Source organism: Gimesia chilikensis (assembly GCF_007744075.1).
GTDB lineage: Bacteria > Planctomycetota > Planctomycetia > Planctomycetales > Planctomycetaceae > Gimesia > Gimesia chilikensis_A.
On sequence record NZ_CP036266.1, the window covers coordinates 4022876 to 4080546 of the forward strand.

47 protein-coding genes and 1 tRNA gene (1 of these 48 cut by a window edge) are annotated in these 57671 nt (G+C 51.7%); 22 read left to right on the forward strand and 26 right to left on the reverse strand.

Going from position 1 to position 57671, the window contains the following annotated elements; translation table 11 throughout:
* The 9 genes from HG66A1_RS15315 to ffh all read right to left on the reverse strand — a co-directional run.
* Positions 1–286, reverse strand: the 5' end (the start) of a protein-coding gene (locus HG66A1_RS15315) for a cation:proton antiporter (protein WP_145185573.1). The gene continues 1421 nt to the left of window position 1, outside the view; 286 of the gene's 1707 nt are visible here — the first part of the coding sequence; its start codon is at positions 284–286; its stop codon lies beyond the left edge, outside the window.
* Positions 287–477: 191 nt separating this feature from the next.
* Positions 478–1956, reverse strand: coding sequence for an aldehyde dehydrogenase family protein (locus HG66A1_RS15320; protein ID WP_145185576.1), 1479 nt, complete (start codon positions 1954–1956; stop codon positions 478–480).
* A gap of 187 nt (positions 1957–2143) precedes the next feature.
* Entirely contained in the window at positions 2144–3421 is a 1278-nt protein-coding gene (locus HG66A1_RS15325; RefSeq protein ID WP_145185579.1) for a beta-ketoacyl-[acyl-carrier-protein] synthase family protein, read from the reverse strand.
* A 593-nt stretch (positions 3422–4014) separates the two neighbouring features.
* Positions 4015–4458, reverse strand: coding sequence for a RidA family protein (locus HG66A1_RS15330; RefSeq protein ID WP_145185582.1), 444 nt, complete (start codon positions 4456–4458; stop codon positions 4015–4017).
* A gap of 83 nt (positions 4459–4541) precedes the next feature.
* A complete protein-coding gene (locus tag HG66A1_RS15335; RefSeq protein WP_145185585.1) occupies positions 4542–4940 on the reverse strand; it encodes a YraN family protein in 399 nt (132 codons plus the stop codon).
* A gap of 104 nt (positions 4941–5044) precedes the next feature.
* Positions 5045–5407 carry a 50S ribosomal protein L19 gene (gene rplS / locus HG66A1_RS15340; RefSeq protein ID WP_145041361.1) on the reverse strand — a complete coding sequence of 121 codons (363 nt, stop codon included), beginning with the start codon at positions 5405–5407 and terminating at the stop codon, positions 5045–5047.
* A 73-nt stretch (positions 5408–5480) separates the two neighbouring features.
* Positions 5481–6182 (reverse strand): tRNA (guanosine(37)-N1)-methyltransferase TrmD, encoded by a 702-nt coding sequence (gene trmD / locus HG66A1_RS15345; RefSeq protein ID WP_145041362.1) that lies wholly within the window; start codon positions 6180–6182, stop codon positions 5481–5483.
* Between the two features lie 42 nt (positions 6183–6224).
* On the reverse strand, positions 6225–6620 hold the full coding sequence (rpsP, locus tag HG66A1_RS15350) for a 30S ribosomal protein S16 (RefSeq protein WP_145185589.1): 396 nt from the start codon (positions 6618–6620) through the stop codon (positions 6225–6227).
* A 75-nt stretch (positions 6621–6695) separates the two neighbouring features.
* A complete protein-coding gene (ffh, locus tag HG66A1_RS15355) occupies positions 6696–8174 on the reverse strand; it encodes a signal recognition particle protein (RefSeq protein ID WP_145185592.1) in 1479 nt (492 codons plus the stop codon).
* 627 nt (positions 8175–8801) lie between these two features.
* On the opposite strand from ffh, the gene leuC reads away from it, so the two are divergent.
* From leuC to HG66A1_RS15405, 10 genes are all read left to right on the forward strand, one after another.
* Positions 8802–10223, forward strand: coding sequence for a 3-isopropylmalate dehydratase large subunit (gene leuC / locus HG66A1_RS15360; protein ID WP_145185595.1), 1422 nt, complete (start codon positions 8802–8804; stop codon positions 10221–10223).
* A gap of 73 nt (positions 10224–10296) precedes the next feature.
* A complete protein-coding gene (leuD, locus tag HG66A1_RS15365) occupies positions 10297–10887 on the forward strand; it encodes a 3-isopropylmalate dehydratase small subunit (protein WP_145185598.1) in 591 nt (196 codons plus the stop codon).
* A 94-nt stretch (positions 10888–10981) separates the two neighbouring features.
* The gene (locus HG66A1_RS15370) at positions 10982–12085 is read left to right on the forward strand and encodes an FAD:protein FMN transferase (protein ID WP_145185601.1); all 1104 of its coding nucleotides are present in this window, start codon (positions 10982–10984) and stop codon (positions 12083–12085) included.
* Between the two features lie 260 nt (positions 12086–12345).
* On the forward strand, positions 12346–13587 hold the full coding sequence (locus HG66A1_RS15375) for a DoxX family membrane protein (RefSeq protein WP_145185604.1): 1242 nt from the start codon (positions 12346–12348) through the stop codon (positions 13585–13587).
* 132 nt (positions 13588–13719) lie between these two features.
* Entirely contained in the window at positions 13720–15267 is a 1548-nt protein-coding gene (locus HG66A1_RS15380; protein WP_145185607.1) for a Gfo/Idh/MocA family protein, read from the forward strand.
* 117 nt (positions 15268–15384) lie between these two features.
* A complete protein-coding gene (locus HG66A1_RS15385) occupies positions 15385–16671 on the forward strand; it encodes an MFS transporter (protein WP_145185610.1) in 1287 nt (428 codons plus the stop codon).
* A gap of 113 nt (positions 16672–16784) precedes the next feature.
* A complete protein-coding gene (locus HG66A1_RS15390; protein ID WP_145041371.1) occupies positions 16785–17594 on the forward strand; it encodes a DUF1573 domain-containing protein in 810 nt (269 codons plus the stop codon).
* A 158-nt stretch (positions 17595–17752) separates the two neighbouring features.
* Complete coding sequence (locus tag HG66A1_RS15395; protein WP_145185613.1) at positions 17753–20137, forward strand: hypothetical protein; 2385 nt, start codon at positions 17753–17755, stop codon at positions 20135–20137.
* A gap of 307 nt (positions 20138–20444) precedes the next feature.
* On the forward strand, positions 20445–21458 hold the full coding sequence (locus tag HG66A1_RS15400; RefSeq protein WP_197997158.1) for a tetratricopeptide repeat protein: 1014 nt from the start codon (positions 20445–20447) through the stop codon (positions 21456–21458).
* An 86-nt stretch (positions 21459–21544) separates the two neighbouring features.
* A tRNA-Pro gene (locus HG66A1_RS15405) sits at positions 21545–21618 on the forward strand.
* A gap of 720 nt (positions 21619–22338) precedes the next feature.
* On the opposite strand, the gene HG66A1_RS15410 is transcribed toward HG66A1_RS15405, so the two are convergent.
* Together HG66A1_RS15410 and HG66A1_RS15415 are read right to left on the reverse strand one after the other, a co-directional pair.
* Positions 22339–27321: a carboxypeptidase regulatory-like domain-containing protein gene (locus HG66A1_RS15410; RefSeq protein WP_145185618.1), complete on the reverse strand. Its 4983-nt coding sequence runs from the start codon at positions 27319–27321 to the stop codon at positions 22339–22341.
* A gap of 12 nt (positions 27322–27333) precedes the next feature.
* Positions 27334–27753 (reverse strand): BlaI/MecI/CopY family transcriptional regulator, encoded by a 420-nt coding sequence (locus HG66A1_RS15415; RefSeq protein WP_145185621.1) that lies wholly within the window; start codon positions 27751–27753, stop codon positions 27334–27336.
* 236 nt (positions 27754–27989) lie between these two features.
* Here HG66A1_RS15415 and HG66A1_RS15420 point away from each other — a divergent pair, with 236 nt between their 5' ends.
* From HG66A1_RS15420 to HG66A1_RS15450, 7 genes are all read left to right on the forward strand, one after another.
* The gene (locus HG66A1_RS15420; RefSeq protein ID WP_145185624.1) at positions 27990–28388 is read left to right on the forward strand and encodes a BlaI/MecI/CopY family transcriptional regulator; all 399 of its coding nucleotides are present in this window, start codon (positions 27990–27992) and stop codon (positions 28386–28388) included.
* 53 nt (positions 28389–28441) lie between these two features.
* Complete coding sequence (locus tag HG66A1_RS15425; protein ID WP_145185627.1) at positions 28442–33730, forward strand: M56 family metallopeptidase; 5289 nt, start codon at positions 28442–28444, stop codon at positions 33728–33730.
* Between the two features lie 426 nt (positions 33731–34156).
* On the forward strand, positions 34157–35176 hold the full coding sequence (locus tag HG66A1_RS15430; RefSeq protein ID WP_232106846.1) for a hypothetical protein: 1020 nt from the start codon (positions 34157–34159) through the stop codon (positions 35174–35176).
* Entirely contained in the window at positions 35167–36375 is a 1209-nt protein-coding gene (locus HG66A1_RS15435; protein ID WP_197997159.1) for an ankyrin repeat domain-containing protein, read from the forward strand. The genes HG66A1_RS15430 and HG66A1_RS15435 overlap by 10 nt, the downstream gene beginning before the upstream one ends.
* Before the next feature lie 731 nt (positions 36376–37106).
* A complete protein-coding gene (locus tag HG66A1_RS15440) occupies positions 37107–37685 on the forward strand; it encodes a hypothetical protein (RefSeq protein WP_145185636.1) in 579 nt (192 codons plus the stop codon).
* Between the two features lie 344 nt (positions 37686–38029).
* Positions 38030–38908 (forward strand): hypothetical protein, encoded by an 879-nt coding sequence (locus HG66A1_RS15445; RefSeq protein WP_145185639.1) that lies wholly within the window; start codon positions 38030–38032, stop codon positions 38906–38908.
* On the forward strand, positions 38909–39565 hold the full coding sequence (locus tag HG66A1_RS15450) for a hypothetical protein (RefSeq protein WP_145185642.1): 657 nt from the start codon (positions 38909–38911) through the stop codon (positions 39563–39565).
* Between the two features lie 389 nt (positions 39566–39954).
* Here HG66A1_RS15450 and HG66A1_RS32815 read toward each other — a convergent pair whose 3' ends face one another.
* Entirely contained in the window at positions 39955–40143 is a 189-nt protein-coding gene (locus HG66A1_RS32815; RefSeq protein ID WP_145185645.1) for a hypothetical protein, read from the reverse strand.
* A 256-nt stretch (positions 40144–40399) separates the two neighbouring features.
* Between HG66A1_RS32815 and HG66A1_RS15460 the strand changes: the two genes are divergently transcribed.
* From HG66A1_RS15460 to HG66A1_RS15475, 4 genes are all read left to right on the forward strand, one after another.
* Entirely contained in the window at positions 40400–41254 is an 855-nt protein-coding gene (locus HG66A1_RS15460; RefSeq protein WP_145185648.1) for a hypothetical protein, read from the forward strand.
* Between the two features lie 548 nt (positions 41255–41802).
* Entirely contained in the window at positions 41803–42666 is an 864-nt protein-coding gene (locus tag HG66A1_RS15465; protein ID WP_145185651.1) for a hypothetical protein, read from the forward strand.
* Between the two features lie 62 nt (positions 42667–42728).
* The gene (locus HG66A1_RS15470; protein WP_145185654.1) at positions 42729–43040 is read left to right on the forward strand and encodes a hypothetical protein; all 312 of its coding nucleotides are present in this window, start codon (positions 42729–42731) and stop codon (positions 43038–43040) included.
* Positions 43037–43558, forward strand: a complete 522-nt coding sequence (locus HG66A1_RS15475) for a hypothetical protein (RefSeq protein ID WP_145185657.1) — start codon at positions 43037–43039, stop codon at positions 43556–43558. Before HG66A1_RS15470 ends, HG66A1_RS15475 begins: the two co-directional genes overlap by 4 nt.
* A 65-nt stretch (positions 43559–43623) precedes the next feature.
* Here HG66A1_RS15475 and HG66A1_RS15480 read toward each other — a convergent pair whose 3' ends face one another.
* From HG66A1_RS15480 to HG66A1_RS15545, 14 genes are all read right to left on the reverse strand, one after another.
* On the reverse strand, positions 43624–47097 hold the full coding sequence (locus HG66A1_RS15480) for an AAA domain-containing protein (protein ID WP_145185660.1): 3474 nt from the start codon (positions 47095–47097) through the stop codon (positions 43624–43626).
* A gap of 379 nt (positions 47098–47476) precedes the next feature.
* The gene (locus HG66A1_RS15485; RefSeq protein WP_145185663.1) at positions 47477–48136 is read right to left on the reverse strand and encodes a ThiF family adenylyltransferase; all 660 of its coding nucleotides are present in this window, start codon (positions 48134–48136) and stop codon (positions 47477–47479) included.
* 46 nt (positions 48137–48182) lie between these two features.
* Positions 48183–48842: a Mov34/MPN/PAD-1 family protein gene (locus HG66A1_RS32020; RefSeq protein WP_197997160.1), complete on the reverse strand. Its 660-nt coding sequence runs from the start codon at positions 48840–48842 to the stop codon at positions 48183–48185.
* Positions 48843–49930: 1088 nt separating this feature from the next.
* Positions 49931–50254, reverse strand: a complete 324-nt coding sequence (locus HG66A1_RS15495) for a MoaD/ThiS family protein (RefSeq protein ID WP_145185666.1) — start codon at positions 50252–50254, stop codon at positions 49931–49933.
* A gap of 47 nt (positions 50255–50301) precedes the next feature.
* A complete protein-coding gene (locus HG66A1_RS15500; protein WP_232106847.1) occupies positions 50302–50676 on the reverse strand; it encodes a hypothetical protein in 375 nt (124 codons plus the stop codon).
* On the reverse strand, positions 50627–50848 hold the full coding sequence (locus HG66A1_RS15505; protein WP_145185672.1) for a hypothetical protein: 222 nt from the start codon (positions 50846–50848) through the stop codon (positions 50627–50629). Before HG66A1_RS15505 ends, HG66A1_RS15500 begins: the two co-directional genes overlap by 50 nt.
* A 90-nt stretch (positions 50849–50938) precedes the next feature.
* Positions 50939–51184 (reverse strand): hypothetical protein, encoded by a 246-nt coding sequence (locus HG66A1_RS15510; protein ID WP_145185674.1) that lies wholly within the window; start codon positions 51182–51184, stop codon positions 50939–50941.
* A 2-nt stretch (positions 51185–51186) separates the two neighbouring features.
* Complete coding sequence (locus HG66A1_RS15515; protein ID WP_145185677.1) at positions 51187–52143, reverse strand: hypothetical protein; 957 nt, start codon at positions 52141–52143, stop codon at positions 51187–51189.
* 232 nt (positions 52144–52375) lie between these two features.
* Complete coding sequence (locus tag HG66A1_RS15520) at positions 52376–52696, reverse strand: hypothetical protein (protein ID WP_145185680.1); 321 nt, start codon at positions 52694–52696, stop codon at positions 52376–52378.
* Positions 52697–52721: 25 nt separating this feature from the next.
* Positions 52722–54206, reverse strand: coding sequence for an AAA family ATPase (locus HG66A1_RS15525; RefSeq protein ID WP_145185682.1), 1485 nt, complete (start codon positions 54204–54206; stop codon positions 52722–52724).
* A gap of 47 nt (positions 54207–54253) precedes the next feature.
* Positions 54254–54448, reverse strand: coding sequence for a DUF2997 domain-containing protein (locus tag HG66A1_RS15530; protein WP_145185686.1), 195 nt, complete (start codon positions 54446–54448; stop codon positions 54254–54256).
* Positions 54445–54813, reverse strand: a complete 369-nt coding sequence (locus tag HG66A1_RS15535; RefSeq protein ID WP_145185689.1) for a DUF1257 domain-containing protein — start codon at positions 54811–54813, stop codon at positions 54445–54447. Before HG66A1_RS15535 ends, HG66A1_RS15530 begins: the two co-directional genes overlap by 4 nt.
* Before the next feature lie 21 nt (positions 54814–54834).
* The gene (locus HG66A1_RS15540) at positions 54835–55413 is read right to left on the reverse strand and encodes a hypothetical protein (protein ID WP_145185692.1); all 579 of its coding nucleotides are present in this window, start codon (positions 55411–55413) and stop codon (positions 54835–54837) included.
* A 363-nt stretch (positions 55414–55776) separates the two neighbouring features.
* A complete protein-coding gene (locus HG66A1_RS15545; protein ID WP_145185694.1) occupies positions 55777–57090 on the reverse strand; it encodes a hypothetical protein in 1314 nt (437 codons plus the stop codon).
* Between the two features lie 121 nt (positions 57091–57211).
* On the opposite strand from HG66A1_RS15545, the gene HG66A1_RS15550 reads away from it, so the two are divergent.
* Complete coding sequence (locus HG66A1_RS15550; RefSeq protein WP_145185696.1) at positions 57212–57433, forward strand: helix-turn-helix domain-containing protein; 222 nt, start codon at positions 57212–57214, stop codon at positions 57431–57433.
* The last annotated feature ends 238 nt before the right edge of the window (positions 57434–57671 follow it).

Below are 57671 nucleotides of genomic sequence, written 5' to 3' on the forward strand. Positions count from 1 at the left end.
CTCCGATCGAAAGCGGTAAGACTCGTTTAAACAGACGACGCAGACGGGAGAGAGTGAAGTGATTCCCCAACCCGAACAGAACCAGTGCCATGGCCAGGTCCGTCAGCGGCTTGAGCTCTTCCAGGTGTTCATGGGGAATCAAATCCAGAATCGCTGGCCCCAGGATCACTCCGATCAACAGATAGGCGGTCACCTTGGGCAGGCGAAAGAGCTCCCCCAGGGTACCTGCCAGCAAACCAGCTGCTAGAAAGATTCCCAGAGTAAAGATGATATGCCATGAGCCCATTCGAACGTCCTGTTCTAGAGGTGATGAAATTGATTACGGGCCGATTATAGCAGATCAGGGTGAGCGGTCGATCCTGAACCCGGCTCTCCGGCCTTAAAAAAATGATAGTAAACTATTATCAGATATCAAGTTCGAGCTAACGCTATTTCACCTCTTATTCATCGAGAAGCCGTCCGGGCCTGGTGAGACGATCAGTCCAGATTCATGGTCACCGTCTTCAATTCTGTATAGTTGGCGAGCCCGGCCGCCCCCAACTCACGCCCGATGCCACTCCGTTTGAATCCACCAAAGGGAGCGGCGGCATCAAACACATCATAACAGTTCACCCAGACGGTTCCGGCCTTAATTCTCTGAGCCATGAGGTGTGCTTTTTTCACGTCACTGGTCCAGACCGCTGCCGCCAGCCCAAACTGGGTATTGTTGGCACGCGTGATGACTTCATCCAGGTTTTTGAACGGAAGAATGCTCATTACCGGTCCGAAAATTTCATCGGTGGCGATCGGCATATCATCGGTCACCTGATCGAAGACCGTCGGCTCTACGAAGTAACCTTTCTCACCAAAACGGGATCCACCGGTTACGCATTTTGCCCCGGCTTCAGTCCCTTTCTGGATGTAGCTGAGAATCTTCTCCATCTGTGCCTGATCGACCTGTGGGCCCTGAGTGGTTTCGGGATTGAGAGGATCTCCCAGCTTACGGGCCGAGGCTCTCTCGACAATCTTGGCCACGAATTCTTCATGAACAGCTTCTTCAACAAACAGTCGACTGCCGGCACAACAGCACTGCCCCTGGTTGAAGAACAAACCAAACTCAGCCCCCGCGACAGCAGCGTCCAGATCGCTGTCGGCGAATACGACATTCGGACTTTTCCCGCCCAGTTCAAATGTCAAACGTTTGAGGGTCTGGGCGGCATCAGCCATGATGATTTTCGCGGTCGCATCTTCCCCTGTGAAGGCAATCTTGTCGACATCCGGATGCTTGACTAAAGCGGCCCCTGCGGTGGGACCGTAACCAGGTACCACATTGATGACCCCGGGTGGATAACCGGCTTCCATCGCCAACTCCGCCAGCCGCAGACAGGAAAGCGGCGTCTGTTCTGCAGGTTTCATGACGATTGTGCAACCGGCAGCGAGTGCAGGAGCCCATTTCCAGGCAACCATCAGCAAGGGAAAGTTCCAGGGAATGATCTGACCGGCGACACCAATGGGTTCCCGTCGGGTGTAGCAGAAATGGTTGCCGCGAATTGGAATAGTCGCGCCTTCGATCTTGTCGGCCCAGCCGGCATAGTACCGCAGGCAGTCAATCACCAGTGGCAGGTCTGCAGCACGACTGTCACGAATCGGTTTGCCGTTATCCAGAGACTCCAGTGCAGACAGCTCTTCAATGTTTTCTTCAATCAGGTCGGCCAGACGGTACATCAGCCGCCCGCGATCCCGGGCATCCATCTTCGACCACGGTCCAGTTTCAAAAGCAGCCCTGGCAGCTTTAACGGCCAGATCGATGTCAGCAGCATCCCCTTCCGCTACTTCTGCGATGATTTCTTCTGTGGCTGGATTGACTGTCGCAAAGGTTTTCCCGCTGACCGCATCACGCCATTCACCATCAATCAGTAACTGAGTTCTACGAATCTGGGGAGTAGCTGCTACGGTATCTAAAGCGTCTGTGGCCATGACGTGATCTCCTGAGGTTCTAGCGAGCGTAATTGGATCAGGAACAAAGGTTGTTCATCGACAGACACTAAAGACAGGTCTGCCCTACCCTTTCATTCTGATGTTTTTTGCTCTGCTTCTCAAGAGGGATGTGGGACTGCGCGCAGAATTCACGCAGTGAGAGTGATTCTTAGCAGAAGCGACTGGCTTAGATGGCCCGCAGAATCGCGGCAGCACTCTGACCAAAGGATGTACGGCTGACCGACATCGTCGTTGGTGTAATTAGCGGCCGCACTTCACCGTGCACGATATCCAGGTTGCACAATGGATCCGGCGTTTCGTAGTTCAACGTGGCTGGAGTCGCACCATGCCGCAGCGACAGAATACTGGCTGCGAGTTCAACAGCTCCAGAGCCGGCATCGAAGTGACCGAAGTAGCTCTTCAGTGCTGTAATCGGGATCTTGACCGCATCATCGCCGAACAGACGGTGATAAGCACGTGCTTCGACCTGATCGTCGATTTTCGTGCTCTTACCATGGGCATTGATGTGACCCAGTTCGGAAGGTCTGATTCCTGCCTGACGCACAGCCGATTCAACAGCCCGCATCAGGCCGGTATCGTTCTGTTCGTCGGAGCTGCCATCACAGCCGGCACCGAGTCCGATCACTTCCGCATAAATTTCCGCACCACGGCGAACGGCGTGATCGTAGTTTTCGACCACGAAAGCTGCAGCACCTTCACCGAGAATAGTACCGTTGCGATCACGATCGAATGGACGACAGGCACGTTTGGGATCTTCATCGCGTGACAGCAGGTCGATGAGGTTTTTGCGGGACAGATCGACGGGGTTGATGTTGGAGGTACAGGCTCCGACAACCATGCAGTCGACTGCACCACGCTTGATCCAACGCATTGCTTCAGCCAGAGCCAGTAAGGCAGAAGAGTCCTGGCTGGTAATCGTGTTATTTGGTCCCTGGGCGTTATGCTCAATCGAAATATGGCAGGCTGGCATGTTAGGGAGCTGTCGCAGCATCCACAGTGGAGTGATCTGTCCCAGAACGTCTTCACCCCAGCGGGTGATTTCGAAGGAATCATCGGCGGCACAGCGGTTGACGGCTTCGACCAGTTCATCGGGAGTCGTCGGAATGTGACCGGCACCAAAGGATACACCAAAACGCTCAGGATCGACGGTTCCCCGCTTGATACCTGCGTTTTTCACAGCATCGGAAGCAGCAGACACCCCAAGCTGAATGTCGCGTGACATAACTTTGATGAATTTTTTGTTGTAGAGGTGTTCGTCCGGATTGAAGTCTTTGACCTCTGCAGCCAGTTTGGACGGAAGATTCTCGATCGGGATTGATTGCAGACGATCAATCCCCGAAACACCTGAACTTATATTGCGCCAAAAACTGTCTATACCGATACCAATTGGAGATACAACTCCAATTCCGGAAATGACCACGCGCGTTTGATTTGACCCAGCCATCTTAGCCTGACCCTTAATTTCCTACAGAGAAACAGCTCCAGTCCCTTTTGCGAACTGTTTCAGCCTATAGTTATAAGATCTACGTAACTCTCGACTTAACACATTCTGTGTCAAGCAAGTGGAGAATTACCACTGCAGCTTATCTCGAGTTCCTTCTCCTGTTATATTATCGGAAAAAGGCAACCCAAAATCTGAGAGTGATCTCAAACCCTGCTTAATATCCCTTAAAGTAGTCAGATTTAACAAGTTATATCGCTATAACCGGTTAGCAGGCCAGTTGGCAAAAAGGTGAGACTTAATTCCGGACTGCGCCCGCAGAACTCAAGGAAGGTGCTGTAAAAGCAAGGTGGAATGAGAGGTAAAACTCCCGTTTCAGGTTGGAAATCCTTTTCACAGTTTTGAGTGAAATCCAGCCAGAACTAATAATATAATTGAGGTCCCCTTCAATCATACCTGGTTTCTGGTAGATACCAATCAAGGTGTATTACACACTTCCCAGACAAATTTGTCAAGCGAATTCACAGAAAAGCCGCCCTGAACGGTACTTTCAGCCTGACTGCCAGAGTTTGACACTTCAGCAGCCAGGCCGACTATTATGCATCGATAATTTCAAAAATCGCTTCTACTTCAACAGCCACACCTGTAGGCAGCGCTGCAAAACCGAGTGCACTGCGGGCGTGGTAACCATCGCCGGTCTTGCCGTAAAGTTCGTGGAACAGATCAGAAGCACCATTAATCACCAGGTGCTGATCGGTAAAATCAGGAGTCGAGTTGACGCAGCCCAGCAGCTTGATGACCCGCAGCCCATCGAGTGTTCCGTGCTCATCCCGAACTGACCGCAGAATTTTGACGGCACAATCGCGGGCCGCAGCAATCCCTTCTTCGAGGCTTACGTTTTCACCCAGACGTCCCTTCTGATCACTCACATGACCTGAAGTCATCAACAGGTTACCGGTACGAATACAAAGATTGAGATACCCAGGTTCAATGGGCTCAAAATTCAGCCCCAGTTCAGCAGCTTTCTGCTCAGCGGACATAGTCGACTCCTTCAGGAAAGAACATTTAGTAATTCATTCCGCGTACTTTAGAAGGATTGTCCCCGATTTACAATCGAGGTGACTCAGATAAAGAACTGGAAGTCCCCCGCAGGAGGGAAGGCATTTTGAAAATGCTGAATTTCAGGCTGCTTCTGTTCTGTCTGCCAGAGAATGGAGATCACATCGAACCGTGCGGGGTGCTTCAGCAGACCATGTTTTTTAAGAAAGACGCCTGCCAGTCGGGTCAGCTGTTTCTGCTTCTGTCCTGTCACAGACTCGAAGGGCTGACCTTTCGCGGTTGATTTCCTGGTTTTGACTTCGACAAAGACGACCGTTTCCTGATCGAGGGCGATAATGTCGATTTCGCCGAGTTCAGTGCGATACTGGCGAGCAAGAATCTGATAACGGTGTTGTTTCAGATAACGGACGGCGGCACGCTCACCCCGATCACCCAGAAATCTGCCAAACCAGTTTCCAGCCATAAGCAGCCTCTTCAACAAGGGGCAGGCTCAATCGTAAGTGCGCACCAGAACGTCTAACAGCAGCACTGCTGCAGTGACAGTGCTGCTGTTTCTGTTTCGATCGATTACTCGCCGTCTCTTTTGGCGCGACGCTCGGTCAGACGGGTTGCTTTACCAACGCGATCGCGGAGGTAGTACAGTTTGGCACGACGAACGCGACCGTGCCGTTTGACATCCAGCTTGGCGATTTTGGGAGAGTGCACAGGGAAAATTCGCTCTACACCTTCACCGGCTACGATGCGACGAACGGTGAAGTTTTCACGGGTTCCGCTGCCGCGACGGGCAATCACAACACCAGTAAAAACCTGGATGCGTTCCTTGTTACCTTCCTTGATACGGGTATGCACGTCGACGGTATCGCCGATTTCGAACTCAAGCGGCTCTTCACGAAGGCTTGATTCTTCTACTTTTTTCAATAATTCCTGCATGACTTCAAGTCCTCTTGGCACGCCTGACTGACTCTGAATGAGCCTCTGGGAACGTGCTGTTTACATTAAAAAATCAGGTTGAATTTGATTCCGACTCAGTGAGAAGATCATTTCGTCGCTCGCGAGTTCGCTGCAGACTCTGCTCATGCCGCCAGCGCGCAATCTCCTGATGATTTCCACTTAATAATACTTCCGGAACTTCCATTCCACGAAAGTTTTGAGGCCGTGTGTACTGCGGATATTCGAGCAGTCCCGATTCCGAAAAGGAATCATACTTGGCACTGCTCTCGTCTCCGAGTACTCCGGGTATCAGCCGGATCACAGTCTCGATAATCAACATGGCCGGGACTTCCCCTCCATTGGTGATGAAGTCGCCTGCCGAAATTTCCATTGGCTCCAGACCAATGCGGATTCGTTCGTCGAACCCCTCGTATCTTCCACACAATAAGGTGAGCTGTCGTTCTTGAGATAACTCCTGGGCCAGCTTCTGATTCAGTGTTTTCCCCTGGGGGGTCAACATGATCAGCTTACCTGGTTCTGGAACCACCTGTTGAACATGCTCTACGCATTGATAGACCGTGTCACAGCCTATCAGCATCCCTGGTCCACCGCCGTAAGGGCGATCATCTACCGAGGCATGCTTGTCTGTTGCCCAGTCCCTGAAATTCCAACGCTGAATCTCGACCAGTTGATTTTGAATCGCCCGCTTGAGCAACCCCTGCTCAAGATAGCTGTCAAACAGTTCGGGAAACAAAGTCAGAATATCAAATCGCATAATGCTCACTCACAGAGCAAAACGTCAGGGCTGACGCAGACCTTACTCTTCTGTCGGGGTTTCTTCAGTAGCGGTCTCTTCTGCAGGTGCTTCAGCTGTTTCTGCTGATTCGCCAGCTTCTGCTTCCGGTTCAGGAGCAGGAGGTTCTTTGGGAGCCTGCATGGGAGCCGGTGCCGCAGCGGAACCGAATTTGTTTTTCTTGACCTTCTTGATCAGTGTTGCCACGTTTTCGGAAGGTTTCGCACCAACTGACATCCAGTAATCAACACGTTCCATGTCGATCGAGACGCGCTGTGCTTTGTCAGCGACGGAAGTGTCATAGGTACCAATTTCTTCGATCGCTTCACCGTCACGTTGTTTGCGTGAATCCATTACACAAATACGATAGAACGGGCGATGTGTCCGGCCCATTCTTTTCATACGAATTCGAACTGCCACAAATTTCTCCTTTAGGATACTAACTCTAAACTTTGGAAGATACAAAAATTGAATTCAATTGAGATCGCCTCTGAATCAGCGATTCTTTTTTCGCTGCTTCTTTTTGGCTTTCTTGTCTTTTTTTCGTTTCTCACGCAGCTTGCTGATATCACCACCACGCTTGCTGCGTTCTTTTTTCTTTGTCATGCCTCCCATGGGGTCCATCATGCCCCCGGAAGAGAGCTCGCGCATCGCTTTCATCTTGTCACGCATGCCCATGCCGGCCATTTTCTGCATCATGCCGGCCATATTGTTGAAATCCTTGACCAGACGACTGATGTCCGATGGATCGGAGCCACTTCCCATGGCAATCCGGCGGCGACGGCTATGATCGATCAGTTCTGGATTTTCCCGTTCTGCGGGAGTCATCGAACCGATGATCGCATCAATCCGCTTCATTTCTGCACCAGGGTCGACATCCGGATTTGTATCCAGCAGTCCCCCCACTCCGGGAATCATTTTCATGATTTCCCGCATGGGCCCCATTTTGCGGATGGTCGCCATCTGCTTCTGGAAATCAGTCAGGGTAAATTTACCCTGTGCCATCCGGTTCTGGAGGTCGGCTGCCTCTTCTTCATTAAACTGCTGCTGCGCCTTCTCCACCAGGGAGACGACATCGCCCATACCCAGAATCCGTCCTGCCATCCGGTCTGGATGGAATGTTTCCAGGCGATCAAGGGCTTCTCCGACACCGATAAACTTGATGGGAACTCCGGTGACTTCCTTCACACTCAGAGCGGCACCACCACGGGTGTCACCATCCAGTTTGGTCAGAATGACGCCATCCAGTTCCAGTGCTTCGTTGAACGCTTTGGCACTGTTGACAGCGTCCTGACCTGTCATCGCGTCGCAAGCGAAAATGACCTGGTCGGGCTGGAGCTTACGTTCGATCTGCTCCAGCTCTTTCATCAGGTCTTCGTCGATGTGCAGACGACCGGCGGTGTCGAGAATGACCGTATCGACATTCCCGAGTTTCTTCGCCTGGCTGAGACCATTCTGACAGACTTTGACGGCGTTGTTTCCGTCCGGAGCCTCTGCATGAACCGGCACTTCTACCTGACCGGCAATGACTTTTAACTGTTCAATCGCCGCAGGACGCTGCAAGTCGGCAGCGACGAGCATTGGCTTGCGTCCCTGCTCTTTCAGCAGGCGGGCCAGCTTACCACAGGTTGTGGTCTTACCACTCCCCTGCAGACCACACATCATAATGACGGTGATGCCTGACTTTTTGAAATCAAAACCGGGTTCGACCGGGCCCATCAGGTTGATCAGTTCCTGATGTACGATCCCGATGATCTGCTCATCAGGGCGAACGGCTTTCAGAACTTTCTCACCAACTGCCTGCTCGGTCACCCGATCAATAAAGCTGGTGGCTATTTCATAATTAACGTCTGCTTCCAGCAACGCCTGTCTGACTTGGCGCAACCCGTCCCTGATATTGCCTTCGGTGAGCTTTCCACCCTTGGCAAGACCGGTGAGTGCATCTTTCAGATTGGCAGTTAATCCTTCAAACACTTTAGATAACCAGACCGTTAAATGTTAATCGTGGGTGCATTTATCGCCTGGAAAAGCGATAAAAACAGTGCCTCAAATCCGCTCGTTCTCAATGGAAGCTGAGCGCCAACACGCAACGTAAGCCAAGCAATATCCGCAGGTTAAGACACGCGGAGACTGTCGATTTCGCTGTTGGTATTCATGAAGTTATGATGAGGCAATAACTTGCATCAAGCCGTGGAGTTTAAAAACTGACTGAACAATACACAACGGTTCCAGCCCACCTTTTTAAAATTCTTACCCCTTTTGGTCCACAGATTTCCTACAATGTTATACACAAGCCGCAACATTCTGCAATAATGTCATCAGGCAGTGGACTCTGAGTCAGCCGATTATCTGCCCCTGATGGGGCTGCAGCTGTTTTTTTGGATTTGTTGATCCCGGAAACCTTATAATCAGGCACCAGATCGTGTATGGTTCGTGATTGCGAAAGACTGCTCCCGCCTTAACTGGCCACCAGTACACAAGAACCGTCCAGCCTGCTAGCGTGTCACGTCTTTTTAGAGTGTGACCACAATTCATCACCGGCAAGACCTGGTCAAACGATTCTGTCAGAGAACTATCCAAGTTGGAACGAAGAAAACGAAAATGAGTAACACACAAAACCTGTTTAACAAAGTCTGGGATTTACACGCTGTCAAAACTCTGGAATCCGGTCAGGATCAACTGCTGATCGGCCTGCACCTGATTCACGAAGTGACCAGTCCTCAAGCTTTTGAAATGTTACGCGACCGCGGTCTTAAAGTTCTGTTCCCCGAACGGACCATTGCCACAGTCGACCACATCGTCCCCACTGAGAATCAGGCACGCCCTTTCGAAGACAATCTGGCAGAACAGATGATGTCCGCGATTGAGAAGAACTGTGCCGAATTCGGTGTCACGCTGCTGGATGTCTCCGATGACCGTCAGGGAATCGTGCACGTCGTTGGACCAGAACAGGGACTGACACAACCCGGCATGACAATCGTCTGTGGTGACAGCCATACGAGTACTCACGGTGCTTTTGGTTCAATCGCACTGGGAATCGGAACCAGCCAGGTTGCCCATGTGCTGGCCACCCAGACCATGGCACTGGGACGCCCTAAAGTCCGTCAGGTAAAAGTGAACGGCGAACTTGGACCAGGCGTAACCGCAAAGGATGTAACCCTTTACATCATTCGCAAACTGGGCGTTCAAGGTGGCGTTGGATACGCTTACGAATATGCCGGCGATGTCTTCGACCGAATGACGATGGAAGAGCGGATGACGGTCTGCAACATGAGCATCGAGGGTGGTGCCCGCTGTGGATACATCAATCCCGACCAGACTACTGTCGATTACCTCCGGGGACGTCCGCATGCTCCTCAGGGAGAAGCCTTCGAAAAAGCAGCCGAATGGTGGCTCAGCCTGGCCTCTGGTCCGGATGCCGAGTTTGACGATCTTGTCGAATTCAATGCAGCTGATATCGAACCTACCGTGACCTGGGGTATCACCCCCGCCCAATCCGTCGGCGTTTCCGAGTCGCTGCCCGCTGTCTCCAGCTATCCTGCAGACGAGCAGACACTGATCAAAGAAGCCTATCGTTACATGGAACTCGAAGAGAACCAGCCGATCAAAGGCCAGAAGATCGACGTCGCTTTCATCGGCTCATGTACCAACTCGCGAATTTCCGACCTGCGTGAAGCAGCGAAAGTCGTCGAAGGACGACATGTGGCTGAACACGTTAAAGCCCTCGTTGTTCCCGGCTCTCAGCTGGTTCGTAAACAGGCCATCGAAGAAGGACTGGATAAAATCTTCATCGAAGCCGGCTTTGAATGGCGCGAAGCCGGTTGCTCCATGTGTCTGGCCATGAACCCGGACAAACTGGTGGGCAACCAGCTGTGTGCTTCTTCCAGCAACCGTAATTTCAAAGGACGACAGGGGAGCCCCACAGGCCGGACCCTGCTGATGAGCCCGACCATGGTTGCCGCTGCTGCCGTCAGTGGCTGCGTCACCGATGTCCGCGAACTGTCAGGTGCCGCTACCGCGTAATCTGTCACGCTCACAGGACCGTCCAACCTTACGAACAGCCAATTCCATTTAAGATATATTTGAAGACCGAATCATGACTAAAATTGAATCAGTAACCGGAACAGGTATCCCACTGCTGCTGGATGACATCGATACAGACCGCATCATTCCCGCCCGTTTTCTGCGGTGCGTGACCTTTGAAGGTCTGGGAGAACATGCATTCGAAGACGATCGCCTGCAGGACCCCGAACATCCGTTCGATAAACCCCAATACCAGAACGCGTCCATCCTGATCGGCGGACGAAATTTCGGCTGTGGTTCTTCGCGTGAACACGCCCCTCAGTCATTGATCCGCTGGGGAATCCAGGCGATTATCGCTGAATCATATGCAGAAATTTTCTTCGGAAACTGCACCTCACTGGGTGTGCCCGCCGTCTGTGCTTCGCGTAAAGCGCTGGAACAACTGGATCAGGCTGTGAAGGCCAATCCCGACCAGGAAATCACTGTCGACCTGCTGGCAATGAAGGTTTGCTGTGGAGATCAGGAGTTCGATTGTACGCTGCCTGACAACGCACGCTCTGCCTTGACCACAGGTACCTATGACTTCCTGGCACAGCTGCTCAAGAGTACTGACGAAATCAAAGACCGGGCCGCTGATGTGCCTTACTTTACTTCGTTTGCCTGAGTCAACGCGTTCAGATCTCCGCCTGTTTCAGAACGGGCGGAGGTTTCGGTGTCTGTCAGGCAAGCGCACGACTTGACATACCCAAGATGTCCCCATGTCTGAAAAAAAATCGACAAGTAATCGGCGAGACTTTCTGACCGGCCGCGTCCTGAAACAGGCTGCGGAGCGGGTCGGTAATGATATTGCTGATTACCTGAATGATGCGACGGAAGATTTTGCGGCCCCCTCCGGTGGCTCGACAATCCGCCTGAGCACACGGGCCATGGCAACTGAGTTTGCGGTTGTCATGAATCCTGGCCCCAGTCAACAGGTGATGCACGCCTCCGATGCTCTGGACCTGATCCATGAGCTCGAACATCTGATGACAGTCTACAAGCCCACAAGTGAGATGTCGCGCGTCAATGCTCAGGCCGCGAACGGTGCCGTCTCCATGGATCCGCGACTGTTTGAAATTCTGGACCGCTCACGCGAAATCTGCGTTGATACGAAGGGTGGCTTTGATCCCTCCTCCGGTCCTTTGATTGCCCTCTGGCGGGAATGCCGCCTGCAGGGGCGGATTCCTACTGAAAAAGAGATTTCAGACTGCCTGTCCCACACCGGCATCGATCAGTTCGAATTTGACAACCTGGCCCACACCATCCGTTATCGTTCGCCCCAAAATGAACTCAACCTGGGAGGCATCGGCAAAGGCTATGCCCTGGACCAGGCCGGACGGTTTCTGCTCGACCAGGAACTGGAAGACTGGCTCTTCTACGGCGGCTTCAGCAGTATTCTGGCCAGGGGCACACACAATCAACTGCCAGGCTGGCCAATCGGTATTAAAAACCCGCTGTTTACCAGCCAGCGACTGGGAACAATTCTGCTCAAGGACTGCTCGATGTCGACCAGCGGTTCTTCCGTGCAGCATTTTCGGCATCAAGGGAAGCGTTACGGGCATATTCTCGACCCCAGAACAGGCTGGCCGGTCTCAGAATTACTGTCTGTAACGGTTATTGCCCCTGATGCAGCCCTGGCAGACGCACTTTCCACCGCTTTTTACGTAATCGGCATCGAAAAGGCTCTGGAGTATTGCGATAATCATACAGAAATCGGTACGATCTTAATTCCCCCGCCTGCGCATGGCAGAAAACTCTCTCCGGTGATTCGTGGAATCCCCAATGAGTTTCTGTTCCTGGACCGCGACCAATTGTTGTCATAACTGTTTGTCGCTATAAGGGAATCTTCAACAGAACAGACTGATTTCCGGCAATTGTTTTCTCTTCACCAGAGAGGCCTGCCTGCCCTGTTCTGATGAATGCTGATCTCAGACAAGACAGCCAATGTCCTGTCGTCTTCAGCGTCGTCCGCCTGTCAGAATTCAGCACAGATTGTCTCTGCTGATCACACAGCGTCGCGACCACCATTACGGAATCACAAGCCAAACCCATAGAAATCCCCTAAAATCAAGAGGATTGACGAGTGCAAGATTTAAAGAAAATTACAGGGATTGCCATCCTGTTCATCGTTGTCTTACGCCTTTCCATCGGCTGGCAGCTGTTGTACGAAGGCATGTGGAAAATTGAAACGCTCAGTTCGACCAGGCCCTGGACCGCTGCGGGCTATCTGAATAATGCCAAAGGCCCTTTCCGCGATCAGTTCCGGGATATGACAGGCGACCCCAATGACCTGAACTGGCTGGATGCAGACAAAGTCAAAGCCAAGTGGACTGCCTGGGAACAACGTTTCCTGAACCACTACCCGAACCTGACCGACGAACAGAAGTCCCGTCTACACCAGATGATCCATGGCAATAAATATTTTGCTGCTAAACTGAGTGCCTTACCGCCTGAAGTCAAAATCGACGGCAGCCTTGGAAGCGTGGTCAGCTACGATCCTGAACGTCAGTTGCTGCTCATCGATGGTGAAAAGCACATCACACCTCGCGAAAAACAGCGATTGCAGTCGATGGTGCCCGTCAAAAAAGGAGCCGATGGTAAACTGACTGGCGGTACCGAACTCGATCGCGAATTCTACGACGCTGTTGATAAGGCCTATGCTCGCTCCTCACGTCTGAGCTACATCGAAAAAATGCAGGCTTCGCTGCGGGGGAATCCCGAACTGGCAGGGGAGATTGATGTCGAGCAGGAAGGAACGATCGACGGAAAACGGATCGGTAAGATCGAACAGTACAAGATCGCCCTGGATCGCTACGAACAGAAACTGGCCAAGGCGGACCAGGATTACAAAGTCGATCATCTCAACAAAATCTGGTCTGAAATCCAGCAGATGAAAGGCGAACTGGTCAACCCGATTCGCGCCATGGAAGACGAAATGGAGTCGGAAGCCCGGGAGCTTCTGACAGCCGAGCAACTCGCAGCCGGACCGGTTCCACCGGAAAACACACAGATCCACCGGGTCAACATGATGACCATCGCCAGCTTGACGGTTCTGGGAATCCTGTTGCTGATTGGCCTGGGAACCCGCGTCGCAGCCATCGCTGCAGCCGGCATGCTGCTTTCCTTCTATCTGGTAATGCCTCCCTGGCCGGGAGTTCCTGAAGCACCAGGTCCGGAACACAGCTTCATCGTCAACAAGAACCTGATCGAAGTCCTCGCACTCCTGGCGATCGCTGCACTGCCGACCGGTACCTGGTTTGGCATTGATGGACTGTTTTACCGATTTTTCCAGAAACGGAAAAAAACAGCGAATAAAGCCAGTTAAATCAGGACCAAGTAACGTAATAAGTAAAGGTACAGCTTACAAACGCCTTATTTCCCACCTATAATAACCACTAAACCTTAAATTTCCTCCAATAAGGTAACACTTACGCGTTGCGTACCAGGGAGAACCAATATGAATTTGACACCTGAACAGGAACAGATCGGTAAAGACAACTTCAACGAAGCAGTTTCGTTTACTCGACGTGATTTCATCACGACCGCTGCTGCAGCGACAACTGGCTTGGGAGCCGCCTACTTCGGCTATGAGAAGCTCAAAGGTAAGCCGGTAAAAGTTGGTTTTATCGGCACCGGTGATGAAGGCAGCGTGCTTATCACACAGCACCCGCCCGAATACATGGAGATCGTGGCGATTGCCGATTTGCGGCCTTCCAACCGCAAGAAAGCAATGCACGGTCACGGCAACGAACACCGCGTCGGCCTGATCAACAAACTGGGTGATGAAAAAGCAGCCAAGATCAAACAGTTTGATGACCATAAAAAACTGATCGCCGCCAAGGACCAACTGGGTCTGGAAGCAGTCGTCATCGCTGTTCCCCTGAGCCAGCATGCTCCGATCGCCATGGCAGCCCTGGATGCAGGACTGCATGTGCTCTCAGAAAAACTGATGGCTCACAACATCACCGAGTGTAAAGAGCTTATCAAAAAAGCCCGCGAGAAAAACCTGCTGCTGGCTGTAGGTCACCAGCGTCATTACAGCGTTCTGTACGATAACGCCAACCAGCTGGTCAAAACCGGTCTGCTGGGTGATATTCGTCACATCCGCGCTCAATGGCACCGCAACAACAGCTTCCCCGGTCGTGACAGCTGGCGGAAAGGTGTCCCCAAAGAGGACAAAGCAGCCCTGGAGAAAGTAGTCCAGGAATACGGCTACGACAATATGGACGAGCTCATCAACTGGCGTCTGTACAACAAAACCGGTGGCGGTCTGATGGCAGAGCTAGGTAGTCACCAATTGGACGCTTGCAGTATCTTCCTGGGTAAAGTTCATCCGCTGGCCGTTCAGGGTTACGGCGGGAAAAACTTCTACGGTGTCAAAGGCATCGGATCCAAGGACAAACAGGAAGATGATCGCGAGATCGACGATCACGTCTACGTGACCTTCGAATTCCCAGGTCCTCACTACGATCCGGAAACGAATCCGCGTGACATCTGCATCGTGACTTACTCCTCGATCAACACCAACCGCTGGGAACCTTACGGTGAAACCGTCCTCGGTAGCCGGGGAACCCTGATCATGAAAACCGAAAAAGAAGCCCTGCTCTTCAAAGAAGCCAGTCCTTCTACCGGTGGCGGTGGTCCTGATCAGCGTTTGTGGGTCATCAAGTCCAGCGATGGAAGTGGCCCGGTTCTGGATGCATACGAAACGACAGCACCTTCCGCTGCCGCTTCAGATACGACCAAAGCCATGGGTGACAAGATCAGCCGCGGTTATACAGAAGAGATGGAACACTTCTGCCACTGTATTCGTACCGACAACCACAAAGGTCCTCTCGAAGGCGGCCTGAAGTGTAACGGTACGGTCGCGATGGCAGATGCGATTATGGCACTCACAGCCAACCTGGCCATGAAGCACAAAGTCCGCATCGAGTTCAAACCGGAATGGTTCGATCCCGATAACCCGGCCACACCGGAAGCCGACTTTGCAGATAAAACTGCCTGAGTGCGGTCTATTGAATTCCAACTCGAATTCGACAATGATTCAACAATGCCGAGGAGTCCTATCCTCGGCATTGTTTCTTTTTAAACCGTACTGACTTCTGCTTCAAAGGGGATCCACGTGTCGGAAGGACGCAAGGCAGGCCTGTTTCTCATCTTCGTAACTGTTTTTATTGATCTGCTCGGTTTTGGAATCGTACTCCCCCTGCTCCCGCGATATGGAGAGCATTTTGAAGCAGGCGGTACCACGCTCGGACTGTTAATGGCATCCTTTTCCGCCATGCAGTTTCTGTTCGCTCCGATCTGGGGACGCCTGTCCGACCGTGTAGGACGCCGGCCGATTTTGATTCTGGGACTCGTGGGCTCCACCTTCTTCTACGGCCTGTTTGGTTTCGCGACCTCACTGGGTAATACAGGAACATTTCTGGGGATCGGCGCATTAACCTGGCTGTTTATTACACGGATCGGAGCCGGCATCGCCGGAGCCACGATTCCGACAGCACAAGCATACATCGCCGACATTACCGGTCCCAAAGAGCGCGGTAAAGGCATGGCCCTGATCGGTGCCGCCTTCGGTATCGGATTTACGTTCGGTCCACTCATCGGTGCTGCTTTTGTTTCTGCAGAAGCGGGAGCGACTCCCAGCGCTGCTCCCGGCTATGTGGCCAGCGTGCTCTCTGGCATCGCTGCCCTGCTGTCCATTTTCAAATTACCGGAATCACTCCAGCAGAAAACGACAGAGTCACTTACTCGTCGCCACCACTGGTTTGATATCGCCAGCTTCAGGCATGCGCTCTCAAAACCACGGATCGGCCTGATCCTGTTGACCATCTTTTTAACCACCTTCGCCTTTGCCCAGTTCGAATCCACCCTCTCACTGCTCACGCAGGAACTCGGATTCGCTGCCCGCAGCAACTTCTTCATCTTTGCTTACATTGGTCTGATCCTGACGCTCAGCCAGGGCATTCTTGTGCGACGGCTGATCCCCAAGCTGGGAGAATTTCGCATGGGGCTCATCGGAATCGTCTTAATGGTGATTGGGCTGTTATTAATCGGAGTCGCCGGAAATTCCGGTTCCTACCCTCTGCTCTACGCGGTTCTCCCCATCTCAGTGATCGGCTTTTCCGCCACCACCCCTTCCCTGCAGTCTCTGCTTTCGCTGAATACTTCAGAGGATGAACAGGGAGGAATTCTAGGAGTCGGCCAGAGTATCTCAGCTCTCGCACGAATCCTGGGACCGCTAGCCGGGATCATTCTGTTCAAGGGGACCAGTAATGGACTGGTTGCCGGCAGCATCACCGCTCCCTACTGGGCGGGAGCAGGGATCATGGTATTGGGACTGCTGTTGATGAGCGGTCTTAAATCAGGCAATTCAGAATCGAATGTTTCTACACAAGTCGAAACTTAAGTCGAGAGAGCGGCTTTCGAACCCGGGCTTGTCCTAACTGCCGGAATTTGATAAAGATACCGCAGATTTGGTATAGATCTTTTCCGGTAATCATTCAGACAGGCACGGATGCCATGCTCAATCGAATCTTACAGTCAAAATGGACCAGACGCAGCTTACTTACTCTGGCTACTTTACCATTCGTCCTTTCCAGTATTGCTTACTGGAATGGTTCTACCGTGCAGAAATCGATGGCAGGAGCTCCTCGCCCTGCCTTGGCATTTGAAACATTTCTTGTCGACCGAGGAATGATCAAAGAGACCGAACGTGTCGTCGGTGCCCGATTTCGCTTCAAAAATCTGAGCGATCAGACCGTCACCGTCAAAGAACTCATCCCCAGCTGTGGCTGTCTGCAACCTCATCTGGAGAAACGGGTCTATGAACCTCATGAATCAGGCGAGTTCATCCTGAAAATGGAAACGGCGGGCGAATCTCCCGGACAGAAGGAGCTCTTCGTCGACTTCAAATACGAAGATACGATGGAACGCGTGGCCCGCCTGACATTCAAAGTGGAACTCCCCATCCGCAGACTGGTTGTTAAACCGAAAGCACTGGTGATCTACCAGTTCACCCCCGGACGCACTGTCCACCCCGTGACAGTCTCCGATTATCGTGGCGGTAAAGATTTTGAAATCACCAGCGTCAAAAGCACATCCAAATATGCCAAGGTGGAACTCGGTGCACTGGAAAACAACGATGGTCTCCGACAGCAAAAAGTGGATGTGATCGTAGAAGATCTTGTGCCGCCGGGAAAACATGACGGCCTGGTTGTGATTAAAACCAACGACACCGATTTCCCGGAACTCTATGTGCCCCTTATTATCCAGGGCCCCGATCAGAAAACCGTTCTCAGGCCCGAAGTCGCTTCGCCTCAGGCCAATTGAGGCGTCCTCAAACCCTGCGATCAGCAGTTTTTGTGACTTCTAAGACTTTTTTCTGACTATTTTTGTACGAAATCTCGACGCCTGCACCACTAATAATGATAGAGAACCCCGAGTTCTCTTTAAATTATTAACTTCTTTCAGCTCAACAATGGTGCAGCATGCGTTTAACACTCAGAACTCTGATCGCTTATCTGGATGATGTTTTAGAGCCGGCCCAGATCAAAGAAATCGGCAAAAAACTGGAGGAGAGCAGTTACGCCTCCTCGCTGGTAGAACGAATCAAAGATGTGTTACGCAGACGCCGCCTGACTGCTCCGGAAGTCGAAGGCCCCGGGTCTAACCTCGACCCGAACACGGTCTCAGAGTATCTCGACAACACGCTCCCCCCGGAAAGTGTGGCCGATGTGGAAAAGATCTGCCTGAACTCGGATGTCAATCTGGTGGAAGTCGCCGCTTCCCATCAGATCCTGACCCTGGTTCTGGGAGAACCGGCCACCGTTAACCCTGATACCAGAGAGCGGATTTACGCCCTGGGGCCAGCCCTGCGCAGCGACCAGACAGAAGCGGCCCCTTTGGCTCAGACGGCTGTTGCCGAACCTCCGGCCGCACCTCAGCCAGTTGCAGCAACGGCCCCCGACAGAACCAGTACTCCGCCTCCACAACAGTCTATTCCCGCTCGAGAACCGGAGCCCTTTTCCTCGCGGATTCCAGACTACCTGAAAACCAAACCGCTCTGGAAGCGTTTTACTCCTTACGTTCTGATTCTGCTCACCGCAGTCGTCTGGGCTGGACTGTTCTTCAACGATCCGACCTTTTTCCCGTCATTCTTCACACGGACTGATGCTACGCCGCAAGTGGCTGGCAATCAGGTTGACAACGAAGAAGTTGATTTATCTAAACCTCAGGAGCCGACACCAGAAAAATCGGCGTCCGCGCCAGCAGAGCCAGGAACTGACGTCGCAGCGATGACTCCTGAAAAACAGCCAGCTAAAACGACACCGGTTCCCCCCAAACCGGAGCCTGCCGGTGACACCGTGGCAATGAATACCAAGCCCCCCGCATTTGATGCACCACCGCCCGCTGATGCAGAAACAGCTGCTCCAACTGCAGTTCCCGCTAAGCCCCCCGTGGAGAACCTCCTGCCGACCACTCCCGTAACGACAACACCTGCTGAAACTCCGACAACACCACCGGCTGCACCTGCAAAACCAGCAGAGAATACCGTGGCCATGAACAGTAAAACTCCTGAAAATGCCGCTCCTGCAGCACCAGCGAAAATTGAAATGGCGGATGCCGCTCAGAAAGCACCGGCTGCACAAATTGAATCAGAAGATGGATTCTTCCTGGCCCAAGTCGATCAGAAACGTGAACTGGCTGACAAAAATGACTGGTTAATCCTCTCAAAGGTAATGCCGATCCAGGCTGGTTCCGCAGTCGCCTCACCCGCACCGTTCACCGCGCGGATTAATATTCCCGAAGCCCTGTGTAAAGTGGTTCTACTGCCCGGAACAGAGGTAACTTATCAAGGTAAAAACAAAGCCGCCGAGATGGGGTTCAAGATCCAGGAAGGCCGTCTGAGAATCGAAGCCTCCCGTGGCCTGAATGATGCCCGGGACGCAGCTGGACCAACTCTGTCGATCAAAGTCAATGATGAGCTGTGGCGTATCGAACTGGTCACACGCGACAGCGTGTGTGGCATTGAAATCGATCCCGTACAACCTACGCATCCCGACCAGAAACCCGGCCCTGACAACTACACAGGGATCCTGTATGCCTATTCGGGGATGATCCGCTTCTCAGATGGATCCGGCAAGGTGCACACCATCGATGCTGGCCACTGGATGTCACTCTCCGCCAAAGACCGCAAGGCCGGACGTATCAATCCTTCTGATGGTGATAAGCCCCTGCGGGTTCCGCATTGGGTCGAACCTAACTACAAAGACAGCTCCTACCTGGCCCGTCGTCAAATCGCGGCTTTCGCTAAAGAGCTGAAAGACGACCAGCTGGTATCGCTTACCATGCCCGCCATCACCAAGGACCTGAAACCCAACATATCCGACCTGGCAACCAAATCTCTGGCGTTAACCAACCGTTACCAGGAACTGGTGAAGGTACTGAATGAAGTTGACCATCACGAGTCCCGAATGGAAGCCGTTAATGGGATTCGAAACTGGCTCTTGCGTGATCCGCAAAACGGAGAGTTGCTCAAAGCGGCGCTTCAGAAACAGTTTTCTCCCGAGATGGCAGAAACGATGGAACGCCTGCTCTGGGGCTTCCAGAAACAAGATGCCCAGGATCGCTTCATCTCAGGCAGACTGGTAGAATGGCTGGAACATCCACATGTTGCTGTCCGGGAACAGGCTTTCAATTATATTCACGAATTGACAGACCGTCCCATCGACTACTCTGACATTGCGACCCCCACACAACGACGGTCAACAGCCCGGCGCTGGTTCTCCCACATTGAAAAACATGGCTCGCTGGTAGAACCTCAGGCTGCCCCTGTGAATCCACCTGAGAAGTCATTTAATCCCATCAACTGAGATCAAAATACCAAACCAGATCCGAGTCCGCCCTGATTCGGATCTGGTTCTATCATAAGATTAATTCTGGACTTAGCTTCGCAATTAATTCCCGATATCACATCAAAAAACGAGAAAAAATCAACGAACTCCTCTTGCTCGATTTTTTAACGACTGTTATCTTTCGCCCACCTCTCTCCCAGTCATATCCCGATGCGTTTCAAATCGTCAACTAAATCTATCCCCCCCGAACTAAACCATTTTCCGACAGTATGACACTTAGAAATGAGTTCTGAGTCCATACTTACAAACGATGGAGCTGTGCACGATGCACTCAACTCGAAACAGATTTTCGGTTCTCTGCAATCTGGCAATCTTATTTTCACTGGGAACACTGACGTTATCCGGCTGTAATACCATGCATGGCGTGGCCAGTAACGAGATGGGAAATGGTTACTATCAACGTGGGGATTATGCTCAGGCTCATGCAGCCTTTACCCGGGCAATCGCAAATAATCCTACAAATCCCGACTACGTCCATAACCTGGCAGTCGTCATGGAGAAAGAAGGCGATCTGGCTGGTGCGGAACAGACTTACCGCAACGCCCTGCGAGTTGATCCGACTCACCAGCCTTCACATCACGGTCTGGCGGAACTGATGATCAGCCAGGGACGTCAACAGGAAGCCGCTCAGCATATTACCGCATGGCGGGACACTCAGCCTTACATTGCAGAGTCTCACCTGGAAATGGCCTGGCTGCTGCAACAGAATGGTGACATGACAGGAGCAGAACAGTCTCTGAAAGCTGCTGCAAACATTGACCCCAACCATCCCAAAGTTTTAGCTCACATGGGACAGGTCTATCAGCAGAGTGGCCGTAACGAAGAAGCTCTCGCGATGTACGAGCAGTCCCTGCAGTCTGAATGGTATCAGCCACAGGTTCAGTCACGGATCTCTTCATTGAAAAAACCATATGCCCCCGCCAGCCCACAGGACCGGATTGTTGCCAAGGGATGGGAACATGGCCCCCTGGGTAATGGCAGCATGTTCCGTTACCAGACACGCACCGCGCAGGCAAGCTACACACACCCTCTTCCCACCTATACCGGCGGTGCCTCCAGCGGGACAGTGGCGATGATGAACTCACCGCAGATCAGTCATACGAATGCCTACTCCACCGGCAGCCTTGCCTCACAGCCCATGCTGGTGGCTCCCGGAGCTGTTGGCCAACCTGTCCCCTACGGTGTCGCAACCGCACCTGAGCCAATCAACGTTGATCCAGCTCACTACCCGACAGAGCCAGCCACAGCCGGTGCAGCTCCCATTGTCCAACCCTATTGATTTTCGTGATTTCGGTCAAAAAGTCGCGAGACTTTGCATCCGACTGCGTTGACCGGACATGGCGTCATGATAGAATAAGACTCCCACGGGATGTGGCTCAGCCTGGTAGAGCGCTGCGTTCGGGACGCAGAGGTCGCAAGTTCAAATCTTGTCATCCCGACTATTAAGTCATTAAACAGAAACCACTTACAAAAATGCACATTGGTCCGTTATTCACCAAATCAACTTGGTCCGTTAAGTGGTCCGTTATTCTGTAATTTTTTGTGTAAAATTACAACGCTCCAGGCCTCTCAGAATCGCTTTTCTTGGCCTCAAAACTCCATACGAGAGTTATCCCTATCTTTCACCCACAAATCCAGACAGAGAGCCTCTCTGACGGTCAGATGGCAACCGTCTCCGGTGCCACGCGATAGTGTGGGGGATTCCAGACAGGCGTAATCCAGGTGATGCCCAACTGATCGATTTGTTTGAGTAGCAATCTGAGCAAATGAATTTCATGATGTTGGGTTCTATTAAGCGGAATTACTGATTGCTTAGCCGAACTCCATCCCAATGAAGTTGACTGGAAGCAGGGGGGATCACTCGCAAACGGAGCAAAACAGGTAGGTTGCGTCTTTACCGGTCGTGTCGTTGGACGGTCCGTTCTTTGGACAACTGAGCTGCCACTTTTCTTGTGTTTGACGCCTCGGATCGGCTCGCCGATCATGGTTGGGCTCAAGACTACGTTCACGATTACGCAACAATGCTGGAGAACTGGCTGAACGTGCCGGCTGAAACTGTCCTCGGTCAGAAATACGAACCAGTGGATTGTTTGAAGACAACTTAGCATGTTGATTTTCTCAGCGATTCGTCACGTTCAGATCCAGATTTCAGTAAGCCTCTAGGGCAGTTGCAATACTAAAGGGGACTCGCTGACAACCTTGGCAGTAACACTACCGGGGGAGCGTTCCTTTAAGACGATGCTATATTCTTCCGGCCTAAAGTCTTTGGGAAATTGCAGTGTGAATTTGCCTTCCGCATCGGATGTCGCGCGTGAATAGCTCTTGCCTCGCGTCCCTGCCAGGATCGTGGCCCCGCCGACCGGACGATCATAGGCATCGATCAGCTTCCCAGCCAGAGGAAAGGTCGGCGCCAGTTCGATCGTCGGCAGTTGGAATTCTTTGGCGGCGGCGGGGACCTGGTCTGAAATCAAGATCCTCCCCAGTTGGATCCAGTCGGCGTATTCACGCGGCTTACTGATTAATTGCACCCCGACCTCTTCTCCCGGAATCAATTCTGCAGTGTAGACGCCTTCTTTGTCAGAAAAAGCGTTTTGAGAATTGAGTCGGCCCCCTTGTCTGACAGAAATCCAAGCCCCGGAGATGGGCGTTTTCTCTTCCATTGTCTGAATGATTCCCCGGGCGGTAATCGTCGGTTTGAAGGGGATCGTCGCCCGTGTTGTTTTCCCGGCAACAACTTCGATTACATCGGGGATGACCGCCCGCAATTTCATGTTGTCATCCGGAAAACGAGCATAGATCCGATAACGGCCCTCCGCCAATTCGGGAATGGAGAACTGGCCACTGGCGTCAGTTTCCATGTAAGCTGTTCCTTTACTACTGTTAATGCCCCGGCTCTCCGAATCTACATAGACTATGCAGCCAGAGAAATCGACCGGAGTTTCCGCCGATAATGTTCCCAGGACACGCCCTGTCGGTTTGAGGACGATGGGCACGATGCCCGGGGCTTGTTCCAAGCTGGGCAGACGGTTCTGTTGTTCACCATACCCTTCTCCTGTTGAAAGCAGAGAATACAGTAACTCACGATTGCAGGTCGGCAGCTTGACGTTTCCCTGCACGTCTGTCACGCCACCAATCAATTGCCTGATCGGCTCTGGGACTGTATTGGATGCGCCCAAGGTGATGATTTTATAACTCCAGGGATCAACACGAACTCCTGCAATTGGTTTTCCGTAGATGTCTCTGACTTCAAATGCGGTGTTTGTAGCTGGTCCCAGAATCAGGGCGACCGGATCGCGAGAAAGCTCGCGAAGTTGCCGATATACATTCGCAGTACCAATCTGATGTCCTGGGGCAAAACCCCAGAGTGTTCCAACGAAATGTATTTTATCCTCTGCTATTACTTTACGTGGAACAAGAATCGAAAAGCGTCCCTGATCATCGGCTCGGGTCTCGATAATGCTTTTACGTAAGCTGGTGGGCAGCCAGAGTCGGGCCCCGGGAATGCCTTTGCCGGCTGGTGTCATGACCTGCCCCGCCAGGCGAACTTTGTCTTGTGGAATGGCCTGATCGCCCAGAGGCGGAGCCGTTGGTTTGGGCTCCTCGGATTTGGCCGCAGGCATCTCTTGTATGGGAGGCGGTATTTCCATTCCCAGGTTTGCTGTCTGTTCTTCACCCGCACTGATCTTCACAGGCAGGCGGAAGACGACATCGCTGCCCCGAGAAGTCCTGTCGCCGATTAGGCGTTCCTGTTCCGGGGCGTAGATCTGAATCTGGTAGGTACCCGGGGATACATCCTTGATTTCATAGGTTGTTCCGTCGGCGGAAAGAGTGGCATTATAAAAAGTATCTTCGCCGCTCAACGTGATGTGAGAGATGGTCTTGAACCGCTGACGATTGACTTTTCCCCGGAGTGATCCCGTCGCCTGCGTCTTGATCACAATCGTCGTCCGTTGTTTTTTATCGAAGCGTTCCAACCCGGGAAGACGCCCCTGGGCCACGCCGCCCCCCCAATAGGCCAGTTCGATATCGGGGCTGGAATTCACATTCTTGAATTCAAACTGCCCCTCGGCATTGGTTGTCGCAGACAGGAACTGCGCGACTTGGGCAACAGACTTGAGATTCCCGTTCTGGACCATGGCCCAGTTGAAGGGAAATTCATTCCGCCCTCCCGTTCGCCGCATACTCGCAGCGATCAGACGCAGCTGAACTCCGGGAACCGGCTTTCCATCAGCGGTCACCACTTTCCCCGCGAATGTGTGCAGCATCGCGGGGTCGAGAGGCGTCAGGCGGTACTCTTCCATCGGGGCGCCAGATGCTGCACGTGCCAGAACGCGGACGTGGACTTCTTTCTGATAGCCATCGGCCCGAATCGTCACCTGCAGCGGCATGCCCTGCACGAATTTCCGCAGTTCGAATTCCCCCCTGGCATTGACGATCCGTTCTCCATTCATCACGCGTGCTCCGCTGAGGATCCCCTGGGGGTCGTTCGGCTTACGTATGGGTGAAAAAGTGATCTGCACTTTGTAGTCAGTGACTGGCTTGCCGGTACTATCATCGACGACTTTGCCGCGCAGAATGCCTTCTGATTTCATCGTCACCACGACTGGCTTGTTCTCTTCCGCCGGGAAATCCCGGTTTGTGATCGTGGAATAGCCTGATAAGACGAATGTCAGCGGCGCCAACTGCGTGAGCGAATCGAACGTGAACTCCCCTTGTGCATTCGTTTTGGTAGAACGCCGCATATTGAGTTCATGGCCATCCGGACCTTCGTAAGAGATCCAGACTCCCTTGAGGGGCTTCCCATCGGAATCGACGACTTTGCCGGCTATGGTTCGCCCTGGTTGCATGGTGACGTGATACGTGGCTGGTGATGGGGGAGCCCCCGGTGTAACCAGGAGTTGTTGAGGAGCAAAGCCGTCCGCCTGCACAACGATCTCATAGCGGCCGAACAAGTCACAGAGGTCCTCCAACTGATACTTTCCCTGGGCATTGGAAGTTGTTTCCCTCGTTTGAGTTGACGAGCGCCCCATATTAGAGAGTCTGGCACCAGCGATGGGATGGCCCTGGGCATCCGTAATCGTCCCGCGAATGGCGCCTCCCGTCTTGCGTTTGGGCAGCGTGATGTCGAACTTGCGTTCTCCCATGGGGCGCGGAATTGCATTTACCCGGGGTGAGATCATCTCATAGCCATCCTTGCGGACTGACAGATCCAGAGATTGCAGTGGAAGCGTTTCAAAGCGGTATCGCCCTTTAGCGTCGGTCTTCATGTACCCGCCGGAACGATTTGAACTGTCACCGGGTACCCGCGCGTCGATGCCCGCACCTGGAACCGGCTTGCCGGCTTCGTCGCGGACCGTTCCATACAAGGTAAACCCCGGCTTCAGTTTCACTGTGACTCGGGTCGTCTCTTCACCTGACAGATTAATCGTCTGCGTATTTTTCTCGTAACCTTTGGCCAGGACTTCAAACGTCCATTCTTCAGGAGTTAAGCCGTGAATCACCGCCGTGTCTGCCGCATTGGTAGCGTAGTCACTCTGCATATCGTGCCAGGGAAAATGCACGCGCGCCTCGGGAACGGGGCGCCCATCCGCTTCTTTCAGAACCTGCACTTCGAGGGTGTTGGCAGGTGCCAACTTGAGCTCAACCTCATCCCCTGGCTTGACCTTGAGGCCTTGATAACGTTGCTGGCGGGAGGCCATGTTTTTCCAGTAGGCGGCGATGCGGTTATTTCCCGGCAATACATGATCGAAATGAAATTTACCATGGTCATCGGTGCGGGTTGTGCGATGGTCGTACCTGCTCTTTGATTTGTTGTAGGTTCTCAAACGGACTTCCGCATTCTTTACCGGCTGGCCGGCTGGCGTCAGAACGATGCCTGTCAACTGCTGTCTGGCTTCCTGGGGAGGCGTTTTCTCTGCGGCGCGCGCCTGGGCTGTCGTAGCGATGGTCAGCCCCGCTGTGACCAGAGCAACTGTCGCGATGAAAACCAATAACAGCGTTGACGCTTTGAGCCCGATTCGCTCTGAAAGCGGCCGTGCTGTATCAATCACGCGCTCAATGCGATCCTCTATTTCGGGCTTGCGGGTCATGCTGACGCCCAGTTGCTGATAACGCCGACCGCTGGGTGTGACACGGCTGGACATTTCCAGCAGAATGCGTGCGTAATCAGTGCGTTCGCCGGCGTTGCCAATCACGGCATCGTCGCACGCATGCTCCGCCAGGTCGGACAGGGTTCGCTGCAGTCTCCAGGAGACCGGATGGAACCAGTAAAAGATCGTCCCCAAGGCTGCCAGGAATGAAACGAGCGGGTCGCGTCGTCGAATGTGCTCTGCTTCATGGGAGAGCACCATGGCCAACAGCGATCGCTCCCACGTTTCCCAGTCTTCCGGGAGAATAATGGTTGAGTTGACGATTCCCTGACAGAGGGGAACGTTCACTGCGGCTGACTGAACCACCCGCGCACTGCTCACCAGGCCCTGCACCTCGGCCGGCAATTTCACCGGCTGACTGCGTCGCACCAGTCGTTGACAATACCAGACCGAACAGGCCAGGCGGAGCGCCAGTACCAGACTGCCTGCGAGGTAGATCAGAGCGAGGGTCACCACCAGCAGATCGCCTCCCGACAACAACGATGAAGGCGGCTGAGTACTGCCTGGAGGTTCGACTGCCGGAGTTTGTATCATGTCTGCCTGACCTGCTGCACGTGGACCGACGGACGACTGCAGGGGGACCGGAGTTGCCCGTTTAGGCTCCAGGTCAGATAACGGGACTGACTGCGGCACCGATGCTGGCTGCTTTTCGACCGATGCAGGTACGACTGGTGCTGAAACAACTGGTGCCGTTGTGACGGGAGCTGTTGCCGGCTCAGACAGTTGAGAAAAAGATGATTCCCACGACTCCATCCAGGCCAGCAACGGGAGTCTGGAAACGGGAATGGCCGGCGCCAGAAAAGAGAGCACAGGCATCCCCAGCATGGCGACCAGGCAGAACAACCAGGCGCGATGACGCCAGGTCGCACTTTGCACGCGAGCGATAGCCAGCCCGGCCCAGACGAAGGCAGCCAGCAGTAAGACCTTGATGGAGAGAGTCAACAGCAACCCTGAAAGCCACCACGCAGATTCGATGAAGTTCGATGAAATCATAGCCTGTGCTCCTCAAGTTCGGTCCGACTTTCCCGGATCCGTGGGCCTGGTTTGCTTCTCCTGTTGCGCGATCTTGGCTGCCAGTTCTTCCAGTTTCTCCGGAGAAATGACTTCCCGATCGACCATGCCGACCAGCAGGGCCTCGATCGACCCGCCGCAAAAGCGTTCAATAATCGATCGCACCGCGTCGGCCGCAACGTTTTGCGAACGCTCCCGGGGTGCGTAGATATAAGTACGGCCCTCGACGCGATGGCTGACATACCCTTTTGTTTCGAGGCGACGCAGAATCGTGCGTACGGTCGAGTCTTTCAGAGACTGGCTGGCTTCGAGTTGCTGGCGAACCTGATCGGCGGTCGCTTCCTGGAGATTCCAGACAATCGACATGACCTTGTTTTCCAGGTCGCTGAGTGGGGGCTTTTCTTTGGACGACATGCGGGACTCCTTGTGCTACAACATGTAACACATACTCTTTAGTGTTACATGTTGTAACTGTCAACAGCATTCCTGACATAATGTTCAACTCGCCGTGATTCATTCCCTGTGGAAAACGCAATTCGCAAGGCACAGCGATCTCTTGAAAGCGAACAAAGACATCTTGACTTTTTATTTCCAGGTTGTTCAAATCCACTCAAAGACAGTTCGTCTTCTTGGATATCAGGAGGAGTGGAATGCGACCGAAGCAATATCATGTGACGGATACCGAGCTGCTGGTCTTACAGGTTCTGTGGGATCGTGGTGAGGCGACGACGCGCGAAGTTTGTGATGAAATCTATCCGGACGGCTCGACTTCGCAATATTACACAGTCCAGAAATTACTGGAGCGACTCGAAAAGCGGAACTGCGTGCAACGCGACCGGAGTCAACGCGTGCATGTCTTCACAGCCGCCATTGACCGAGAAACTTTGATTCAGGAACGCCTGCGGGGACTGTCAGATACTTTGTGTGGCGGATCCATCATTCCAATGCTGACCGGCTTGATCCAGATGCGTCGCTGGACCGCTTCCGAGCAGGAGGAACTGCGCGATCTGCTGGATCAGGTGGCCCCCCGTCAGTCCCCCAACGACTAATTCCGCCTTGCAGCGTACCTGGACACAGGAAGTTTGTATCAAGGAGTTATCAGATGTGGTTCGAGTCAGCTACCCAGGTTATTCTGAGCATTTTGACAGTCGCTGCCGTTCTGTGCCTGATCGCAGAATTATTCAGCCGCATGACTCGGCAACGCTGGCCTGCGATCGAACATGCACTCTGGATGGTCGTCCTGCTCAGGCTGGTCATCCCCCCCTTTCTGCCGCTGGGGGTTCCCGGATTTCCCTCTGCGAGCATGACACCGTCTCAGTCAGCTATCCCGAACATTTCCATCGCGAATACCAGTCCCGCTGACTATCCAACCGACATCAAACCTGGAGAGGCTGAAATCCGACAGCTGGAGGATGCTGAGCGTTTTCCTGATCCTGGAGCCGCGAATACACAGGTAGCTTCCGCTGACACAGTTGCATCGGCCAGTAAACCGGAGAGTAAACCTCCGCTTGTGAAACAGCAGGCGAAGTTATCTACTGCACAGCCCCCCGCGCTACGTTCCTCTGCCGCTATGCCTGGTCAGACTCAACCTGCTGCAGGCGCGACTACTGTGCATCCCCGGGATGCTGCTCTCTGGAATGCGTCTCCCATTGCCTGGAGTTTATGCGTCCTCTGGGCAGTTGGTTCTCTGATCGTGCTGCTCAGAGCCCTGCTCTCCATTCGGGCTTTTACGAAACTGCTCCCCCTTTCAGAGCCTGTCACTCCGGAAATTCAGTCTGCTGTGGAAGCGATTGCCGCCCGCACCGGTCTGCGAAAGGTGCCGACCGTCCGGATGCTGCAAGCCACGGTCCCGCCCCTGGTCTGGTCGGGAATCTGGCGAGTCCAGGTCGTTTTACCTGCAGAGCTTTCGGTTCTGCAGGAATCAACAACCCGCAACCTGCTGCTGGCCCATGAGTTTTCCCATCTCCGCAGACGTGATTATCTCATCCGCTGGCTGGAACTGGCTGCGACCGTGATCTGGTGGTGGTGTCCGCTGGTCTGGTTGACCCGTTCCCGTCTCCGCGCCGCCGAGGAGACGGCCTGCGATGCCCAGGTACTCACACTCTGGCCTGAGAGTGCTGAGGAATATACCCGCGCCATTGTAGAAACGGCTGGATTTGTGGCTCAGGCACAGTTTCAGACCCAGTTGGCAACCGGCGGTACGGGTTCCATTCGGCAACTGAAATCCCGCTTGCGACTGATCGAATCCCGGCGTCTGCGCTCCCACTCAGCCTTTGCCAGGACTTCGCTGATCCTGGTCCTGGCGGCGCTGAGCAGTCCGCTGCTGCTGGTGGGCAGAACGGTCAGCCAGACGCCCCCACCTCAAACCGCGCAAACAAATCCGGACGAGCCCTCCCGACAATCTTCTGCTGCGGACTCCAACTCATCAGCGAAAACTGTCCCACCAGTCACCCCGGAATTGCGCGGGGCACCCCACACCGCTTTACCGCCGGAGTGTCGGCCCAGTTACAACTCTTATGCAGTTCTTTCGCCTGATGGTCTACAGATTGCCTTTACAGGCAGATCTACCGGCCCGAATGGTAAGACCAAATACGGGTTGTTCTGTTTTGACAGATCGACCAGGAGAACCCGTTGCCTGATCGAGAATCGACTGAATACCAGGGCTGCCTGGTCTCCGGATTCGAAAAAGCTGGCCATTGGTAATTCTTCCGGCAAGAGTATTCGCTTTCCACTGCTTGTGGTTGATGTGCAGACAGGAGACATTGATGAAACCGGGGCCCAAGGTGCAGGCGCTGCCTGGTCGCCTGACGGTCGGTATATTGCTGTCTCCACTCAATTTACCAGAGGGAGTTCCTGGGTGGGGGGCATCCCCGCCGACGGTCGGATTGGCATCTGGGACACGCAAACCCGTGAAATGAACTATGTCAGTCCCCCCGGGATCAACCAGTCTGACCGCGATCTGAGATATCTGTTCGTCACCGGAGGCGTGCATCCCATCTGGTCAGACAATGGAGAATGGATTTCCTGGACTCAACTCACGCATGATCCTCTGCCCGGCAGTGATCACAACAGGAAAGCCGAAATCTGGGCTGCTCGTATCAATGGAACTTCGTTACAGCGGGTTTTCAAAAAATCGCGGTCTGCGACGTGGTTACCTCACCGGCTGATTCTGAAAGATGAGAAAACGGATCAGCATGCAGCTGTCCAGGAGTCGGAAAGCACTGTTTCGAAAGACTGGCCTGCCCTGCCCCTTGAACTTCGGAAAATGCTGACGGAGCAGAAAGCCGCTTCCCGGAGAGTCGCTGAATTCAATCCGGAAGTCGTCCTCAAAGCCAACCGTCTCTGGCAGAACCCGGAACTGGGCGGGGTCCAGTCCATCGAGTTCATGCATCGGATGTCCCCCGAACGACTCGATGAACGATTTCAATGGGATCAGGCAGGAACATTCCAGGTAGAAGTTGTCAACCGTGAGGATCGTTCTGATGTTTATGGAACTGGCTGGACGGTGATTAAACTTCCCGACGGTTCATCCTTTATGGCTGCGAACGCGCAGGCCTATCCGCGGTATCGCTCGGCTGAAGAGATCATGCAAGAACAACGTTTCAACAAGCTCTCCGCCCGGGAACTGGTGCGACGTGATATGCTGAGGCATCTCTCCGGTACCCGTTTGAATTTCACGGCGATCGACTGGGGGCGGAACCCGAATGATTATATCGTTGCCGATTATCAACAGGACGACAAGCACCGTTTGATCGATGTCCGGCCGGTCCCTTATGCTCGCCGACGGGCGAAGCTTAATGCGGGTGCCATGTTTGAGACAACCTCCTGGGCTTACATGCATGACGTGGCTGCGACCCGGTCTCTGTTGACCATCGATGACCGGAACCGCATCGTTCGCGAAGTCGCCTTTATTGATGAAAATGTGGTTGCAGAAATCGATCTGACAGACTGGATCACCACAGATACAGGTCAGCAGGCCCCCCGGCAGATTAAGATCAACTTTCCCGAAGAAGGTTTTCACGTCGACCAGCGTTTTCAAGTCACACCGGAGGGGCTCTGGATCTTAACCAGCGGCACTTCCCATTTTCCGGGGAAGCCCGCGCAGAAAGAAGAAATCGTTGATTTGAAAATCAACGCCGGGTCCAAAGCGTTGCAGGCTGCGGTGCAACAGGCACGCAAGCGACATCAGGAGATGACAGCCAGGACGGAATCCAAAAACAAGGTGGCGCTGCGAGGGCTGACCCCCTTCGAACTGGGTGCGACGTATACGTTCCAAGGAACACCGGATTCAGAACAGAGTCAATTCCGGCCGGTGTCGCTCAAATGGATGCCGGTGAACAAGTCGCTCAGCAAACCGGGCGAATGGACGGGGGCTGTGACGGCCCCGACTGTGGAACTCAGTTTTCCGTCTCTGAACCACAACACGCTCGACAGTGACACCAATTTAATGCTGGTGCTGTATGACGAAGATAAGCTCCCCTTGTATTCAGCGACGGTTCCCGAATCAGCCGTGATTGCCAGCAACCGCCCTGCCGATCAGGTATTGAAGCCAATTCTGGATCAACAGAAACTCTGGCTACATTCTCAAGAGACGCCGCTCCCCAAGGCCACATACCAGTTTTGTTACAAAAACGAACAAGGACCGCGGGAACTCCCCAGTGACAACCCGATGATCGGACGTGGCATTGCATTGACACTGGCACTGGACAGTCTCCGCAGTCATCCTGAGCGCTGGAAAATACCAATCCAGTTTTCTGCGAACTGGAACGGTCGCCCGGTGAAGGTACTGGGCTTGAACGGCCCTCAATTTGAACACAGGTTTGGTTCAGGTCTCGCTTATCAATCCGGCCGTGCTTCCTATCAAGGAGGGTATTTCAAAACAACGGGCAGAGACCTGGTCCTGGTCGTCGACGCTGAAACCGGCTTTCCCCTGGTGGAACGGTCTGCTGGCATGGAAATTCAGTTCCGGGACTACGTGGAAGCCGCTCCGGGACAGTTTGTCCCCCTGCGGATCCTCTGTAAGATCGCAGATTCCGGGTTGGACCTGCGTTTTCAGGTGCTCGACGGAAAACTATGGCTGTTTGATCGGGAAGCAAACCAGGACAATCAGTCTGACGTCTTTGTCAGCGATATTTTGATCGACGGTCAGGTCCCTCAGCAGGTGGTGCAATCTCAAGCCCCCGATTCGACCAGAAAACTCCCCTGGTTCCCCTGGGACGAACTGACAGCACGAGCGCCAATTCAGACGGGAGACCAGCTTTCCGCCTCCATCGCCACTTATACGAAGCCCTGGACTCACCCCTCATGGACCACCCTGGGGGATGTTCGTGTGGAATCGGCACCAGACAACACGCAGTTAATGCGCTGCAGCCTGCGGTCGTATCCGTCACTGGGAATTGCCCGCTACTGGACGTTGACAAGGTTTTCCGGGGAAACAGCTGAGCCACTGACGTGCGCTGAGACCCTGGTCAAAAGGGAACAGCGTGAGGTCGCAGTCGTTCCCTTTCAACTTGATCAGACGAGCCTTGTGCCCCCGCCCGTCTTCGATGCTGCTTCACCAGACAGACGCGGGGCCCTGGGAGGATCGGCATCATCGGAAACGCGGGTGAGGTCATTTTCTATTCACCGCGATCAGCAACAACGGGCAGTCATCACACCAGAGATCCTGAGCACAACCTATTACACGGGACAGACGGTCCGCATCACCGGCGTACTGCTACGCGATGGGACCGTGGTAGCTTCAGGTACCAGTTCAGATTCATTCCGCACATACCAAACTCCCGTCAGCTCCCAGCAGTCTCGGATTCTTTTGCAGAATTCCGACCGCCAGACAGGCACGTCGCTCCTGCTGGGCCACCGCTCGGTCGTAACCAGTGCGCCCGTGGGGAGTACATGGGGAATGTTTACTGGCTTCCATTTCCAGGATTTCCCACCAGAGGATTTACTTGCAAGTCGATATGCAGAAATCAGGGAGATTGGTCTGCAGGGCATTTACTTTAAACACGTGAGAGAAATCGAACGACAATTCCGGCGGGACGGACACAGCCAGAGGCTTCACAGAGAAATGAAAAACTACCGGGATGGGCTGCAGCAGATTCTCAGCGGCAAGCAGGACGATGTTCCGGCTGCGATTGCACTGGCCTGTCGACTGGCCGGGTTTTCCGAGAGTACAGCCTTCCAGGCACCACTGCAAGGCCTGCTGCATGATCCATCACAAAACGTGCGGGATTCTGCTGCCATCGGACTTGGATTGCTGGGCCAGGCAGATGCGATCGACCGATTGCGAGAGCTGGCTGCCCAACCGGAACCTGACCAGGAAACGGTGACAGACCAATTAGAGCGTTATACCAGGCAACATGCCACGTGGGCCTTAAAACGCTGCGGAAAATAACTAATTCTCATAGCAGAAGATGATGTGTTTTCTCCCAAATGTGAGTTATGACTAGTTTGATAATCACTTTTGAAATTGGCCCGATACGCGGACGCTGAAAAATCCCGAGTAACCTGAAGTTACCCAATATTACCTCAGAGAGCCTCACAGGTGGCTGGGCTGTTAAGGACTGCCCACACCGCAGAAAGTATTTGACTGTTGCTGCACAGTTGGCAAAATAGACAACACCTTTTCAGTAATAATTGTAACGGTGTTAGTATTATGTCAGACAGAGAGCTCTCCCGGCAGCAACTATACGAAAAAGTCTGGTCCGTCCCAGCGTCTCGCCTGGCAACAGAATTCGGACTTTCTGACGTCGGGCTGGCAAAGCTTTGTAAACGCCATGATATCCCCCGCCCCCCACGTGGTTACTGGGCCAAGAAAGAAGTGGGCAAAGCTCCAGCACAAACACCACTCCCTCCAGGCGATAATGACGACCAAATCATCGTTTCCTATGTAGAACCAGAACGCTACGAAAAATCAGGATTGAGCGGGCAGATTCAAAAAAGTGAAACGGAAGAAGAAAAGCCTGAGAAGAAAATTGAAGTTGCCAGCAGTTTAAGAGGTGCCCATAAGCTGATTACCACAACGAAGGAAGAATTTATCGGAGCTCAAGCAGGTGATGCTGGAATCCTGGTTCCTGATCAAAATCCATCCTTGAACATCAGCGTCACTCGAAACTGCCTTCACCGTGCGTTTTTAGTGATGGATGCAGTCATTAAAGCACTGGAGCTGAGAGACCTGACCGTCTCTGAGGGCCCCACTGTTTCCATCTTCGGGGAATCTGTTGCTTTTGGGATCAAGGAACGTATCAAAGTCACGAAGGAACTACCTGAAGAACATGACCTCACAGGTGCTTACCAATTTGCCTATAAAAACTACGTGACGCACGAGATCGCCACAGGGGAATTATCTATCTATATCGATGAACCGAATTCGTATCGAATAAGTAGTTATCGCAAGCAATGGAGAGATGCCAAAAAACAAAGGGTCGAAGACTGCTTAAACAAAGTCGTCAGCGGCTTAGTCAAATTTGCCGCTCGCAAGCGAGAAGTCAGACTCGAGGATGAAGAACGTGAAAGAGAATACAAACGAGCCGCCGAACAACGTGCGTTAGAAAAACAACAGCGAGCGGAGCTGCGACAACAACAGGCTGAGGAACAGGAACGGGTAAATAGCCTGGTTCAGGAAGCCAGATCCTGGAAAACCAGTCGTGAGATTCGGCAGTACCTGGACTTCATACGTGAATCGAACAAATCCAGTTCAGGGGCTATTACTTTATCTCCTGAACTGGAGCAATGGCTGTCCTGGGCCGAAGATCAGGCTGACCGCCTGGACCCACTCAAAGAGTCTCCGTCTTCGATCCTCGACCTCGATATCCCGGAGGAGCCTCGATCGTGGTTCTAACACCGACTCGGTACCGTCTGGCACAGTCACGTGAAGAAATTGAACCCCTGGTCCAACTCTGCAGAGAGGGCAAGGTGTTCCAGGTCCAGGAATGGATCATTGAGAACAGGCCAGTCGATCCCCCAGCCCCTGCCAATGGAGGTAATCAAAAACATACCCCGCTACGGTACGCGATAGAGCGTGGTTTTCACAGTCTGGTAGAAGTGCTGCTGGAAGGGGGGGCCTCGATCGGCACTGAATATGGCTACTGTCCCATGAGGCTGGCGATCTCAAAACAAAGGCTGGACCTGGTAAAGCTGATCGCAGATCACGGATTTCAGGCGTCCAAGATCGACATGGATGAAGTCTTTGAGTCATGGCAACCTGAAATCATGGAGTATTTCATCGATAACGGTGCCGACGTGGAAACAGGCATGCCACTGGCGACTGCATTGTGTAATCGAACCCGGACCGCACTTCGGATATTCAAAAAATACCGGGAGCGTTTTCCCAGCTTTCCGGAACAGGCTAATGTGGCATTGCGCCATCACTGCCAGGAAGGAAACCTGAAGTGGGTCTCACTACTGTTGTGGGCAGGCGCTGACCCGTTTACCCCCGGTGAATCTGAGCCTGGCAGAGAAATCGATCCCGAAGATGGTGGACTATCCGCCCTCGGCTTTGCAGCACTCTGGGGAAACTACAAAGTATTCTCCTTAAAACAGGTCAAGATAAGCCCCGATCATCCAGCGGTCTACGAAATTTTGAAATACGCCGACAGAGACGAAGGCTACGACCTGATCCATGATCTGCTCAAACAGGGAATGAATCCGAACGAGCAGGACAATGGAGGCTGTTCTGCTATCCAATCCTTGCTGATTTCACTGGACTCGTGCATGTTCATGAGATACAGCTCCAGGGACGATCATGGCAGGAAATATGATACAGAGACTGCACGCAACAAGCTTAAACTAATTCATCTGCTGGCGAAGTACGGCGGGAAATGGATACCTGCCGAGACTGGCGAGATCACAGAAGCTCGCCGGTCACTATTGAAAATGACTGCTGACTACACCGTGGAATTCGCCTGGATCATGTCAAAGTATCAAGGGTGTTCGAGAACGGACATCAAGACTCTGCTAAAAACTCCCACGATCAAAAAACATACCAAAGAGAACCGCCAGCAGCTGGATGAACTGATCGATCAACTCAGTACTGAATAGTCAGCCGGGAATTCATCTCAGTCTTCGCTATAGCCATCCAACCCCATTCCCCCCTGATTTGTCTTTCAGTATCCCAGGCAGCGTGCACACATAGGTCTATTATGAAAGTGCAGGATTCGACTGCATCGATGCGTAGCAGCAGCAACCTGATTAATCGAGAGAGACAGGGATGTTAGAAATTTTATTTTAATCCATAAAAATATTTTTTCATTTCACCTAACCCCTTACTAGAGTAGGTCATACAGCCGAATACTCGTTGACGATGCCATATTGATCTTCGCGATTATGGTTTTGAAAGTCATGCTGAAGGTCTGTTGGAGCCAAGGGGGCTTCAAGACCACATTCGAACACGCCAGAGGAAAGTTCAAATGAGTAATGCAGAGAATTCCAAACAGTTGGTCAAGTTCTATGTTTCACAAGACCAACACGATCTAATCAGAGTTGCCGCGGCTCTGAATCGGAGGAGCATGGCAGCTTATGCGAGACAAATCGTGATCGCCGATGCCAAAACCGCTTCGACTTTGTTGCCGCCAGTCAAAGGAAAATTGAGTGGATGAGTCATCATGGGAAAAGATTCTCGGATCTGGGAGAATCTAAAAAGCATTATTTACATTCATCATCGTGTAATAGAACAGCTCTGAAGGCGAAGATGAAGCAATCGTATTTATAAAAAATAAACGTCGACACAAGCCTGCAAAACCAAGTGCCGACGCTCGTAGAAAGCAAGGACTATGTTAACTCAAAACCCGGACCACGGAAAGTCGAATGTTACCGCAAAAAAGCAGCGCACCTCTCGAAAGTTATCCCCTCGAACATCGATTCAAACCTTCAATGATCTTTGCAGGAACGATGATGATGACAAGTACGGAAGTGCGTCCAAATCCCTCCACAAAGGGGAAACCCCTCAGAACACATTGAATGAGGAGGCTCGTAAAAAGTTCCTTAATCAGCGCGATCCAGAAGATGTGGATCGTGGCACTTTCGTCCCCAAAGAGGTGTTGTCCATAACCGGAAATGCTGCCGACGCTCTGACACTGGCACAGATTCTCTACTGGATGAGAAAGTCAGGCAAACGACCGATACCGGACAAGGATCTTTATTTCACATGGAATGCGTTGTCATCAAAAGAGCTCGGCGAACAACTCTGTCGAACAGAGGACGAGATTGAGAAATCACTCAAGCGGTTGAAGACTTCTGGGCTAATCGACTGGAAGACAAAAATGTTCGGCGGCTTCCGAAAGCGTCATATCTGGGTCAACTGGGAAAAGATCGCCAGCAAATATCAAAAAGTAAGGGAAGAAGAGAAATGATTGATTTAGTCAAAAGGTGTGCCTGCAGCACCTATTGCTTTCACCAACCTGCCAAATGGCAACTTGGAAACCGCTCTCTGTCTGGTTGGTCAGCAGGTAACCCGCCAAATGGCGGAAACATAACTAAGAGTTACCTTACATAAGAGTTCCTACAAAAACTTACTCAGAAACAGGGCACATCTCGGCTTCGCCGTCAATGTGCCGGGATCCCATTATTTGATCGGGAGAAAGAAGAACAAATATAAGATCTGCTTTCTCCTGGTGTTTACCCCGATCACCAGGATACGGAGACCAAACCGCCATTTGGCGAATTGGTCGAGAATCAATTTCGACAGGAGAGATGTATGTTTGGTTTAGATGATAATGAGCGAGACGCGATCAAAAGAGAAACCCGTATGGTTTCCCTCACCCTTGAGGTGCTTGGCTTAGAAGATAGTACATCGCGAGTTCGTAAGTCTGGATTTGCCTCAGACTGTCCAATGCAACGGCTTACTTTCGAGGGGTTCAGATCCACCTTCTGGAATATGCCGATCCATTTAAATTATGAGAATCTATACAAGTTAATAAATCACACTTCCTGTAGACCGGGCAAAGTGTTGACCAAGCCTCAGAAAATGATAGTTGCTGAGAAATATGAAGAATGCCTGCTTGATGCTTCACCTGAAAACAGAGGACGACCAGTCGGGATGATTTTCCCCTACGATCGCATCAGGGGGGGATTGATCATGCACAATGCAGATTTCCTGCTGAATAGATCGAATAGTGATTGTCAGGTTCGGTGGAATGTAAATGGCCAGCCAAGATGTATTGAACGCTATGCGTCTGTTCTGAGGTATTTACATGACTCCGGATGGCAATCGGGCATTGAGGAGAAAACTGATCGGACGCCTCCATTCTCCCCGATTCAGCTTATGCAAATCGTTAGCGATCCGTCTGCACTCAGGATAATGCTGTTTTTGAACGAGTTATCGAGCCAGAGTCCCAGCATATCGGAAGATCTGGCAGCAGCATCTGCTGAGATTCTCCGGAAACAGCATCGGCGCTGGATTTGCGTCAAGCAGAAAGACATGGCCTTGAAGACGGGATTAACTCACGATCAGGTCAAACGAGCCGTTGTGTGGCTCAAGAAAGGAGGTTTGATAAGCGTTCATACACAAGGAAGATTGAACTGTTACTTCATAAAGACTGACACTTGTTATCACATTTTAAAGGACTGGACCTAAATGACTAATCAACAAACATTCCCATCCCCTCAGAACCTTTGGAAACAATTCGCTGAAAAATTGCGATTTCAGTATTGGATACGCAGAAATCTTACCACTGGACAAGGCGATGATCAGATTTGGTATGAATTAGCGCGGGCCCTGACGTCTCAAATCATTCCAATGGGATTGTTCATCGATTCACAGTTTTATTCATCAGAGAAACTATACAGGTCTCCTAGCCCAAGGGAGCTACTTGGCCAAAAGGCGTTTCAAAGATATGAGAAATATCATAACAAACAAGCTGATAAGCTTGAAAACACGATGGTCATAAATTTGCGATCTCAAATTCAGAAGGCCAGAACTGAAATAAATTGTAAGATGGGATTTAGCACATGCACTTTAGAGAGCGCAGTCAGTTACATTCTAGTTACTGAGGAAGATGAACTGTCCCCCCTGTTTTGTTACTGCCTTTTATCTCAAATGGAAAGACTCTCATACATGACACAAGACTATTTTGTGAATGCTGTGCTTGAGTACGTGCCACTAAGAGATGAATACGATGCCGTATGGGGCTCGCACATTCCCGAAGGCTTTCGAGAATTGGCTTTGGATACTTACTGTAACCTGTTCGCTCCTGACCTTGAAGGGAGCCGTTCTCTCGTACAAAGCGAATAAGTTAAAGCACTTTTAAGAATTTAATACTTACTCTTTCGATTTCGATGACATGTCGGGTGGTGGGATCGGATAAGTTGAGTGTTTTACAAGGCTCGGGAAATCACTGCTATCCGTCCCTTCATCCGGGTAGTATGACGGCCTCTTCAAACTGACAACATCTGATTCGCAGATAGCCCACGTCGTATAACACGGCTTGGGCTATCTGAATCTAAATAACGCTTTTTGAATCCAAAAACAGACTTCAAACGGATTCTAATAAATGCCACTTTTGACGCTAACCTGAAGTTCTGACACCAGAACACGATAACGAGCGGACTTAATATTTTTTTGAGAACGTCTTGGACCATGCACTTATCCAGGTTCAGGTCAGCTACCAGTTATTTGAGCTTTCAGCTTTCCTTTTCCAACTGTTTCAGCCTGTAGACATCAGCGATGCCCAGGCCGGCATACATCTTCTTAGAGCGGAAAAAGTATCCTCTGTGATTCCCATCTTCCAGACGATCTCTGCTCCCCAGTACCTGACTCATGCTGCGGATTTCGAAGTTGTTTTGTTCCTCTGTGTAGCGTTTTAGTTTCATAGATCTGGTCCTTTTACTGAATACTTGAAAACATTATTTTCGAATTCACTACTTGAGAAGAAGGTTACAAAAAAAACTAAAAATAATTTTCAACCTATATGCGGCCATTTTTGTCGCATAAACAAGGTTCTAAAACGCTCCCCCTCAAAGAGGTCATCTATCTGGTCTTGCTCACCTGTCATACAATGTGGGTTTGCACTTTACCAAGTCAAAAGTGCCTGACCAATTTGTAGTAGACATTAACAAGGAGAAAAAAATGTCGCTTACGAATGAACCCCCTCAATTGAACATGTTCGCACCGCCGTGTTGGCGCTGGAATACGGCTTGCGAAATCAGCGAATCCTCGCTTGCGGATCAGATCCTGGAAGATCAGATCACTCAGGATGCTGTTGACTATCTAAAGTCCCAGGACGAAGCCCAGTACCCAGAAATTTATGAAGCCTGCCAGATCTTTCAGGAAGACGGTCTTTGCCGTGCTGAGATGGAAGCACGCATTCTGGTAGGACAATCTGATGCAGAGATCGCCGTCCACTGCGATCTCACGCAGGAAATTGTTGATATTTATGAAAAACTATTCTTCAGTGTGCGACATCGGACCACGCCCTCCGACTGGCTGCTTAAGCACACGGTGGGGCCGCCTCACTTTACAGGTTTTAAGGATCACCATCTCAGACAGCTCTGGGCCTGGTTTGCCCTTCATGGAGTACCTGAGGTACTCGACCAAGTCATCTGGGCCTACTACGAAGAACTCGAACATACTGATGACACGGGCTTGTCCATCTATCTCCATCCCGGTTCCTACGTTCATTCTGACTTACAGGCCATGATCGCGGACTGTGTGACACCATACTTCCCGCCACTGTATCAGTGGGATCATGTTTTTCTGCGATACTATCAGTTCATTCAGGAGTTGCCCATATCTGAAGAACTGCAGACACCCCCATCCCAAAACTATCATAACAAGATCAAAGTTGCTTATGGTGTCCTGACTTCAGGTCTGAAAGTGATAACCGCCGTCTGGGATTGCAATCTGCCTATTAAAGAATCTCCGACTGAAGAGATAGAGAATATTCTTCGAATGCTGGACTTACAGAAGACTGCCAGTACCTAAGCCATGAGTCCCCCTATGCCGCCCTGTTTTCCAGGTCATAACTGGGGAATCCCAAAATTTGTAGTGCATAAGCCAGGAGAAATGTATGAAGCGTGACCAGAAGATCGGCAAATAGAAGTAGCATTACCTCAACCAGGGTAAACAAAGAACATGTCGGACGAGGTCAGAAATCCGCATAAGCGGAACTGAGTGACCAGGAAGGGCGTCTGCAGGAATACCATGGCCGGTATAACGGCAAGCACATCAGAACCCGAAGGATCGTGTCAGTGCCGCTGTAGATAAGCCTTTCCTGGTCACCTCGTCCCTGTTTCAGGCGATCAGCCTCATAAGCCGTCCTCGTCGGCCAGGAGCGTGTCTGAATACCATAGGACATCCAGAACATATTCAAATACCCGCACCTGTCTACCCACCTTGGAGGGGCAGACAGGTGCCTGATACGTGACAACATCTGGTTAGCAGATTCCCTGTGACATATAATCTGACTTGATCGTATTCAAGTCGAAAAAGTAATTCGTGAATTCGACCTTAACCTTAGAAAGGAATCTAAGATGATTAGAACTAACGCCACTGTAAAAATGGATCCGTTTACCCCTCCCTGCTGGAGGTGGGAAGTTGCAGAACAGCTTTTTAATAAACCGGCCCTCGACGAAATACCTGATGACCAGGTAACCCGGGATGCATTAACCTACCTCAGAACCGGGGATTCGTCCCAATTCCCCGAGATGCATACTTCCAGACAGATCTTTCTGGAAGACGGGTTGAGGCGTGCAGCACTGGAAGCGAGGATTCTGGTCGGGCAGACAGATGCCGAAATTGCAGAGCTCTGTAAATACACGCCGGAACTGGTTCAGGTTTATGCCGATCTATTTTTCTGCGTGCGTGATTTCCCTAAAGCTTCTGACTGGAAACTCAGGTATGCCGTCGGTAAGCCACATTATTACGGTTATCAAGACCACAACCTGCGGCAGATGTGGAACTGGTTTGGTCTGATGGGAGAATCGTTGGGATTAAATCATGTGATCCAGTCTTACTACGATGAACTCAGGCCAGATGATGAGCCCACTCTGAGTGTTTATTTACGCCCCACTTCCAGTGTAGACCTGAGACTGCAGGCAGTGATAGCAGAATGTATTTTCCCGAACTTTCAGCCCGAAAGCAAATGGGAGTATGAGTTTGCGTACTATTCCCAGCTGATTAATCTGCTCCAGACTCAAGAAGAAAAAAGTAGTGCTTTACAGGAATACAAAAAAGACCGCATCAAGTACGTTTATCAGTATTTAAAAGGCAAGATTAAAAGCCAGCCACCTGAACGGAAAGAGTACAGTACAGCCTCACGTTCTCCAGTCAGAGAAATCCGCAAGATTCAGGAGCGGCTGCGATCACTGGAGTTGGGGGCACCGAACCCGATTTAGCCCACTTGATCATAAGGTTCCGAGAACAGAAAAAATCGTTGACACCACCATGGAGAACTACGATGAGCTGGGACGTTAAGGAGAGCGGGATCGCATACTTTTACAGAAGCGAACGTGTAAACGGTAAACCGACGAAAATCTATGTGGGCCGGGGGCGAAAAGGGGCAGAAGCAGAACAACAGGATCGTGCACGTCGATTGCAGCAGCAGCGTGACCGGCAGCACTGGGAGGCCATACTGTTCCAGTCTGAGCGGGCAACTCTAGACACTGCTGAGCTGGCATCACTTGTCACGCTGCTGCACAAGGCGATTCTTATCAATGCTGGCTACTACCTCCACAAAGGGCATGAATGGAGAAAACGGAGAGCAGTATGACGGAACCAACAAGAACCCCCGGTGAGCTTGAGAAAAAAGCCCTGGAGTCGGTTATCAACAAGGCGAATGCCGGGAACCTGGACGCCCTCAGGTTGTTACGGAAGTTTCTCGATCAGCAACCTCAGATCTGGGATGAAGTAGGAGACGTCGCGAAGATCGCCGAGAAAGCGTGGATTACACTGATTGCGAACGGTGACTCCCTGGTCAAGGAATCACTGCAGAAAAAACTGGCTGCACTCAAACAGGAAATCCTGGGGGACTCTGATCATATCTTGGGGAAGATGTTGGCAGACGTGATTCGAGCGACCTGGCTGGAGATGCATTATCTGATGAGCGTCGACGCTGACGCCACTAACAGAACGGCTGGCCAGAGCACGTTGATGTTAAAACGTCTTGAATCCGCACAACGCAGATACACATCAGCAATCAAACAGTATTGCCAGATCAAGAAAATGCTGCCCGGCGAACACCTTCAGCCGGATCTCAGGATTTACAGACCGCAGCAAGATAGGGCATAGAGTTAATAGTTTCAAGGTCGCCACCAAGCTCAAACCAATATGAGGACAGCACAGGGCTGCACGCATTAACTCGTGTTATGTTGGTCACGGCCATACGCTTTATCCATTTCAGCAGGTTCTGACCATACATGTTGAATGTTTCCGTCGTTGAATGTTGTGTCAAGGAATCGCTCGAAGACCTTCTTCCCATTTTTGTTCATGATACTGCGATCCGCATTCTGCAAAGTAGCACTATCACCAATCAAGATCAGCTTATGCCTTGCTCGTGAGAATGCAACGTTCAATCTACGTAGATCTTCTAGGAATGTTAGATTTGCTTTTCCACTTCTTGACGTTCGCACACAGGAGAAGATAACAATGTCCCGCTCCTTTCCTTGGTATGAATCAACCGTCGCAACAGAGTCGGATTCAAGATGCAGAAGCCCCCAATCACGAATGTGACCGATTGCCTCCCGAATCTGAAATACTTGATTGCTATAGGGAGTAATGATCGCGAAGGAGATTTTAACTGATTTTTTTTGCCCCTTTTCTTTTTGACGCTCTAGAATTTTGTGATTGGCTTGCTTGGACGCTTCGGCAAGCCGCTGAAGTATTTCGACTACCAACGCGACCTCAAGTGGATTGCAGAGACTGCGACTTGTTTTTCTCTGCTCGCCACGGATTTCTTGGTTTAATGGTATCTCCATCAGTTTGGGCTTTCTCTGACGTGGCCAGTCTCGAGTGTCAACCACGCAAATAGGTGAATCGAAAGGAGCGAAGGGTAATCCGCGATGGAGTGCGTCGCCGCCGGACTGGATGAGCTCTGGATCGTCGTAAAACACGTCACTCACTAGACGCGCGATCGTAGGGTGCATCCGATACTGAGTAGACAGAATGGCTCGATTACTTGAATGAACCTTAAATATATTTTCAAAATTGGGTTCTTTGATTTCAACTCCCTGTAACAATTCAAACAGGCTGATTGATCCATGTAGGGGATTCACACCAGCTTTCATCAGGTGCTCTTTCAAGTCGGGGAACATTGTCGGCGGCAACTGCTTATGATCTCCTACCAAGACCCAGCGTCTGCCGAGCCTAAGTGGGATCATTGCTTCAGTTTGTGTTGCACGACTCGCTTCGTCTAAGATAACAACGTCGTAGGTAAGGTCGCCGAAAGGCATTGCCCGACCAGTGCCGATTCCGACACAAGTAGCACAAACCAAGTCGACATGCGAAGCAAGGCTGTCCCATTCTTTTTGCTCGGCAGCCGCTGCTTCCCGTGCCATCATTTCGTTCTTGACCAAGCCAAATAATCCACCATAATCCCAGGGGCGAAGGATTGTGGATATCCCTTTTGCAGCCAGTCGCTGCCTCAGTCTGACCTTAGATTCCATATCTCGCGAGTCATAATGGAGTTTTTTGACCGAATCTGAGATCTTGCTAAAGTTGCCAATACGAACGGCTAAGACTCGATCTGTGGCGATTGAGATTCGTTCCAGCGCTTCGTCTACTGCAAGATTCCCTTGCGAAACGAGTAGTACTTTTTTGTGCTCTTTCAATATAAGTTGTAGAACAAGTTCGACGATGAACGTCGTCTTGCCAGTGCCAGGTGGCCCCTGGACCATAGCAACGCGGCTAGACTCACTCATACTTCGCTGCAACGCAGTTAAAGCAGATGCATTATTTTCGATATGCTTATTGTGCAGAGTGAGCGGCTTCTTACGGAAACTTCCAAGAAAATTCAGCCATCCGCCACAGGATTGCAGGTTACCACTCACGTAGTTATTAATAGATGCGTCAGTGCGAACCTGGGTCAACGCTTCCCTCTGAGTGCGTACCGAAATGTCGTCCGATGTCCTCATAAGATGTTTTGCTTGTCGTGCATCTCCCCACACGAGGTTCATCCAAAGCTTTCGCTGGTCTGCTTGAGCTACGACCGCGCCAGCTACAGAAACCTGCACTGAGTTATAAAGTACGACCGAATCGCCTGCTTCCCAGTCACGCTTCCCTGTGCACTTTGCAACAACTACTCCATCATACCCTGTGTTTTCAACAGCGAGGTTGAGTAACTTTTCTTCCTCGGCTGTTTCCTGTGTGACCAACTCTTGAATAGCAAGGTAATCATCCAATTGCCCGAAGTGGTGATCTAGCTGCGCGGACGTCAGATGCCCAAGAAGATAGGATCGAAAACGATTAAAAAGTAGTTTTGTTTTTTGTGGCTTAGTACGTTTGCGCCACCAAACCTTAGCCAGATTTTGGAACTGCGTCGGCTCTTTTTTGGACCAGGTATTGAGCCAGCGGTAATACTCCTCGTTTTTGTTAACAAACTTTTTCTGGCTGGCCTGAAGATGGGTGACCGAACCTGATGATGCTCCAGTGTGCTGTAATCTTGTTTCGTTATGCTTAAACGACCAAAAATATTGTGGATAGTTCTTGTTATAATCTTCTAAGGTTGCAAACCGAACCAAATTCCCCCCTTCGACTGCGGCTTCTTGCTCACGAAGTTGTTTGAACAACTTTTGGTGGGTTTTTCTATTTCTCCAAAGAACACGGAAAGTTGCGAACAAAGATGAAATTGCTGCCAAGACTGTAAATTCTCGCGGTGACTGCCACTCTGGATAGGTTGGATAGCCATCTGGCACCGGGCCACAGGTTGGCGCCGCTGGTGAGTCCAGGCCGATTAACATGAAGTCTTTCGCGTCGTGCTGCCTACCATTTCGGATGACCAGGCGGTGAAGTTTTTGTTGTGCCCGTGGCATGTATGACAGGCTGGGCAAACGAATTTCTTCAACTCGAAGTACTTGAGTTCCAAATGCCTCAACCAATCCCAGCTCCATGTAGATCCATGGGGACGCAATCACCATGAATTCACGTCTAGATGTTTGAGTCGTCACCCTGTCGATTAATGGCGAACAAGAACGGTCGACCAGCGAAACGACGCAGGTACGTCCTCGAAACTCCACTACTTCGACCAACACAGAATCACCAACATTCATGGTAGGAACAAGTAACCCTGCGGCGTTGGATTCGCGAAGTTCGCACCTAACTCCACACAACTCGCCGATCGAAACAATACCTTGTTTTCCTAGTTCATCGCGATCGGTAATCTTAAGGACCGCCCGACTCCCTTCAGGAAAGTAGTCTTGGTCAAATACCATCCACGACGCGCCGCGTACCAGCAACATGAATTGGAGCCAGAAATTTGGGTTCTTGGTCGTCGGACACAGTGGCTCGCCAGTTTCAGGACAGCGGTATCGGTTGCGTCGAAGGATAGCCCACCAAGAACGAGAGTCACTAGCGAACACCTCAGGTAATAGCTCCGCTGCTTGCTTGCCTTGATCCACTGCCTTCATGGAAGCATCAAAGACTTCCTGGAATTGACGTCTTCGCCATTGCGGAATCCATAAGAATACAATCTTAGTCCGACCACGAGTCCAGACGAAGTAGAGCATTTTCACTAAAATCGCGACTAGAAAGGACACTGCGCAAATGAGCGGCACCAGTACGAGACGTACCATGAGCACGATCAATATAAACAGCATGTAGAGTAAATCGCCCATTTAAATATTCTCAACCCCAAGGTGAATATAAGGAATCAGGTATTGGATGACGATGAATTAGCGTTTTTGGACATACCGAATTCCTCTCCGAGAGTATATCCACTCGGGCAGGCTGCTGCTATTTCACGAAAATCTACAATACCATTTCTTAACCGGAATTTTTGAGTTGCGATATCAATAACCGGCTTGAAGATTTAAGAATGGTTCTGGTACAGAGCACCCAGTTATCCTTCCATCGCAAAATTCAGCGATGATTAACCTTCCCACTATTTTAGACGGTAAACTGATAGATAAAAAAATGCAGGCAGGCCACCTGAGAGGGTGGCCTGCCTGTTTTCACCTTTGTGATTCATGCATTGCCAATGGCCACAATGCTAATTCATCCGTCTAATATTGTCTCTCCAGCCAACAGGTTGAGCGTCATATCGTCATCAGTAGAAATATTTCGCAGCCAGCGGGTGAACTGGTGCAGCATCATTCCGGCGGCGATACTGGCCGTATAGATGGTGCTACGGGAAGTGCAGGCACCAGTTTGTGCTTCTCCCTGGGAAAACAAAGTGGAGTCATAGTGTTCCCGTGACTTCGAATCAACGGCCGTCAGGATTCGCAACACCTCCCCCCGTATCCGTCCGTCGCACCAGAACGCACACTGATGTCGCAACGATCGCCAGATTGCGGTTCGACTACTGATCGAATCCACACAAATAAATACTGCTTCTCCTGTCTCCCTCCCTGGACGGAAACGATCGATTGTCTGCTCTACTTCCAGACTGGCATCTATATCCCGTAATGCCCGCGTTGTGGCTTCCACTTTGTACTGCCCCAGGTCCGGTGCCTGATAGCCCTGGGTGGTGATGTTGGTCGGCTCAACCTGGTCGAAGTCGATCAGCTGCAACCGCTGTGCTCCCAGGCTTGCCAGCTGCAGAGCCACCTGTCGCCCAATAGCCCCTACTCCTATTACCGTGACAGGCAATCGTTTGAGTTTCTCCATCGGCACCAGGTCTGACTGGCGGACAAAACGATCAGATACAAGATTCATGTGTTCTCCTGGTTCTAACTCGAAGTATGAATGTAAACGGGATTGCTCAGATAGGAAAAACGGGCCACTGCTCCGAACAGGCAATTTCATCCTCAAACCATTCGGACAGGCCCCAGAGTGGGGACAGCAGTGCCTCGTGAACACTCTGACGGTACTCATCCTCCCAGGCACTGTGATTGCTGGCAGCAAACTGCGGTTTGAAATCAACGCCGACAGACAGTTTCTCCGCCTTCGATCTGCCGGAGTGCTTTAACTCTGCGTAAGTGGCTCCATTACGGGCGAGTATGAACATCACCGCCCAGTCACAGTTCCCAAAGACACGGGCGAATGTTTCCACATCCACCTGACTGGGGCGAGCGGAATTACCAGGGTGCGTGTGTATCCAGACCCGCCCAAACTGTTCAGGGTGCCGTCCTGCATCAATCTGGTCGTCAAAGAAATCGGCGACGGCAGTATCGTCAAAGGCGACCGTGATGTCGGTGCAGGTTTGCTCGACCAGTACGATGTCTTGGACGAATTTCGGATCGTCCGGTTCGGTAATTCCAAAACCACCCACTTCGGTCGGTCCCCGGTCACGCAGGTAGATCAACTTGGCCCAGGCATACGGACTGAACCGTAGCGGACGTGTTTTGCGCTGCTTCGGACGTTTCCGCCGGGAACGCTGCAACAGGCGTCGTGTCAGGGGCTGGGTTCTCGGGTGTGGCATCTTCATTCTCCATAGATTCTTCAAGACAGGATGAACAGGTTTGATCAGACAGGCAGGAACGACAAAAGCAATCACTGCAAGAGTCACATTCAGAAAGACAATCGCGACAGAACGTGTTATGGCAGGTCTCACAGGTGTCAGCACAACTGGAACAGAGGTGATCGCCGCAAGTAGTACAGTTACGACGGCAGTATTCACAGATCTGGTGTTCACAGATGGAACAGGGACGACTCTCTTCCTCGGACATCGAATCGTCACAGTCAGCGCAGGATGAATTCCACCAGTTTTCCAGAGGAACATACGCTGATGCCGGGTTATAGGTCCGCAGGATCTGCTGCACCAGCAGGAAGAAATCCCCCAGACGCCCCTCTGCCAAGGTATAGCTGAGGAGGATTTTCCCCTCGCCTTCGCAAAGCATGTCTCCTTGGACATGGGGATGATGGATGTCATCCGAGCCGGTTTGAGAGAGCGAGATGACCCGATAGGGCTGGGGGGCACCGATCTCGCTCCAACGGAGCCGGATTTCAAATTCACCGAGGTTGACTTGACTCAGAACCACTTCCGGCGTTCGGACCACGATTTCCTGTTCTGACCACTCGATACGGGTTTCATCGAATTCATCTGGCAATGCACAGAGTTCCGCAGTCAACTCACTCAGGGATGGGAGTCCCTTTGGTCGCTTGAGGGCGACAAGCTCTCGGTGGTACATATTTAATTCATGAATTAAACGGGAGACATTGTCTTTGTATTGCTCCAGGCAACGCTCGAAGGCGGCTGGATAATGATGTTGCTGGGCTTTCGTCAGCAACCGCGAGAGACGCATAATCCGCGTCCAGTGATCTACTGGCGGCGATTTAACAATTGGGAAAGCAGTCGCCTGCGACTGATACTGCTCCCGAACCCTGGCAGCAGCCCTGATCCAAAGCCGCCGCGAGTGTAATCCGTTCATGATCTGGCATCTCCTTGAAAGAAACGAGGTCACCTGCTCTGGCAAGTGACCTCCGTGAAAGTAATTACTGATAAAACTCAACGTCTCTGCCACTCATTCCGGGGTCAGCGAGAGGTCGGACGAATCTCCTCACTACTTGTCAGAGCGGTGATGAGCATATGGCTGTTAAGACGTTGTCGGGCTCCCATGGGGGCCCGTATTGAAGAGATGATGGTAGATAATAAACATTTATAATCTGTCGAGATGTCGCCCCCTCGATCTTCACAGGTGTGATCGAAACGCGATCGCCCTCCTGCAAGATATAGTCGGCGGTGGTCGGCTGACGGTTGACGCGGATCAGGTAGTCCTGGGGACGGCCGTGTGAAACCCGCTGCTGAAACAGGGCTTCCACTGTCATGCCTTCTGCGATCTGAATCTGATCTGCAAAACCTGAGCCGTCGTTGTTGATGAATAAGATCTGCATATGTATTTCCTTGTTCAAGAACACCACTTTGCTGTTGTGGTTGAGTTTCAGTAATTTTCCGGCAACAACACAGTGGTCGCCGAACGATCTGCCTCGGTGATAATCCAGAATTTGATACCGCCTGCCGTATGGTAGACAGAAAACAGGCGGCCCCCCGTCTGCAGGGCTGCTTCATTGGCACCGCAGTCTTCGAGGCAGCAGTCTCCCCAGTCTCCGGACAGGTGCCGGGCCAGAGCCCGCTGTACTTCATATTCAGGAATTTGTTGCAGGACATCAGACGTTGCCGTAATCTGTCCCGCTGTGAAAGAACGCTGGTTCTGTCGAATCATCATGATTCCCTGGAAATGAGTGTGATATTTGATGTCTGTTCCTTCAGGCCAGTCCCGGGAATCTGCCGAACGGCTGTGAAAACAGAGAGACATTCGACTCCAGCTCCCAGGCATCCCAATCCATGATCTGAGGTGATTGATTATCCGGCTCCGGATCAAAGTTCACATTCAGTGGATCTGCCAGACTGAAGCCCCGATTTCGGATCGCATGAATGTCTTCACCGGTGACTGAGGCCACAGCATTGTCCAGGTCTTGTTGGGTCATCGTTAACTCCTTGGAAAAAAGAACGACCACCCGCACAGGATGGTCGTGAGAAATACACAACCACCCCGCACCAGACGAGGTAGAATTACATCACGGGCTGGAAAACAACCAGTGTTGATTAAGCCAGTCGTGTTCTGCTGCCAACGCACCAGAACGACGCGAGAACGGCCCCAACAGGGGACCGTTAACCGGAGACAGGTCGGCCGTCCATTGCCCGTCCGCTGCCGGTTCAACATAAGATCCACGATTGATCACCAGTGCCCCTAGTTGAGTCAGGTCAATCGTTTCGGTATAGATGCAACGGACCAATCCCGCCTGATTGATGATCAATTCCATGGTTACTCCTCCTGAGGGCTTCGCAGGATATTCCGACGCGGGCGATCAATGAGCAGACCATCCAGCGAGGACTGGACTCGCGCCAGTCGCGTGGCGACCTGCTGTCGCAAAGTACCATTCTCCCGTAACTGTTGCGGATGGATGCCCCCCACAACCTGCTGTGCCTGATCTACCAGGTCATCCAGCTGTTCGTTGGAACGGACATTCAATTTTCGAAAGCGCGCAAAGAAATCGGTGAGGTTGGTAATGGCTGTGTCCCGGAATACCTTGGGATTACCATCAGACTGCCCACTCAGCCGATCAGTCAAATGGTCGACCAGTTTCGTGAGCTCATCCAAGAACGCCTGTTCTGCGAGTTGAACCGCTTCATCAAAACGCAACTGCATCCTGTGACACTCCTGTTCGTAGAGTTCAGGGCTCAGCTGTTGCAGATAACGTGGTGGTTCCACCGCAGGATAATCATGTTCAATGTCAAACATGCCGATCAACGAATGCGGATAGTCGGCCGGATTGAATAACTCTCCCAGTCGGTTGCGGGCAGCGGACCGCAGTTCATCAAAGTGTCGGTTCAAATTGGTTACCGCTTCGTTCAGTTCCTCTCGAAAACCGGACATACGCTGATCAAATTCATGGATGTCAGATTGTTTAATCAAGCGGATGCCGGGTTCCGGATAGGGAAGTGAAACTCCTTTCCAGTAGGCCACCGCACGTCCGCGTACTGCTGTTACGGCTTTGAAGGCCGGATGCGAGGTATCCAGAAGTTTTTTGCCAGCGGACAGAAACTTTCCTTCAGCACCAAATGAATCCGCAGCCTGGCTCTTCTGCGGGGCTGTCAGAGACTTACGTACGCCCAGCCAGGTGAAACTGAGCCGGGCAGCCGCCATCGTGCTCTGCAATCGCATGGAAGCCGTGTTGTGCGTTGGTTCGGTCTGTGGTTCTTCAAGCATGGAATGACTCATGAGGACTCCTTTGTGGCTGGTGGAAATGAAAAACGCTGCCAGATCTCAATTGAGCAGGCAGCGTTGCAGCGTAAATTTATGTGAATTATTTGTGACCGATTTTGTCGGTCTGATTAGCGAAACATACTATGAGACCGGACCGGCCACGACGATGTCAGACGATACCGGAGAAATGGCTTAGGGGAACATTCTGCGGCTCATCAGTGTCAGAAAATTGGACAAAGCGACTTAATCAGTCTCTGGTTTTGATTTCAGGAAGAATCAGAGTTCCGATCTGACCGGTTTCACTGAAGTGAGCCTGTTCGGCAGATTCAGGGGTTGAAAACAGCTCTGGTGTCAGAAATTCGGTTCCCCCGACATTGGTGACAGCATACTTCAGATTTGCTGAGTTTAGCTGTGTCCGTAGCCGTTGAATATCATCGGACGTCCAGATCCGATCAACGTTCGCATCGCCAGAGTAAATTTTCAGCAGATGAGTATCCTCGGGATCCATCTCCTCGGCCCAGAACTGCAGTGCGGCAATGATAAGGAGTATATCCTGTCGGGTGAGCATGGTGCTCCTTCCTGGGACGGGGGCGTCAGTTGATTGAAGAAAGGTGTTTAATACTTCGACGGGATGTTCTCCTGGGAGATTCCCAATGGAAGATGCCGGGCCGGTCAGCATCCAGACAACGATCGTTGGCCCACGTTCGCAACTGCTCGACAGACTCAGCCGCAGTCACTGCGATGGGAACCACGTAGAGCCGTGCTTCCAGCAATGTCACATCGAGCAGGCCCGCCAGCCGGCAGCAACTGCGGATCTCAGCACCAGTCCAGTCCGTATCTTCGGGACGTTCCTGCTCCGGATTGAGCCCGAATAACCGAATGTACTGTTCCCAGATCTGATTTTTCTGTTCCAGTCCTGGTAGATCCAGAAAGAAGATTCCGTCAAACCGTTCGCTGCGTCCGAATTCCGGCGGTAGTTTGGAAACGTCATTCGCCGTACAAACTACGAACACATCAGACTGATGATCGGCCAGCCAGGACAAAAAGGTCCCGAACATACGGGAGGAAACACCGGAGTCGCCATTACCGTTCAGACCGGAAAACGCCTTCTCGACCTCGTCGATCATCGCCACACAGGGAGCCATCGCCTCGATCACGCTTAACGCCTGCCGTGTCCGCGCCTCCGACTGCCCTACCAGCGAACCGAGGAGGTTCCCCACATCCAGGTTTAGTACAGGACGCCCTACCTCCTGCCCCAGAGCCTTACAAAAATGGGATTTACCGCAGCCGGGCGGAGACAGCAACAGAACGCCCCGTGGACGCTTCCTGGGATCATCGCAGCTCGGTTGCTGCAAAGCCCGCCTACAGAACGTTTTGAGGGCTGTGAGGCCTCCCAGATGGCTGAAATCGTCCTCACCCCGGTACAGTGACAACAGACCACTCTTTTTCAGGGCCTGAGTCTTGAGTTCCCAGACGGCGTCAGCAGTGATACGTCCCTGTCGCACGAGGCTCAGGCTGAAGGCGTTCTCAGCCTCCATCCGGGTCAGGCCGGCTGAGGCATCAAGAACCAGCTGGAGTGCATTTCCCTCAGGCATCTCCCCTGCCTCGGTGGCGATCCCCCGGGCGATTTCTTCCAGCTGTCCCCGATCGGGTAACTCATGTTCAACCACAACAAACATTTTTTCCAGTTCGGTCGGAATCTGAACGACTGGGGCCAGCACCATTACAATTGAGCGGTTTTGCTTTCCGGCATTGATCTGACGCAACAAGGCCTGGACGACTTCTGCCGATTGCATGAACCGATGGAAATTCTGTAGAACGATAATCGCAGTTCCGTCAGGTGTCGCCAGCGCATTGACTGCACGGATCGCCGCCAGAGGATCAGAACCGGATGCTTCTGGATCAGGCTGACCGGGGATCTTCAATCCCGCATCGATATCCCAGGTCGCCAGTTGCCACTGTTCGTCACGACAGAGCGCTGCAATTTCGGTCAGGACTTCCTGGTGTTCGTAAGATTCAATCCAGATTCCCGTAAAGCAGGCCCGGATATATTCTGTCAGTCGGTTTCGTAGTTTCAAATTATTCCCCTTCCATTTTAAATAACGCTATTAAGATCTGAATTCACTCAGGAGCGTTGCTGATTGGTTTGATGTTGGCCTGCCTGTTGGTGGTATTCTGCAGTCAGCTGCTCCTCTGTTCGCTTCCCGAGCGCTGATTCAAGAAACCGGCTGGCTTCGCGGCACCCTGCTCCGGAAAAGCCTCTGGTTTCCACGCGGGTCTGGCCATCTGGGGCGACGGTGATCTCAATGATTCGAGTCATACAGCACCTCTTACCTGAACCGTGAGCCTGATGGAACCATCTGCCTGGGCCTGCTCGGTCACGGTGTGCCCCTTACGGCGTGCTTCAATCCGAGTTTTTTCAACGGCATACGACTGTAGAAACTGATTCAGGTAGCTCTGATCCCCCCAACGTCCCTCGAAGTTGTCATATTGCAGCTTGCCACTGGCAATGTCACAGACGACAGGATACCGCCACTGCGGCAGTTCTATCCCCAGTCCGGTCGCCTGACTGCTAAAGAGTTTGAATGTCCCCTGCACCGGCGGTGGCAGCTTGAGACGTTCACACGCTGCAGAAATGGCAACCGGGTCACGTACCTCCGTTTGGATTTGGACAATGTGAGACATATTGAATTTCTGCTTTCTGTTTTAAGAGTTCAGAGTACCGAGTTTATTCTGAGCAGGAGCATCTGAAGACAGTTCTTGGTTCTCAGTGTTCTCTGGCATCAATGATTTGGGATGAATGATCAACGGACTAGAAGAAACAAGGTCATCCAGTAAGAGTTCGGCGACTTCGTTCTCCGTCGCCGGTTCTACGGTTTGGCGAAGCAACTGCCAGCAGACAACAAGGGGTAACAGGCAGATCAGGATCATGCCGAGTCTGGAAATCGCCTCAGCGATCGCAGAGTCAAAGAATCGCTGGCTGGCCAGGGATTTGCGTTCCTGCTCAAGTTGATCCCACCGCTGGTCCATGTTGGAACGCTCGATCTGGATTTCATGTTGCATTGCCACGATCTCCTGTCGCGACTGAGCATCAGCGGTCACTAACTGGCGAGCACCAGTAGCCACTTCCTCTTGCAGTTCAAGCATCTGCCGGCTCTGTTCGGCCTGATCCCTTGCTTGCTGCAGTGCCATCTGCGTGATTCGCTGATCGGGATGCTCCTGACAACCGGTCATCAGCAACAGCGGTCCGATCAGGATCAGCAATTTCTTTGTCAGATTCTCCATGTGGCCTCCATCGAAAAAGTAAACGGTTTAAAATGTTCTGCAACGCCAAACGCAGTCGGCGTTCCTTCAGGAATGCCGCAATCGCCAACAGCAAAGCGACAGAAACAAAAGTTAATCCAACATAAGCCAATGCACGGTTCTCCTTTCTGGGGATGATTGATAAACGAGATACGAAAAGTCCTATGACTCCCTGTATCCGCTTGGGTATTGCCTCATTTTTTGAATCCATCTACAGGAATCCTGTGTCTTACTGCAGGCGTAAAAAAACGCCTTGCATTACGAAATGAATGCGAGGCGTTTTATGCAACTTAGAAGAATCCAAGCCCCCGGCCAGAGTGGACAATCAGCATGGTTACGGGAGTGTCATTCTTGAATTTTCACCAGCCTGTTAGATCCCTGAACGACTTTCAGGGTTTCTTTGTGTTTGTAATTCGTATGGGGAAAAGATACTTCAAAGTCAATACTGTCTGGATCAAAACCCAGTCCTTCCGCTGGTGTGTAACATTTCTTGGTTTCCCCTTTCGTCCAGGAATCATAATCCCAGTACCATATTTTTTCCTGATCTTCCTTTCGAAACGTGAGATTAACACGACACTTGGGAAGAAATGATAATCCATTCATGGTAAATCGAGCCCCACGCTGAGTATCCCAAATGACTCCAGCTTCGTAAGGCTGGTATTCGCCCTGGAACGTCAGCTTTTCACAGCGATAGGCAACGTCTTTATCTTTTTCGTCTCCTTTGTACTTATAATAAATCCGAGTTGCGAACTGCGGTGAATAAATCGTAACCCTCATTTCTTTCACGTATGTCACTGTGGTTCTATCCACAGTTCTTCCCAGGATTTTCTCTCCGTTTTGATACCTCCCCCACATAGAGGCAGACTCAGGCCATGTTTTTAGAAAATGTACGTTTTTTCGTACCTCTCCGTTCGCGCCAGTCAGTTCCACCAAAATGGTACAATCTTCCAGTGTTTCCCCAAGATTCTTAAGAAAAAGCCAGTCATCAGGGCCAGAATCTCCCCAGGATTCGTTAAAATCGACGTAGATTAGCCCGGTTGAGTCACCTAAAGTAGCCGAATACTTTTCTGCAATTTTGGGAAGCATTTTTTGTGCTGCATCAATCCTGTCAATAGCGGCAAGCAGCGGCTGCATTTCTGAATTCAAAGCATTCTGCTTTGCCTCTGCATCAAGGCCACGGTGATAGCCTCCTGCAAAATTACCAAAGAATCCATCAATAAATGAACCAACAAACAGTGTTCCCTCATCGGAAGGCTTTGGCAGGGAATTTAAGTTGTCTAAACGCTCTAAGATAACGGTGACGGCGTCTCGAACCTGATCTGAAACATACATGATTTCGTTATCGTTCGATTTGATCTCACGTAAGTCCAATAAGGCAGACTGTAACTCCGCCATGACTTCTGATGTCTCACGTTTTTTCTGAAGTTGAGCTGGATCTGACTTCAGCACCATTCCCAGATGCTTTGCAAGCACTTGATATTCTGCAGGCAAGGGTTTACTGGACGGTGTCGAGTACCTCGGAAGTCCACTTACCGTAGTATCATTACCACAGCCCGAAAGCGTGAGTGCAAGAAACAGCACGCATACAGACGCAGTTATATGATAGTCCCAAATGTTTCTTTTCACGGCCCCTCTTATTCTACCTGGTGATCCCAACATTGATTTCTCCTCTTTCAGTAACAAATATCATCGCCCTTGCTTTCTGACTGCCCATACGTGCACACTAAATGATACTTATAGTCCGTGGTTATATCGTCGCTGTCAAGTGTTAAATATTTGGATGGCAAAACGAAAAGATATTCTGGTAAGATTTGGACAGCGGGTCCGTGAACTGCGCAGAGAGCAAGGTTACTCGCAGGAGAAGTTTGCGTATGCCTGCGAGCTGGACCGGACCTACGTCGGCGGGATTGAACGGGGAGAACGGAATCTTTCCCTAAGGAATATCGAGCGGATCGCAGAGACACTCGACATCAGTCTGGCAGAGCTGATGGATGGTGTTTGAGGGAGACTCAGACTGCAGGATTATCATCAAAACCACTCCCAGTCGATCAGTGTCGTCAGCCATCGCTTGATTGGCTGTTGCGGGAGTGTCCTACTAGGCGGGCTTCAATCCCCATAGTCGAAAACGCCCCTGCGGTTCAGTCCAATAGATCATATGCCGCGTGTTGAGTACCCCGGAAAACCGCTCCACCTGAATGCTAACACGCTGCATATAATCCTATTTATTATGCCACGTTTTG

Excerpts from the sequence above, each read along its gene's own strand:
- HG66A1_RS15495 (WP_145185666.1), bottom strand. The coding sequence starts at position 50,254 with ATGCAGATCTTATTCATCAACAACGACGGCTCAGGTTTTGCAGATCAG.
- HG66A1_RS15320 (WP_145185576.1), bottom strand. The coding sequence starts at position 1,956 with ATGGCCACAGACGCTTTAGATACCGTAGCAGCTACTCCCCAGATTCGT.
- HG66A1_RS15395 (WP_145185613.1), top strand. The coding sequence starts at position 17,753 with ATGCGTTTAACACTCAGAACTCTGATCGCTTATCTGGATGATGTTTTA.
- leuC (WP_145185595.1), top strand. The coding sequence starts at position 8,802 with ATGAGTAACACACAAAACCTGTTTAACAAAGTCTGGGATTTACACGCT.
- HG66A1_RS15370 (WP_145185601.1), top strand. The coding sequence starts at position 10,982 with ATGTCTGAAAAAAAATCGACAAGTAATCGGCGAGACTTTCTGACCGGC.
- HG66A1_RS15410 (WP_145185618.1), bottom strand. The coding sequence starts at position 27,321 with ATGATTTCATCGAACTTCATCGAATCTGCGTGGTGGCTTTCAGGGTTG.
- HG66A1_RS15535 (WP_145185689.1), bottom strand. The coding sequence starts at position 54,813 with ATGTCTCACATTGTCCAAATCCAAACGGAGGTACGTGACCCGGTTGCC.
- HG66A1_RS15400 (WP_197997158.1), top strand. The coding sequence starts at position 20,445 with ATGCACTCAACTCGAAACAGATTTTCGGTTCTCTGCAATCTGGCAATC.
- HG66A1_RS15475 (WP_145185657.1), top strand. The coding sequence starts at position 43,037 with ATGACGGAACCAACAAGAACCCCCGGTGAGCTTGAGAAAAAAGCCCTG.
- HG66A1_RS15550 (WP_145185696.1), top strand. The coding sequence starts at position 57,212 with ATGGCAAAACGAAAAGATATTCTGGTAAGATTTGGACAGCGGGTCCGT.
- leuD (WP_145185598.1), top strand. The coding sequence starts at position 10,297 with ATGACTAAAATTGAATCAGTAACCGGAACAGGTATCCCACTGCTGCTG.
- HG66A1_RS15470 (WP_145185654.1), top strand. The coding sequence starts at position 42,729 with ATGAGCTGGGACGTTAAGGAGAGCGGGATCGCATACTTTTACAGAAGC.
- rplS (WP_145041361.1), bottom strand. The coding sequence starts at position 5,407 with ATGCAGGAATTATTGAAAAAAGTAGAAGAATCAAGCCTTCGTGAAGAG.
- HG66A1_RS15465 (WP_145185651.1), top strand. The coding sequence starts at position 41,803 with ATGATTAGAACTAACGCCACTGTAAAAATGGATCCGTTTACCCCTCCC.
- HG66A1_RS15390 (WP_145041371.1), top strand. The coding sequence starts at position 16,785 with ATGCTCAATCGAATCTTACAGTCAAAATGGACCAGACGCAGCTTACTT.
- HG66A1_RS15330 (WP_145185582.1), bottom strand. The coding sequence starts at position 4,458 with ATGTCCGCTGAGCAGAAAGCTGCTGAACTGGGGCTGAATTTTGAGCCC.
- HG66A1_RS15530 (WP_145185686.1), bottom strand. The coding sequence starts at position 54,448 with ATGACTCGAATCATTGAGATCACCGTCGCCCCAGATGGCCAGACCCGC.
- HG66A1_RS15450 (WP_145185642.1), top strand. The coding sequence starts at position 38,909 with ATGACTAATCAACAAACATTCCCATCCCCTCAGAACCTTTGGAAACAA.
- HG66A1_RS15480 (WP_145185660.1), bottom strand. The coding sequence starts at position 47,097 with ATGGGCGATTTACTCTACATGCTGTTTATATTGATCGTGCTCATGGTA.
- HG66A1_RS15440 (WP_145185636.1), top strand. The coding sequence starts at position 37,107 with ATGTTAACTCAAAACCCGGACCACGGAAAGTCGAATGTTACCGCAAAA.
- HG66A1_RS15520 (WP_145185680.1), bottom strand. The coding sequence starts at position 52,696 with ATGCTCACCCGACAGGATATACTCCTTATCATTGCCGCACTGCAGTTC.
- trmD (WP_145041362.1), bottom strand. The coding sequence starts at position 6,182 with ATGCGATTTGATATTCTGACTTTGTTTCCCGAACTGTTTGACAGCTAT.
- HG66A1_RS15485 (WP_145185663.1), bottom strand. The coding sequence starts at position 48,136 with ATGAATCTTGTATCTGATCGTTTTGTCCGCCAGTCAGACCTGGTGCCG.
- HG66A1_RS15380 (WP_145185607.1), top strand. The coding sequence starts at position 13,720 with ATGAATTTGACACCTGAACAGGAACAGATCGGTAAAGACAACTTCAAC.
- HG66A1_RS15510 (WP_145185674.1), bottom strand. The coding sequence starts at position 51,184 with ATGGAATTGATCATCAATCAGGCGGGATTGGTCCGTTGCATCTATACC.
- HG66A1_RS15420 (WP_145185624.1), top strand. The coding sequence starts at position 27,990 with ATGCGACCGAAGCAATATCATGTGACGGATACCGAGCTGCTGGTCTTA.
- HG66A1_RS32815 (WP_145185645.1), bottom strand. The coding sequence starts at position 40,143 with ATGAAACTAAAACGCTACACAGAGGAACAAAACAACTTCGAAATCCGC.
- HG66A1_RS15445 (WP_145185639.1), top strand. The coding sequence starts at position 38,030 with ATGTTTGGTTTAGATGATAATGAGCGAGACGCGATCAAAAGAGAAACC.
- HG66A1_RS15505 (WP_145185672.1), bottom strand. The coding sequence starts at position 50,848 with ATGACCCAACAAGACCTGGACAATGCTGTGGCCTCAGTCACCGGTGAA.
- HG66A1_RS15460 (WP_145185648.1), top strand. The coding sequence starts at position 40,400 with ATGTCGCTTACGAATGAACCCCCTCAATTGAACATGTTCGCACCGCCG.
- HG66A1_RS15500 (WP_232106847.1), bottom strand. The coding sequence starts at position 50,676 with ATGTCTCTCTGTTTTCACAGCCGTTCGGCAGATTCCCGGGACTGGCCT.
- HG66A1_RS15415 (WP_145185621.1), bottom strand. The coding sequence starts at position 27,753 with ATGTCGTCCAAAGAAAAGCCCCCACTCAGCGACCTGGAAAACAAGGTC.
- HG66A1_RS15540 (WP_145185692.1), bottom strand. The coding sequence starts at position 55,413 with ATGGAGAATCTGACAAAGAAATTGCTGATCCTGATCGGACCGCTGTTG.
- HG66A1_RS15325 (WP_145185579.1), bottom strand. The coding sequence starts at position 3,421 with ATGGCTGGGTCAAATCAAACGCGCGTGGTCATTTCCGGAATTGGAGTT.
- HG66A1_RS15335 (WP_145185585.1), bottom strand. The coding sequence starts at position 4,940 with ATGGCTGGAAACTGGTTTGGCAGATTTCTGGGTGATCGGGGTGAGCGT.
- HG66A1_RS15515 (WP_145185677.1), bottom strand. The coding sequence starts at position 52,143 with ATGAGTCATTCCATGCTTGAAGAACCACAGACCGAACCAACGCACAAC.
- HG66A1_RS15425 (WP_145185627.1), top strand. The coding sequence starts at position 28,442 with ATGTGGTTCGAGTCAGCTACCCAGGTTATTCTGAGCATTTTGACAGTC.
- HG66A1_RS15545 (WP_145185694.1), bottom strand. The coding sequence starts at position 57,090 with ATGTTGGGATCACCAGGTAGAATAAGAGGGGCCGTGAAAAGAAACATT.
- HG66A1_RS32020 (WP_197997160.1), bottom strand. The coding sequence starts at position 48,842 with ATGCCACACCCGAGAACCCAGCCCCTGACACGACGCCTGTTGCAGCGT.